Here is a 56428-nt window from a genome sequence, read left to right on the forward strand (position 1 = left end):
GGGACAGCAGGAGGATGGCGGCCTTGTCGACCTTGTTCAGCTTGGCTGAAGTGCGATTGTCACTCATCGGCGTTGATCCACTCTTTCACCACCTGGGCCACGCGGCCCGGATCTTCTGCCACCAGGCTCTTGATGGCGTTCAGTTGCGCATCATACCCCTCGGACGGGCTGGGCAGCAGGATGCTTTGCGGGCCGCCGAGGCTCACCCGGTCGGCCGACAGCTCGCCGTCCAGGCCGCCCATGTCGCCGAGGTCGACGTCGCCGGCACGACCGCCAGCGGAGCCGCCCTTGCCGGCGGTGGTGATGTTGTTGAGTACCGGACGCAGCACACCGAACACCAGCACCAGGATGAACAGTACGCCGAGCACCTGCTTGACCACATCCCAGAACCAGGGTTGCGAGTAGAACGGAATCTCTATGACCTCCTCGCCGATATCGGCGGAGAACGGCGCGTTGATCACGCTGACGCTGTCGCCGCGGCTGGCGTCGAAGCCCACGGCGTCCTGCACCAGACGGGTGAAGCGCGCCAGTTCCTCGGCCCCCCAGGGCGTGCGGGTGACCTCGCCGGTCTCGGCGTTGGTGCTGACCTTGTCATCCAGCACCACCGCCACCGACAGGCGCTTGAGGCGGCCCTGCTGCTGCTTGGTGTAGCTGATCGAACGATCCAGCTCGAAGTTGCGGGTGGACTGCTCGCGCTTGTCGGCCGGATACGGCGCCAGCATCGGCAGGCCGGTGGCCGGATCCATGACCTGCTGGCCATTGGCATCCAGCAACGGTTGCCCGGCGGCGATCGGCCCGGCCGGGCCGGCCTGGGCTGCGCCCGCCTGCTGCGGAGCGGCAGCCGCGCCCGGCGGCTGGTTGCTCAGGGCACCCGGCACGCCTTGCGACGGCAGGCTGCTGGAACGCTGTTCGTTGACCTGCTGCTCGCTGCGCAACGCCGGCTGGTCCGGGTTGAACATTTCCGAGGTCGATTCGACGGCGCTGAAGTCGACATCGGCGGAGACTTCCGCCTTGTAGCGGCCGTTGCCCAGCACCGGCTGCAGGATGTTGTGCACGCGCTGGGTGAACAGGCTCTCCATGCGCCGGCTGTAGTCGAACTGCTTGCCGGCCATGCTCAGCTCGGACATTTCCTCCTGGTCGGAGAGCAGGTTGCCCTTCTGGTCGACCACGGTGATCTGCGACTTGGTCAGTTCCGGCACGCTGGTGGCGACCAGGTTGACGATGGCCATCACCTGGCTCGGTTCCAGGGCACGGCCCGGATACAGCTCGACCAGCACCGAGGCGCTGGGCTTGCGCTCGTCGCGCACGAACACCGAGCTCTTCGGGATGGCCAGGTGCACGCGGGCCGCCTTGACGTTGTTCAGGCTGGAGATGGTGCGTGCCAGCTCGCCTTCCAGGCCGCGACGGTAGCGGGTGGCTTCCATGAACTGGCTGGTGCCCAGGCCCTGCTCCTGGTCGAGGATCTCGAAGCCGACGTTGCCGTCGCGCGGCGTCACGCCGGCGCTGGCCAGTTTCATCTGCGCGCGGCCGTAGTCTTCCGACTTGACCAGCAGGGCGCCGGAATTCGGCTCGATGGTGTAGGCGATATCGGCGGCGGCCAGGGCCTCGACCACCTGGTTGGTGTCCATGCCGGCCAGGCTGCCGTACAGCGGCCGGTAGTCCGGCTGCTGCGACCAGAGCACCACGGCGAAGCCGATCGCCACGCTGGCGGCCAGGCCGACCAGCAGGCCGATCTGCCGCAGCATGGACATGTCGGAGAGGTTTTCCAGAAACGACAAGCCGAACAGCGGTTTCTTCGTTTCGGCCGCCGAGGTGGTGGCGGGTACGTTTGCAGCGACTGCTTCAGCCATGACTCAACTCCGCCCCGTTAGACCGGCATCTGCATGATGTCTTGGTAGGCCTGAACCAGCTTGTTGCGCACCTGGGTCATGGCCTGAAAGGAGACGCTGGCCTTCTGCGAGGCGATCATCACATCGGTGATGTCGACGCCGCCCTGGCCCATCTCGAAGGCGTTGGCCAGCTGCGTCGAGGCCTGCTGGGTCTCGTTCACCTTGCCCACGGCCTGGCCGAGCATGTCGGCGAAGCTCGGCGCTCCCGGCTCCGCCACGCTGGCGACAGGCGGCTTCTGCTTGGCCATGGCCTCCATCTGCATGGAGCGCATTTCCAACATCAGGCGATTGAACTCGACACCTTGACTCATGATCGTTCTCCGACGGCCGCGGTTTTTTGACGCTACGCGGCTCTGTACAGAGGTATTAGCAACAAGGGTGCCAAAGAACGCAGGCCCGCACAGGGCGGGCCAAAGAGGGGCGACGAAGGATGGCTTAGCCGCAGGCGTAACCCAGCAGTCTGCCCGCTAGGCATCGCCATCCTACGCATCAACTGGCGAACAGATACGCCTCGACATCCATGCCGGCATCGCGCATCTGTGCGAGCTTGTAGCGCAGGGTGCGCGGACTGATGCCCAGACGCTCGGCGGCTTCCTTGCGGCGGCCACGCTCGGAACGCAGGGTGTCGATGATCACCTGGAACTCGCGGCGGCGCAGGTCCTCGCCCAAGGCGCCTCCCGCCTCCACCGGCGCGGCCGGCGTGTCGACGGCCGCTACCGGCGGCACCAGGCTCAAGGGCTGGGCCGCAGCCGGCGCCACGGCCATGCCGATCGGTGCGGTCAGGCACAGGTCCTGGGGCTGGATCAGTCCGCCCTGCTGCAGGATCAGCGCACGCTGGATGGCATTGTCCAGCTCGCGCACATTGCCCGGCCAGCCGTGGCCCAGCAGTGCGGCGCGAGCCTGGGGCGAGAGCTGCACGGCGGCGTGATTCATTTTTTTGACGTGCTTGGCCAGCAGGCGCTCGGCCAGCGGCAGAATATCGGCGGGACGTTCGCGCAGCGCCCGCCAGGCCAGCGGGAACACCGACAGGCGATAGTAGAGGTCCTCGCGGAAACGCCCGGCCGCCACTTCGCCGGCCAGGTCGCGGTTGGTGGTGGCCAGCACGCGGATATCCAGGTTGATCGGCTTGCGCGCGCCGACCCGCTCCACCTCGCGCTCCTGCAGCACACGCAGGAGCTTGGCCTGCAGTGCCATGGGCATCTCGGAAATTTCGTCGAGGAGGATGGTGCCACCCTCGGCCAGTTCGAACTTGCCCGGCTGGGCGGCAATCGCCCCGGTGAACGCGCCCTTCTCGTGGCCGAACAGGGTGGCCTCGAGCATGTTGTCCGGAATCGCCGCGCAGTTGATCGCGATGAACGGCTTGCCGGCCCGCGGCGACTGCTGGTGGATGTAGCGCGCCAGCACCTCTTTGCCGGTACCCGATTCGCCGGAAATCAGCACGGTGGAATCGCTGCGCGCCACCCGCGCGGCCAGCTCCAGCAACTGCAGGCTGGCCGGCTCGAAGGCCACCGGGCCGTCCTGCTCGGCCGCACCGAGGCGGCCGAGGGCGTGGCGGGCCACCAGATCGAGCAGAGCCCTGGGCTCGAACGGCTTGACCAGATAATCGGCGGCGCCCTGGCGGATCGCATCCACGGCCCGCTCCACCGCGCCGTAGGCGGTCATCAGCAGCACCGGCAGCTGCGGGTAGCGCGAACGGATCAGCCCGAGCAGCTGATGGCCATCCATGCCCGGCATGTTGACGTCGCTGACCACCAGGCTGAAGGCCTCCTCGGTCAGCGCCAGCAGCGCGTCCTCGGCACACTCCACCGCACGCAACTCGTGCCCGCCGAGCAGCAGGGTGTCGGCCAGTGCCTCGCGCAGCGCGCGGTCGTCTTCGACCAGCAGAATCTTGGCAGTCATGGCGTTACTCCTGGTTAACCGATTGCACCGCGGGAAGCAGCGGCAGAACGAGGGTGGCGCAGGTGCCGCGGCCGACGCGCGAGCGCAGCTGCAGTTCGCCCTGGTGGGCGCGCGCCACCGCCTGGACCACGGCGAGGCCGAGGCCGGTTCCGGTGGTCTTGGTGGTGAAGAAAGGCTCGCCGAGGCGCGCCAGGGTGTCCGGGGCGATGCCCTGGCCGTTGTCGCTGACGCACAGGCGCAGGCTGTTGCCGCGTGCATACAGATGAATCTTCAGGCGCGCCTCGCGGCCGGCGGCCTGGATCGAGTTCTCGATCAGGTTGAGCACGGTGCCGACCAGGGTGTCGCGGTTGCACAGCAGCTCGCCGCCGCGGGCATCGCACTGCCAGCGCACGTTCAGGCCCTGCACATGCGACTCGGCCGCGCTGCGCAGGGCAGCGAACAGCGCCGCCGGGGCGAGGCGATCCGGCAGGGGCAGCTCGCCGCGGGCAAACACCAGCATGTCGCGCACCTGGTGCTCCAGCTCGTGCAGGCGCTCCTTCAGGCGCCCGGCGAAGCGCTGCTGCTGTTCCAGCGGCAACGCCTGTTCGGCCAGGTGGCTGGCATACAGCAGGGCCGCGGACAGCGGCGTGCGAATCTGGTGGGCCAGCGAGGCGACCATGCGCCCCAGGGCCGACAGGCGCTCGTGGCGCGACAGCTGATCCTGCAGGCGACGGGTTTCCGTCAGGTCGGTGAGCAATACCAGCTGCCCCGGCTCGCCATGCAACGAACGGGTGGCGATGGACAGCCGGCGGCCATCCTTGAGGGAAATTTCATGGCCGTCATCCTCTCGCGGGGCAAAACTGCGCTGGATGACTTCACGCCAGAGCATGCCGACCAGCGGCTTGACCAGTAGATTGCGCGCCACCGGATTGGCTTCGCGCACCACACCCTGGCCGTCGATGACGATGACGCCGCCCGGCAGCAGATCGAGCAGGCTCTGCAGGCGATGGGCCAGGCGCTCCTTCTCCGCCAGCTCCTGCATGCGCTGGGCACTGACCAGCGCCAGCTGGCCCTTGAGCTCGGTGACCCGGGCTTCGAGCATGCTGTAGGAGGCCGTGAGCTGGGTCGACATCTGGTTGAACAGCTCGAACGCCTGCTCCAGGCTCGCGCGGCTGGCTTGCTCGACGGGCGCGGGGGCCACGGATTGCGGGATTTGCGGCTGTTGGGCGGCCTGGCTCATGCTCTTCTCTCACTGGGCAGACCGTCAGCAGATGGTCAGTCAGAAGAGTCTTAGCAATACCCGTGCCTAAAAAAATATCGTTATTAATCAATTAGTTAAAAAATAAAGCCGGAGGCTGTGTCAAAGCTCCGGCTCTATTTCGCCAGCAAGCTGGCTCCTACAGGAAAGCATTGCGTCTGTAGGAGCCAGCTTGCTGGCGAAAGGGGCCTACAACCAAACGGCATCCCACAACGGATAGTCCCCAACCCGCCTCACCAGCCCGGCACGCAACGGGTTGGCTATCACATACCGAGCCACCGCCTGAATATCTTCATCGCGGCGCAATGCATGATCGTGGAAACCTTTCTGCCATAACCTGCCCTGCCCGCCACAGGCTCTATTGATCGCAATCGCGCTGCGCGAATTGAGCTGCCGCATGAGCTTATCGAGGGGCAACTGCTGAAGTTCGATCAGCCAGTGCAAATGATCGGGCATGATCACCCAGGCCAAAGAATTCACTCTTTCATCGTCATGCAACAAACGCATTTCGCGGACCAGCAGGCGTCCCAGGCGCCAGTCTGCAAATACCGGAACTCGGTTTTGCGTGACACTGGTCAGGAGATAAATTCGACCGGCTTCGGAATACCGTCCCTTGCGTAGCGCGTGGCTGCCGGGAGGTTGATGCATGGACTCCATTCCAAGCTCTCCTTGGCCAACAATCGCCAGCAAGCTGGCTCCTACAAGTGAGCATTGCCTTGGTAGGAGCCAGCTTGCTGGCGAAAGGGTTTCCCCTCAGTCTTCCTGGCCCTCATCCTCGCGGCGGCTCATGCCGTACTTGCGCATTTTCTCGACCAGCGTGGTGCGGCGAATGCGCAGGCGTTCGGCGGCTCGCGCCACCACCCCGCCGGCATCATCCAGCGCCTGCTGGATCAGGCCCTGCTCGAGGTTGCCCAGGTAGTCCTTGAGGTCCAGGCCTTCCGGCGGCAGCATGGCGGCGGTGGATACCCCGGGCAGCCCGGCGCCGATGGCGGCGCGCTCCTCGAACTCCTCGCGCAGGCTGGTCGCCAGCTGCTCGTCCTCGTCATCGACATGACGGAACTTCTTCGGCAGCTCACCCACGCCGATCACCCCATAGGGATGCATGATCGCCATGCGCTCGACCAGGTTGGCCAGCTCGCGCACGTTGCCCGGCCAGTCATGCCGGCACAGCGACATGATCGAGGCCGAGTTGAAGCGGATGGAACCGCGCTTCTCGAACTCCATGCGCGAAATCAGCTCGTTCATCAGCAGCGGGATGTCTTCCACCCGCTCGCGCAGCGGCGCCATCTCGATGGGGAAGACGTTGAGGCGGTAGTAGAGGTCTTCACGGAAAGTCCCCTCCTCGATCATCTTCTCCAGGTCCTTGTGGGTGGCGGCGATGATGCGCACGTCGGCGCTCTGCGTCTTGTTGCTGCCGACCCGCTCGAAGGTGCGCTCCTGCAGCACGCGCAGCAGCTTGACCTGCATCGGCAACGGCATGTCGCCGATCTCGTCGAGGAACAGGGTGCCGCCATTGGCCAGCTCGAAACGCCCGGCCCGGCTGGTGATGGCGCCGGTGAACGCGCCCTTCTCGTGGCCGAACAGCTCGCTTTCCAGCAGCTCGGCCGGAATCGCGCCGCAGTTGACCGGCACGAACGGCGCCTCGCGACGCCGAGAGTGGTAATGCAGGTTGCGCGCGACCACTTCCTTGCCGGTGCCGGACTCGCCGAGGATCAGTACGCTGGCCTCGGTATCGGCGACCTGCTGCATCATCTGCCGCACGTGATGGATGGCGCGGCTGGTGCCGACCAAGCTACGGAACAGGTTGGGTTCGCGCTGGCGACCGCGCTCGCGGGCCTGGTCGTACATCTCGCGGTAGACCTGGGCACGGTGCAGGGAATCGAGCAGCTTGTTGTAGCTGGCCGGCATTTCCAGGCTGGCCAGCACGCGACGGCGCAGGTCCTCCGGCCAGTCCGCCGGCGCCGCCTCGCCGATCAGCAGCAACGGCAGGTTTTCATCCCAGGCCGTCAGCTGCTTGAGCAGCTCCAGCGCCCCGCCCTTGGCCGCAACATCGCCGAGCAGTACGCACAGCACGGTGCGACTGGAGTCCAGCGGCGCCACGGTTTCCCGCCAGCCGGAACTGTCGCAGGAGAAGTGTTCTTCGCCGAGGAAATTGAGGATGACCGCCAAATCGCGGCGGCGCTCGCTGTTGTCGTCAATCAGCAGAATCTTGGTTTCACGCCACATCTTGTTAGGTTCTGACTCGCGAGCTGGAAATGAAATTGCCTGCCACTACAGCAGGCAACACCGGCAATTGGCCACTAGTAAAGTCAAAAACAAGGCACGAGTCAATTTAATGACGTGATTTTTCTTGCGTATTCGCGAGGAAAATCAGAATGAAGGGCAAAAACGCGTTCGACTCGGGTCGCCGAAGCCGAACTCAGGTGAACAGTTGGTAGACCTTCGCGCCCTGCTGCGACTGGTTCAGCTGCACCAGCTCGCCGGCCAGGCGGCGTTGCTCGGTCTGGCACATGGTCACCAGCTCGCGATAGAGGTCGAGCAATTCCTGCATGCGTTCACGCAACACGCCCTCATCGCGCACGGCCTCGACCATGGCTTCGTCGACGGCCTGCCGGCACTGCGCATCCAGTTCGCCGATGGCCGCCCAGTCCTGCCGGGCCAGGGCATCGCGCAGGGCGCTGCCGGTGGCTTCCAGACGTTGCACGGATGAACTCATGAGATTCCCCTCTCGGCTTGCGGCACGCATCAGTGGCTGATGGCATCCCAACCGGATTTCACATTACGCAGCAGACCGGCCACTTCGTCGATCAGCGCCACATCGTTGTCCCGATTGGCCTTGACCAGGCGAGACACCATGTATTCATAGAGCCGGTCCAGGTTGACCGCGATTTCGCCGCCCTGCGCAAAGTTCAGCCCATCGCGCAGGCCGCCAATGATACCGATGGCCTTGCCAATAAGCTCACCCTTGGCCGCCAATTGCCCGTACTGCATCGCGCCCTTGGCCTGAGCCAGACGGGACAGGCCGCCATCCATCAACATCTGAATCAGGCGGTGCGGATCTGCATCGGTCAATTGAGTCTGAGTGTTGACGGTTTGATACTGCCGGAGGGCCGCCATCGCATTCATTGTCGCTCTCGCCATTCTGCTTGCTGGATACCCAAGATATCGGCAACACAGCGCAAAGCTTTAGCGATGAAGTCAGGCGATCGGGGACGTTTCGACCTCAGGGCCGATGGCATCCCAGGCAGTCTTGATCTGCCCCAGCAGCGCCTGGACTTCGTCCAGGGAACGCGGCGTGCCATCCAGGGCGACGCCAGCCAGACGGCGGGTCATGTAGTCGTACAGCGCATCAAGGTTCTCGGCAATCTCACCGCCCAGTTCCTTATCCAGACTGGCCTGCAGCACGCCAATGATGCTCAGTGTCGAGCCCACCGCCTCGCCACGCAGGTTGGGTTTGCCCTCTGCCTGAGCCTGCTTCGCCAAGAGCACGCGCTCGATAGCCCCATCGAGCAGCATCTGTACCACTCGGTAATTGCTGACATCCTGGCTGATCCGAACTTGCTTGTAGGTGTCGATGGATTTCTTGCTCATCGCTTAACTATCCTTTTTCACGAAGCCCGGCAGGCTGCCAAGGGACTGGGTCAGCCGATCACTGGTCTGGTTCAGCTGTCCGACCAGGGCATCCATGGCATTGAATTGGGCATACAGGCGGGCCTGCACCTTCTCGATTCGCAGGGCGAGGTTTTCTTTCTGCTTGTCGATGTCATCGATGGTGGACTGCAGACCGCTGATCCGCTGTTCGAGCACGCCACCGGTCTTGACGAAGCCGTCGATGCGTTTGTCGATTCGGCTCATCAGGCCACTTTCGCCGGTAAAGAAGGTGCCCACCGCATCGAAGTTATTATCGAGCGCAGTCTTGAGCTTGGCATCGTCGATTTTCAGGGTGCCATCTTTCTGAGTGGTGATACCCAGATCTGACAATACGCGAACCCCATCCTGACTCGCCGGGTTGACCAACTCGTTACGTACGGCACTGAGTAGGTTGCGCACCGTGGTATCGCCAACCAGGCCGCCGACCACCGGCTCCTTGCCTTCGCCCACCGACACAACGCTGGTCAGTTCATTGCTGGTCTTGATCAGCTTGTTATAGGCGTCGACAAACTTCTTGATACTGTCCGTAACGCCGCCGGTATCCTGACCCACCGTCACCGTCAGCGGCTTGTCCACCTCGGTCTTGGCAACCAGTTCAAGGGTCACTTCCGGAATGGCGCCGGTCACACTATTGGTCGGGCTAGTCAGCGTCAGCCCGTCGATGCTGAACTCGGCATCGGCCGCCTGGGTGATGTAACCCGCGCTGGCAGTATCCGCCGCATTCAAGGCAACGGTCCCGTTGGCATCCAGCGCAGCCAGATTACCCGTGCCCGTCACGATCACATCCTGGCCGGCCCCGGTCTTGCTGGAGCTGAATACCAGGCGCGACTCGCCGGTGGTCGAGCCCGGATTGCTGACGATATTGACGCTGATACCCTTGTCCTTGAGCGCCGCATTGAGCTGGTCACGGGTACTCGACAAATCGGAACCCGCGGCGATCTTGACTTGCGTTCCGGTATCAGCAACACCCAGCTTGACGGTGAAGGTTTCCTCCGCCGCACCACTGCCGAAGGTGTTGTCCACCGCAGCAGAAGCCACCTTGCTGGAGGCCGCCAGGCGATTCACCGCCACCTGGTAGATGCCAGCCAGGGCACTCTTGCTGGCAGAAGCGGTTAGCGAAGCGGTATTGGATGAGCTGGCCGTACGCTTTTCAAACAGCGAAGTATCGTTCAATTCCTTCAGTGCTGTCTGAAAGGCGCTCAGGGAGCTCTTGAGCTGGCCCAATGCGGAGAACTTGGTCGTCGTGGCCTTTTCAAGACGCGCCAGCTGCGCTTCCTTCGGAGCCTTTTCCGCATTGACCAACGAACCGACGATGCTGTCGATATCGATGCCAGAACCAATACCGGTTATACCGACCATGCTGACCACCTCGTCATGGGGTTGACGCTTTTACGCTGAAAACCAAACACAACCAAAATTCATGCCACTCAGGCTTCGGCCTTGAACAGCAGGCTACGGACCTCTTCCAGGTTTTCGGCCAAACGCAACGCATCTTCAGTGGGGATCTGACGAACGACATCTCCCGAGGCCGAATCCGTGACCCTGACCACCACGCGCCCGGAGGAGTCATCGAAATCGAAGTTCAGATCGCGCCGGATCGATTGCACGAAGCCCTGAATCGAGGACACGGCCTTTTCAACGGATTCCCTGACCGACTCCGCAGACTGCTCGGGCTGCTGGGTTGCCGTGTCGGTCGCGGGCAGCGCTTCAGCGCGCAAAGCAGAACCTCCAGCCGTCCCGGCTGGCGACCTTGATCCAGTTGTTACCAACGACAACGGATTGCTGATACCTACGTCCATCGTCACACCCTCTCAATGGCAAGACGGGGGGAAGCGCCAAGCACTTCCCCCCGTAGTCTAACGCTGACTGGCTGTTTCAGCTTACTGCAGGAGGCTGAGCACCGCCTGCGGCAGCTGGTTGGCCTGGGCCAGGATCGCGGTGCCGGCCTGTTGCAGAATCTGGTTCTTGCTCAGGTTGGCGGTTTCCGCAGCGAAGTCGGTGTCCTGGATACGACCGCGGGCGGCCGTGACGTTTTCGCCAATGTTCTGCAGGTTGGCGATGGTGTTGTCGAAGCGGTTCTGCACCGCACCGAGGTCGGCGCGCTGGGCGTCAATTTGCTTGATCGCATCGTCGATGACCAGCACCGCGGACTGCGCACCAGCGACATCGGTGATATCAATATCGTCGACAGTGTTGGTAGCTACCACAGTAGGCGTAGCAACGGCAGCAAACGCAGCACCAGTAGCGGTGCCGGCACCAAAGGTGATGCTGGTCAGGGCGCTGGTAGTTGGCGTGTCGGCATCGCCCTTGTTGATCACCTGATAGGCGCCGGCGGAATCCTTATGCACACCCACTTCCAGGTTTGCATCGTTGATGGCGGCCGCCAGCTTGTCGGTGATCTGGGCAGTTGTATCGGTAGTCTTCAGCTCGACATCCAGAGTCACGTTCTTCGTGGTATCCGAGAAAACGAGAGCCAGGGTTGCGGTACCGTCTGCGGTAGCCGCAGCGGTGGCATTGCCAAATGCACCTTTGAAGAAGTTGCCTTCGAGCGAATCTGTGCTCATCTCGGCAATGCTGACGCTGATGCTTTCGTTGGCCGCGGAACCGACCTGGAAGCTGGTGGTGCCGAAGTTGCCGTCCAGCAGCTTGCGACCACCGAAGGTGGTGGTGTTGCTGATACGGTCGAGTTCTTTCTTCAGCTGACCCACTTCTGAGTTCAGCGCCTCGCGCTCGGAGTCGCTGTTGGAGCCGTTGGCCGACTGCAGGGAAAGGTCACGCATACGCTGCAGGATGTTGGTCGACTGCTGCAGGGCGCCTTCGGCGGTCTGCGCCAGGGAGATACCGTCGTTGGCGTTCTTTACCGCAACACCCAGGCCGTTGATCTGGCTGGTCAGGCGGTTGGCGATCTGCAGGCCGGCGGCATCGTCCTTGGCGGAGTTGATGCGCGAACCGGTGGACAGACGCTGCATCGAAGTCGCCAGGGCGTTGGACGAGGAGTTCAGGTTGCGCTGAGTGTTGAGGGACGCGACGTTAGTATTGACAGTAAGAGCCATGGTATTTGCCTCCGAGGGCGCTGGTACTTAGGTTTGCCTGAGTTTGCGAGCTGTGAGCCTGCAATTTGCTCAGGCGCCCATAAACTTCGCATTCGTAATCTTTATCGGCGCTACCCAAGGATGCTTTAGGGGCTTTTTCCACGTTTTGGCGAATTTTTTTTCCCTAACAAGAACAATCGGTTAAACCGGCATCGAGAAGAAAAACGCAACGCTGGCGGCTTTTCGTCGGCATATCGGCATTGCACAGACATCTCACACCACCACCTAGCCCTGGCACGCGTGAACACGCGGCGTCAGAGCAGGACTGGAAACGCGCCAGCCCCAGCAGAAAAGCCCCACGAGCGAAAAATGACATGTCTAACCGCTGATCACGAAGATCGGTCGCTGCGCTAAGGCACCGCATTGAAATGACTGCGGCAAAAACAAAAGCCTCCACGACTTCCCGGGAGGCTTTTTCTCTGGGGGCGGGTTTCGACCCGCTTCCTGCCATTTTTCAGGGGTGCAAGCCCAGTCCGCAATGTGTCAGCGCAGCTGATTGAACAGGCTAAGACTGCTGATCTTCACATAGCTTTGCTGTGCGGCTTCCAGAATTACCGACTGGAAAGACAGGCGCGACAGAGCCTCAGCATAATCCAGCTCGCGCAGATCAGCCTGCACTCCCTTATTCACCAGGCTGACGTCTTCATTGTCAGTTCGGGTGGAGTCGATGATATTCAGGCGCGCGCCGATTTCGCCACGCACTCCGTCCACCGTGCTCATGCCGTGATCTAGGTTGGTTAGTGCCTCGGCCACCGCGTCGCGAATCTGCAGGCTTCCGGCGGGCGTATCCACACCGTCTTCCAGGGCCGTGCGCAGATTGGCGATGGTCGTCAGAATGCCCTGTTTTTCCTGACTCGGGTCGGCCGTGACCTGAATGGTCTCGCCGCCGACCGGAACCCCGTCGAACTGCAGGGTCACACCACGAAACACCAGCTGATCGCTGTTGCCCGGGTCATCATCCAGCTTGCCATTGGCCAGCACCGGGGCCGGAACGCCGATCTCGAACACCTCGTAACTGCTGGCATCAGGATTGCCGAAGACGATCTGGATGCCTGCCGCCGGGAAGTTGTTCGGCGGGGCTGCAGCGAACGCCACTTCATCCTGCACCAGGGGCGCAGAAACGCTCAGGGTAGAACCGGCAGGACTCACGGTAAGCGCGCTGTCCACGCGCCCGGCATTGGTGACGTTCTCAAAAATCTTCTTGCCGCTGTCGCTGATCGCCAGATCCAGCGAACTGGCCACCTGCAGTTTGCGCTGCCCCTCGTCGCCCTCATAGCTGTAGGAGCCATCGGCCTGGCGCACAAAAGGCTGGGTCTTGCCCTGGAACCCGGCGAACAGGTACTCGCCGCGGGCGTTACGCGTGTTCATCAGGCCGAGCAGCTCGCCCTCGCGCTCGCCCAGTTCCGCGGCGATGGACTGCCGGTCCGCCTGGCTGAGCCCGCCATTGCCAGCCTGCACCGCCAGCTCGCGTACACGCTGGAGGATGGTATTGACCGAGTTGAGGGTGGCTTCCTCCTGGGTCAGGCTGTTGTCCGCCGCCGTGAGGTTGTCCTTGTACTGAGTCAGCACGTTCTGCTGCTGTTCCAGCTGCAGCAGGCGTACCGAGGCTACCGGATCATCGGCTGGGGTAAGGATGCGATTGCCGGTGCTGATCTGCTCCTGGGTGCGGGTAACGCTGGCATAGTTGCGCTGCAGGCCCTGCACGCCGTTGTTGAACGCCTGGATGGTGGAGATGCGCATGCTTGAGCCTCTTGCTGCAACCGGCGGGCCCCGGTGGATTCTGTAGGGTGCGCCGTGCGCACCGGGCGGTTCATTGGTGCGCACGGCCTAGGCGGCCCCGCACACCCTACGGCTTACCTGAAGGTGTTGATCAGGGTATCGAACAAAGAGCGGGCAACTTGAATGATCTGCGCCGACGCGTTGTAGTACTGCTCGAACTTGATCAGGTTGGCGGCTTCCTCGTCGAGGTTGACCGCCGACAGCGAGTCGCGGTTGTCGGTGGCCTGTTTGAGGATGGCACCGGTGGCCTCGCTGTCCTGGCGGGCCTGGGCGGTCAGGGTGCCGACCCGCTCGACCAGGTCGCCATAGCCATCGGTGAAGCTGACACCGGTGGCGATGCCCACCGTCTTGTCCACGCCAACGGTCTGCTTGCTCTGCAGGTCCACCAGTTTCAGGGCGTTGCGGTTGTCGGAGACGCCGTTCTGGTTGAAACCGAGGTTGAAGGTGTCACCAGTTTCCGGGCGACCGCTGAAAGCCTGCGAGACCTCCAGCGTGCTGCCAGCAGAAGTGATCGTGTAGCTCAGGGTGTTGCTCTGCCCCGGAGTGATGCTCAGGGTAGCCGGCGAAACGGTGACGCCTGCTGGCGCGCTCAGGGTCAGCGTCCCCGTGGTGGCCGGCGCAACCGGCCCGGCATAGGTCATGGTCAGCGGCGATAGCGCCTGCAGATCCGCCGGAACCAGCGGATCCTGGACGTTGTCGATGGAGGGCTGACCGATCACTGCATTGCCGCGGTTCTGCAGGTTGGCCTCGGAGCGCAGGGGCGCGGCAAAGGCCAGCTGATCGGGCTGATCCAGCACCGTCGAGATGCTGGTAGCACCACGCCGGGTGGGCTGCAGCAGGAACTTGTCGCCAGCCGCCGGCGCGCTATCGATGACCAGTTCGAAGCCCTGGTCGCGACCGGCCGCATCGGTGAAGGTCAGGGTTTGCGGATAGGTGTAGGGGCCCGCAGGAGTCAGCGTCATGGCCTCGCCATCGCTTAACCTCCGTGCCGTGTAGTTGGTGCCGTCATATTCCAGGCGATAGTCGCTGGTGGTCAGTACGCTGCTGTCGGTGATGTTCAGCGCCGGCTGGACGTTGCCGGTATTGGTCGAGAACGCCCGCACCCGCAGCGCCGCCAGCGCCGCATCGTTGAAGTCGCCGAACAGTGCGGTACCCACCTGCCCCTTCAAGTCCAGGCCCTGGCCGAGCTGGGTATTGACCTGGTCGCTGACCGCCAGCGCCAGCCGGCCGAGCGAGTTGAGGGTCGGGTCCAGGGTCTCGGCGCGGTAGCGGATCAAGCCGCCCAGCTCGCCGCCGGTCAACAGGGAGGTGATGCCCTGGCTGGAACCGCCACTGACAAAATTCACCTCGAAGCGGGTCGGGTCGCCCTGCCCCGGCACCACTTCCAGGCGACTGGTGGTGCTACCCACCACCAGCGGCTGGCCGGAGCCGACGAACAGGTTGACCGAACTGTCATCCTGCGCCACCACCGTCACGCCGACGTAGGTGGACAGTTGGCGGATCGCCTCTTCGCGGGCGTCCAGCAGGTCGTTGGGCTGCTGGCCGTTGGCCGCGGCCACGGCAATGGCTTCGTTATAGCTGGCGACCGAGGTCGCCAGGCGATTGACCTGGTCGCTGACCGCCACCATCTGCTTGTTGATGAACTCGTTCTGCTCGTTGATGCGGTCGTAGACGGTATTGAAGCGCCGGGCCAGGCCTTCCGCCTCGGACAGCACCAGCTGCCGCGCCGGAATGTTGGCCGGGTCTTCGGCGGCGGTCTGCAACGAGGAGAAGAACTTCTGCAACGAGGGCGTGATGCCGGTGGTAGTGCCGGCCAACAACGAGTCGAGCTGCTCGATCTGACTCCTGTAAGCCTCCACGTCACTGCTCAGCGCCGTACTGGTGCGCACCTGGGTAGTCAGAAACTCACTGTAGCTGCGGCGAACGTCGGTCAGCGTGGTGCCCGAACCTATGTAGCCAGCGCCGCTGAATTGCGGGATGCGCGTGGCCTGCACCGTGTCCTGGCGGGAAAAGCCGGGGGTGTTGACGTTGCTGATGTTGTGGCCGGTGACCGCCAGCGAGGTCTTGTTCGCCGCCAGCCCGGACAGGCCAATATTCAGTAGGTCAGCCATATCTCAGTCTCAGGTCCTAGTGGTCGCGACGTCGACGGACGCTACCGCCTGGTAGGTCTGCATCTTGCGGGCAATCTGGGCAATCTTGCGGGCGTACTGCGGGTCGGTGGCATAACCGGCCTCCTGCAGTTCGCGCACGAAGCGCTCCGGGTTGTCGGTTGCGGCCAGCGCATCCTGATAGCGGCCGTTGCCCTGCAGGAAGCTCACATAGTCGTTGAAGCTCTGCTGGTAGGAGTCGTAGGCACGGAACGACGCCGCCTCCTTGACCGCCTCGCCGCCCTTGTACTCGGTGGTCAGCATCCGCGCCGACTCGCCCTGCCAGGAGCCATGGCTCTTGATGCCGAACAGGTTGTGGCTGCTGGAGCCATCCTGCTGGCGAATGATCGACTTGCCCCAGCCGGTTTCCAGGGCGGCCTGGGCCACCAGGTAACGGGCATCGACGCCGATCTTCTGCGCCGCCTGTTCGGCCATCGGCAGCATGGTGGCGATGAATTCCTCGGCCGACTGGAACGCCGACTTGCCCGGCGCCAGCGGCGGCTGGGCCAGGCGCCGACCGCTGAGGGCGTCGCTGTCTTGCAGGTTCAGCGTTTGGCGTTCGTCGCTCTTGGCGGCCTTGTTCGGCAACCAGTCGGCAGCCGCCAGCGGCTGCGTGTCGGCCTCGCTGCCGGCCGGCACGATGCCCGCCAGCAGGCGATCGGTGAGCTTGCCCGGCAGGCTCAGGCGGCGCTGGTTGAGCAGCTCGGAGTCGTCGCGCACGCCCCCCGCCTCGTCCTTGAAGCCTTGCGGGACGGCCGCGACGGCGGCCTGTTCGACCACCTTGGCAAACGGGTTGGGCCGCTCGCTGGGCCCCTTCATCTTCGACAGCTGGCGCTCCAGCACATCGGCCAGGCCGATGCCGCCGCCGCTCTTGGACAGGGTCACGGCCAGCTGCTGGTCGTGCATGTCCTGATAGGTCTTGCTCTCGTTGCTGTTCATGAAGTTGCCTTCGGCGAATACCGCGTTCGCCGAGCGCATGGCCTTCATCATCTCGTTGAGGAACAGCGACTCGAACTCCTGCGCCACCTTCTTGATGTTGCCGTCGCTGTCGCCGTTGACCTTGAACTGGTTGAGCCGGTTCAGGTCGGTGTAGGCACCGCTGTCGAATGGCTTGCCGCCGGTGAGGCCGGCTGAAAGTCGGGAATCCATGGCCGCCTCCGTCAGATCACGATCAGGTCAGCCTGCAGGGCGCCGGCTTGCTTGAGCGCCTCCAGGATGGCCATCAGGTCGGAAGGGGCGGCGCCGACCTGGTTCACCGCGCGGACGATTTCATCCAGGGTGGTACCGGGGCCGAACTTGAACATCGGCTTGGCCTCCTGCACCGCATCGATCTTGGAGTTCGGCACCACGGCGGTCTGCCCGCCGGAGAACGCCTCGGGCTGGCTGACGATCGGGTCTTCGGTGATGGTCACGGTCAGGCTGCCGTGGGTCACCGCGGCCGGCTGCACGCGTACGTTCTGGCCGATGACGATGGTGCCGGTGCGCGAGTTGATGATGACCTTGGCCACCGCCTGCCCCGCCTCGACCTCGATGTTTTCCAGCACCGACAGGTAATCGACGCGCTGGTTCGGGTCCAGCGGCGCGCTGACGCGGATCGAGCCGCCATCGATGGCCTGGGCCACGCCCGGGCCGAGCAGGCCGTTGAGCTGGTCGACGATGTTCTTCGCCGTGGTGAAGTCCGGGCGGTTGAGGTTGAGGGTCAGGCTGTTGCCCTGCTCGAAGCCGCTCGGCACCGGCCGCTCCACCGTGGCCCCGGCCGGAATGCGCCCGGCCGACGGAACGTTGACGGTGATCCGCGAACCATCGGCGCCGCCGGCATCGAAGCCGCCGACCACCAGGTTGCCCTGGGCCACGGCATAGACGTTGCCGTCGATGCCCTTCAGCGGCGCCAGCAGCAGGCTGCCGCCGCGCAGGCTCTTGGCGTTGCCGATCGAGGAAATGGTCACGTCGATGGTCTGCCCCGGCTTGGCGAACGGCGGCAGCTCGGCGTGGATGGACACTGCCGCGACGTTCTTCAGCTGCACGTTGCCGCCACCGGGCGGCACCTTGATGCCGAACTGCGCCAGCATGTTGTTGAAGGTCTGCAGGGTGAACGGGGTCTGCGTGGTCTGGTCGCCGGTGCCGTTGAGGCCGACCACCAGGCCGTAGCCGATCAGCTGGTTGCTGCGCACGCCCTGGATGCTGGCCAGATCCTTCAGGCGTTCGGCCTGCACGGTGCCGGCGGCGAGCAGCAGGCAGATGACGGAAATCAGTCGCTTCATGATCGATACCTGGTCAGAACGGGAACAGCGGGCTCATGAAGAAACGGTCGAACCACCCAGGCTGGCTGGCATCGGCGAAGGCGCCGGTGCCCGAGTAGGTGATGCGGGCATTGGCCACCCGGGTCGAGGACACGGTGTTGTCGGTGGCGATATCGTCGGAACGGATCATGCCGGCGATGCGCACCAGCTCGTCGCCGGTGTTCAGGGTCAGCCACTTCTCGCCGCGCACGGAGAGGATGCCGTTGGGCAGCACTTCGGCGACGGTCACGGTGATCGAGCCGGACAGGCTGTTGCTCTGATCGGCGGCACTGTCGCCTTCGGTTTCACGGCTGCCGCTGTAGCTGGCATCCAGGCTCAGCTTGGCCGCATCGAGAGGATTGAGGTCGCTGTCAGGGTTATCCATCGACACGCCACCGCCAAACAGCGAGGTCAGGCCGATATTGGCGCTGCTGTCCTTGGCCATCTTCGAGCCGGCCGACTTGCTCGCCTGGGTCTTCTCGCTGAGGGTGATGGTGATGATGTCGCCCACCCGATAGGCCTTGCGGTCGTCGTACAGGTTGGTTTCGAAACCGGCCTGGTAGATGGCGCCGTTGGTCTGCGCAGCCGGCAGCGGGGTACGCGGCAGCACCGGGGCGTAGTAGGGATCGTCCGGCTTCGGCGGTGGCGACACGCAGCCGCCCAGGACGGTGGCGCTCAGCACGGTAAGAAGAATCATCAGCCGGTTCATAACCACTACCTCACGGCGTTCTTGTTGCTTCAGGCGCTTGCCGGGTCAGGCCCGGCACGCGCGTTAAAGATTCTGGGTAATAAAGGACAGCATCTGGTCGGCGGTGGAGACAACCTTGGAGTTCATCTCGTAGGCGCGCTGGGTGGTGATCATGTTCACCAGTTCCTCGACCACGCTGACGTTGGAGTTTTCCAGGGTGTTCTGCAGCGTCACGCCGAGACCGGTCAGGCCCGGGGTGCCGACCTGCGGGGCACCGCTGGCCGCGGTTTCCAGGAACAGGTTGTTGCCGATGGCCTGCAGGCCCGCCGGGTTGACGAAGTCGGCGGTCTGGATGTTGCCGACCACTTGCGGCGTCGGGTTGCCGAGGGTGGTCACCGAAGCGGTGCCGTCCTCGCCGACGGTGAAGGTCTGCACTTCGGCCGGCAGGACGATGGCCGGCTCCAGGGCAAAGCCCTGGCTGGTGACGACCTGGCCGTCGGCGTCCAGGTGGAAGCTGCCGTCACGGGTGTAGGAAACGGTGCCGTCCGGCAGCAGGACCTGGAAGAAGCCGCGGCCGTTGATGGCCAGGTCGAGCGGCTGCTCGGTGGTCTGCAGGCTGCCCTGGGTGTGGATCTTCTGCGTGCCGGCAATGCGCACCCCGGTACCCAGCTGCAGGCCGGTGGGCAGTTCGCTGTCCTGGCTGGACTGGCCGCCGGGCTGACGGCGGATCTGGTACAGCAGGTCCTCGAACTCGGCGCGATCGCGCTTGAACCCGGTGGTCGAGACGTTCGCCAGGTTGTTGGAAATCGTGGTCAGGTTCATGTCCTGGGCGGACAGACCGGTTTTGGCAACCCAGAGAGCAGGAAGCATGTTCTTTCTCCTCGAGCGCCGGTTTCATGGCGCTTCGCGTTGGTAATTAGCTGAGTTGCATGACCCGTGCCATGGCCGTAGCGCCTTCTTCGGCGGTACGCATCATCTTCACGTGCAGTTCGAACTGGCGGGACAGCGAGAGCATGGCGGTCATTTCTTCGACGGCGTTGACGTTGCTCGCCTCGAGGAAGCCGGAAGTCAGGCGCACATTGGCATCGGCCAGCTGCGGCTGGGTCGCGTCCTTGACCCGGATCAGGCCATCGGCGCCCTTCTCCAGGGTTTTCGGGTCCGGGTTGACCAGCTTGATGCGGTCGACTTCGGCCATCACGTTCGGCGCCTCGCCGAGGGCGCGAATGCTGATGGTGCCGTCCTGGGCGATCTCCACCTTCTGCTCCGGCGGCACGGCAATCGGCCCGCCGTTGCCCAGTACCGGCAAACCGTTGCCGGTGCGCAACTGGCCGAGGGCATCGATCTGCAGGCTGCCGGTGCGCACATAGGCTTCGCTGCCATCGGCGGCTTGCACGGCAATCCAGCCCTGGCCATCGACCGCCACGTCCAGATCGCGTCCGGTTTCCTGCAGGGTGCCCGGCGTGAAGTCGGTGCCCGGGCGCTCGGTCATCGCATACACGCGCGCCGCAAAGGTGTCGCCGAACACCGGCATCGAGCGCGCCTGCTCGAAGTCGCGATGAAAGCCGGTGGTGGAAATATTGGCCAGATTGTTGGCATGGGCACGCTGGGCCATGGTGTTCTGGCTGGCGCCCGTCATGGCAACGTAGAGCATCTTGTCCATGTTCTTCTCCGAGGGTCGGCGATTGCCGCTCGCAACTTCAATGCAAGCTATTCAGCAAACGCCGTGCCACTCTTCAAAAAACAAAGCAAGCCATTGATTTTATTAACTTTAAATAAAAGCAAAGGCTCCCGAAGGAGCCTTTGCAGGGTCGCAGCGGCGATGGCTTGCCGGCGGCGGCAAGCCATCGCCAGAGGGCGGCGAATCAACGCAGGTTGATGATGGTCTGGGTGATCGCGCTCTCGGTCTCGATGGTCTTGGCGTTGGCCTGGTAGTTGCGCTGGGCCACGATCAGGTTCACCAGCTGGTCCGACAGCTCGACGTTGGAGTCTTCCAGGGCGCCGGCCTGAACCACCCCCAGGGTACCGCTGCCCGGTGGGTTGCGTACCGGCTCGCCGGAAGCGAAGGATTGCACCCACTGCGTCTTGCCCACCGGCGTCAGGCCCTGCACGTTGGCGAAGTTGGCCAGCACCAGCTGCCCCTGAACCTTGGATTGACCATTGGTGTAACGGGCGAAGATCTCACCCGTCTCGCTGATTTCCAGGCCGGACAACTCACCCGTGGTATAGCCATCCTGACTCACGCTATTGACCGCAAAGGAGCTGGAAAACTGCGTGGAACCGCGCATGTCGAAAGTGAAACCACCCGGGTTGCTATTCGCCCCATTGAGCGACCAGCCGGTGGGCGAACTGGTGTCAGGCGCTGCCGGGTTCCAGGTCGCGATGGTGAACTGCCCAGCCGGTGTAATCGGGGCTCCGACGGTGGGCGGGGTGGTGGTGATGTCGGTAATGGGTGCCAGCGAGCTGATCTGCCCGGCCGCATCGAAGCTCAGCTGGTAGCGGTCCGGCTCGGTTCCGGCCGGTGCGGCGGCGGTCGGGACGGAAGGGCTGCGACCATCGATCAGGATATTCATCTGCCACTCGTTCGCATCACTTTTGACGAAGTACTGCGTGAGGACGTGTGCGTTGCCCTGGGAGTCATAGATGTTGGTCGAAGTGGACGAGTTGTAGGTGGTCGGATCGGTCGGATCGAACGGCGTGTTGGCCGGCACGCTGTTGGTCGAGTTGAGGTTGAATATCTGATCGATCTTTGTCGTGGCCTTGGGTTCCTGACTCTCAGTCTGCACCTGCAAGTCGCCAACCACGCCAGGCTGCAGGACGCCGTTGGCATCCACGGTATAGCCCTGCAGGTTGTAACCAAAGTTATCGACGATATAACCGTCCCTATCGGTGCCGAAGTAGCCCGCACGGGTATAGCTCAACGCACCGTTGTTACTAACCTGGAAGAAGCCGTTGCCGTTGATGGCCAGGTCCAGGGCGTTCTGCGTGTAGTTGATGTTGCCCTGGTTGAACAGTTGCGACACATCGCCCAGCAGCACGCCGCTGCCCTGGGGGTTGGAGCCGGTGCCCAGCACCGAGGCGGCATACACGTCGGCAAACTCGGCGCGCGACTGCTTGAAGCCGGCGGTGCCGGCGTTGGCGATGTTGTTGCCGGTGACGTTGAGATCACTGGTGGCTGCGCGCAGACCGCTGAGCCCGATATTGAAAGCCATGGAATACTCCTTTGCCGTTACTGCCGGCGCTTACGATCTGTGCGTTATTGACCGATGACCTGAACCTGCGACAGCGGCACGCTGCCCAGGCCGGCAAGATTGAGTGTCAGCTCACCGCCGTTCTGGCCCAGGGTGACGCTGTCGACGTTGGCGGGCAGCATGGTGTACAGCGCCTTGGGGCCGTCGGCATAGCTGGCCTGCGCCTCGAACTTGTAGGTGCCGGGCGGCATGACTTTGCCGCTGGCATCCTTGCCGTCCCACATGAAGCTGACATTGCCGGCCGACTGCTGCCCCAGGTTGACCCGGTTCACCGTGGCGCCCGTGCTGTCGTAGACGTTGACGTAGACGTTGCTGCTGGTGACCGGCAGAACCAGGCTGGCCTTGAAGGTTTCCGCGGTATCCACCACGGCCTTGTCGGTCGGCACTATGACCTTGCGCCCGACCAAGGAGGAGGCCTGCAGCGCCTGCGACGACTGGTAGCCGGACAGCAGCGAGCCCATGCTGGTATTGAGCTTCTCGATGCCCTCGACCTGGCTGAACTGCGCCAGCTGGGCAATGAACTCGCCGTTGCCCTGGGGCTCCAGCGGGTTCTGGTTGTTCAACTGGGCCACCAGCAGGTTGAGGAACTCGTTCTTGCCCAGTTCCTTGTTCTGCGTGGTGTCCTGCTTGATCTGGTACTGGTCCAGGGCCGAACTGACGCCACTAACGCTCATTTTCTCGCTCCTCGTTCGCGGCTTACTGGCCCAGGGTCAGTACGCGCTGCATCATCTGCTTGGCGGTGTTCATCATTTCCACGTTGGTCTGGAAGGCGCGACTGGCAGAAATCATGTCGGCCATTTCCTCGACCACGTTGACGTTCGGGTAGTACACGTAGCCCTTCTCGTCGGCTGCCGGATGGTTCGGCTCGTAGCGCGGCATCAGGCTGCTCTGGTCCTCGACGATGCCCAGCACCTGCACCCCGCGCCCGGCCTCATCCTGGTCGACGAACAGCGAACCGCGATCACCCTGCATGCTCGACTCGAACATGGTGGCGAACACCGGGTGGCGCGCGCGGTAGGTCTGGTTGATGCTGGAAGACACCGTCTCGGCGTTGGCGATGTTGCTGGAGATGGTGTTCAGGCGAGTGCTCTGGGCGCTCATGCCGGTTCCGGCGATATTGAAAACACTGGCGAGTGACATGCTAGGTATCTCCCTTATTCGCCGCGCAGGGCGCTGACCAGCCCTTTGAATTTGCTGTTGAGCAGGGTGAAGCTGGCCTGGAACTGCACCGCGTTCTCGGCGTAGTTGGACTGCTCCTGCTGGATGTCGACGGTGTTCTGGTCGATGGACGGGTGGAACGGGGTGCGGAAGCGCAGCGCCGGATCGGCCAACTGGATGCCTTCGCCGGCGATGTGCTGGCTATCGGTGCGCTGCAGGCCGACCGACTGGCGCGCGCCCTTGGCGCTCTGCTCGGCCAGCACCGCGGCGAAATCCAGATCGCGCGCCTGGTAGTTCGGCGTATCGGCGTTGGCGATATTGCTGGCCAGCACTTCGGCACGCTGAGCGCGAAAGCCGAGGGCCTTTTCGTGGATGCCGAGTGCGTTATCGAAGCTGATGCTCATGACCTTGAACCTTTGCCGTTGGGCGATCTGGTGGTGCCGTGCCAGATATACAGCAAAGGCTATGCCAACTTTATTTATCGTTATTTTTCAATGGCTTATTAACATTTTGCCGGCAAACAAAGCGGCAAGCGGCAAAGCTTTTCCGCTCCCGACAGGGCAAGCGGCAAAGCCCGGCAAGGCCGCTTGCCGCCACAAACGAAAACGGGAGGCCATTGGCCTCCCGTTTGCTGGAGCGTTGCACGCGCCTTATTTCACCTTGTAGATGATCCCCGGGCTGCACTGCACCATCTGATACAGATCCGGCAGCGCGTTGAGCGCTTCGGACGCACCGAGGAACAGGTAGCCCCCCGGCTTCAGCGTGGCATGGATGCGCGTGAGGATGTCCTTCTTCACCTCGGCGGAGAAATAGATCAGCACGTTGCGGCAGAACACGATGTCGAACTTGCCCAGGCTGGCATAGCTGTCGAGCAGGTTGAGGGCGCGAAACTCGACGCGGCTCTTGATCGGCGCCTTGATCGCCCAGCGTCCCGGGCCCTTGGGGTCGAAATAGCGCTGCAAGCGCTCCTGCGACAGCCCGCGGCCCATCGCCAGGCTGTCGTACTCGCCGGACTTGCAGTTGGCCAGCATCGACGGGGAAAGGTCGGTGGCAACGATCTGCACCCCCGCCTTCAACTGCCCCAGGTTGGTCTTTTCGAACTCATCGATGGCCATCGACAGCGAGTAAGGTTCCTGCCCCGAAGAACAGGCCGCCGACCAGATGCGCAGGCGCTGGTTCGGCGCCGCCTTGATCATCTCGGGCAGCACCTTGTTCTTCAGCACCTCGAAGGGATAGGTGTCGCGAAACCACAGGGTTTCGTTGGTGGTCATCGCATCGACCACCTGCTCGCGCAGGCCGCCGCGCGGCTGCGCCTGCATTTTCTGCACGAGCTCGCCGAGGGACTTGATGCCTTGTTGTTCCATCAACTTGTTGAGGCGGCTGGAAACCAGATACTGCTTGTTGCTGCCCAATAAAATGCCGCAGGCCTTTTCCAGAAAGGTCCGGAACTGCTCGAAATCCAAATTTCCTGAAGACACTAATGCCGCCTCACCATACATAAAAATCCCTGAAGGCCAGCGCCTCAGTTGCCGTCCGCACTGCGGATTCGCTCCACCACGCGGGAAGCCAGGTCATCCGGACGGAACTTCGCCAGGAAATCGTCCGCACCGACCTTCTTCACCATCGCCTGGTTGAACACCCCGGACAGCGAAGTATGCAGAATCACATGCAGCTTCTGCATCCGCGGATCCGAACGAATTTCCGCGGTGAGCGTATAGCCGTCCATCTCCGGCATCTCGATATCGGAAATCAGCATGAGGAATTCCTCAGCCGGCTGCCTGCCCTCCTCCACCATTTTGTGCAGGTAGTCGTAGGCCTGGCGGCCATCGTTCAGCGCCACCACCTCGACGCCGACGCTCTCCAGGCAGCGGGTGACCTGCTTGCGCGCAACCGAGGAGTCGTCGCAGATCAGCACCCGCTTGGACACCGCCTTGGCCTGGGTCTCGACATCCACCACTCCCTCGGAAATCGCCTCCGACATGGGCGCCACCTCGGCGAGGATCTTCTCCACGTCGATGATTTCCACCAATTGCTGGTCCAGCCGGGTCACCGCGGTCAGGTAGTGATCGCGCCCGGTGCCCTTGGGTGGCGGATGGATCTCCTCCCAGTTCATGTTGACGATGCGCTCGACCGAGCGCACCAGAAAGCCCTGAACCTTGGTGTTGTATTCGGTAATGATGACGAAGCTGTTCTTCAGGTCATCCAGCCCTCTGCGGCCGGTGGCCAGGGACAGATCGAGAATCGGAATGGTGCCGCCACGGATGTTGGCCACCCCACGCACCACCGGACTCGACTTGGGCATGATGGTGAGCTTGGGGCACTGCAGCACCTCCTTCACCTTGAACACGTTGATGCCGTATAGCTGCGGCCCGTCGAGACGGAACAGCAGCAACTCCAGGCGGTTCTGCCCGACTAACTGGGTACGCTGGTTAACCGAGTCCAATACTCCGGCCATGCCCAGACTCCTTTTATTGTGTGTTACCTGGCGTTCCGCTCTAGCGTAGCAGGCGGCACGGGCCTTGCTTTGCACAGAGCATGAACGCAATAACGACGCTTTTCCGACACCGGATGGCAAAACGCCGCAAACTGGCTGGTGTTTTACCTGCTTTATGCCTAGCCGGCTACAGCTCGCTGCATGGCGCAGCGACAACCTTGCCCGAAGAACTTATCGGCGCCACCGAAGGCTTTCTTGAGTTCACCGTGGAAGACTATTTGCAGCGCAGCGAGATCCAGGCGCGCTACGAGATCCGCGTGAACCCGCTCGACCCGCGCCTGCGCCTGGCCGCCTGCGACAGCGACCTGAACCAGGCGCTGGAAAGCCCCGCCCAGCCGGTCGGCCGGGTAACCGTGCGAGTCAGCTGCGAAGGCAGCACGCCCTGGACGGTATTCGTGCCGGCCCAGGTCCGCCTGTTTCGCGAAGTCGTCGTGGCCACCCGCCCGCTCAAGCGCGAGGCCGTACTGGGGCCGGCCGACGTCGCGCTGATCGAGCAGGATGTCGGCCCGCTGAGCCGCGGCTACCTGACCAGCGCCGAGCAGGCCATCGGCAAAAAACTGACGCGCCCCCTGCAAACCGACCAGGTCCTGACTCCGTCCAGCCTGCAGCTGGCCGAATCGATCCGCCGCGGCGACCAGGTGGTGATCAGCGCGCGCAGCGGCGCCATCAACGTGCGAATGCCCGGCGAGGCCTTGTCCGACGGGGTTCTCGGGCAACAGATCAGCGTACGCAACCAGCGCTCGCAGCGCGTGATCCGCGCCCGGGTGGTTGGCCCGGGGCAGGTTGAGGTGGAGATGTAGGCATGAATCTTGTAGCGCAATGAGCTGACGATTTCCTACACTGTTAAACAACGCACACTTATGCGCCCTAAAGTTTTGACGAATCCGGCCGAAAAGCTTTGTAAGCGTCCAGATACCGTCCGAGGTTAGAACCATGGTCATCGACTTCAACCGGCTGAACAGCGCCGCCAACCCTGCCAATTCGGGGCGAGCCGGCAGCACCCAGTCCAGCGGCCGCAACGAAGCCGTCAGCAGCAACCCGCCTGCGGCTCAGCCGAGTGCCGAGCAACAAGCCGGCGCCGCCAAGAGCGGCGAATCCGTGCAGCTGAGCCGTGAGGCGCAGCAACTGCAGAAAACCGCCGACAAACTGCGCGATCTGCCCACCGTGGACAAAGAACGGGTAGCCAAGCTCAAGCAGGCGATCGCCGACGGCAGCTACCAGGTCGACAGCCAGCGCGTTGCCGGCAAACTGCTCGACTTCGAATCCCAGCGCTAGTCTCAGGGCTGCGCTGGGGAGACTGGACGCCCAATCCCCAGAGCCAGCGATGCACGACACCAATCTGCTTCAACTCGTCAGTGAAGATATCGGCACCGCCCAGCAGTTGCTTGAGCTGATCGACGCCGAATACCAGGCCCTGGGCCAACGCGACCTGCCGCGCCTGCAAGAGATCCTGGCGCAGAAACTGCCCCTGCTCAGCCTGCTCGACCAGCACGGCAATGCACGCAGCCGCCTGCTCGCCGAACAGCAACTGAGCAACGACCGCGCCGGCCTGCAGGCCCTGGCCGCACGCCTGGCCGACGGCGAAACCCTGCTGGCGCGCAGCGACGAACTGAGCGAACTGCTCGCCAGTTGCCGCACCGCCAACCTGCGCAATGGCCGGGTGATCCGCGCCAACCAGGCCTCCCTGACCAGCGTGCTGGGCATTCTGCGTGGCGGCGAAACCCCGGGGCTCTATGACAGCCGTGGTGGGGCCGCTAGAATCGCCCAGCAGCGCCCGCTCAGCCAAGCCTGAAGCAACGATTTAGCACGGCAGGACATACAGGCCATATGCCAGTATCCTAATGCCGCAAGACCTTGTGCCTGGAGATTCTTGGACCGTGTCCAACCCATTCGTCGACGAAGGTGGCCCGCAACCGCCCAAGGTGCTCAGCGCACCGCTGGAAGTGTTCGCCAACCTGCGCCAACTGCAGCAAAACCACGACCCGCTGGTCATCACGTTCAAGGAGCGCAGCCAGCGCTTTCAGAGCTACCTGGTCGAGGTCAATCGCGAGCGCAGCGTGCTGGCTTTCGACGAATTGATCCCCAACGATGGCGAGCGCTTCCTCAAGGCCGGCGAACCCTTCCGGGTCGAGGCCTTCCATGAAGGGGTGCGCATTGCCTGGGAGTGCGAGGACCCGATCCAGATCGGCGAACTGCAAGGCGCGCGCTGCTACTGGAGCCACCTGCCGGAGCAGGTCCTCTACCACCAGCGGCGCAATGCCTTTCGCGCCCAGCTACAGCTGACCCAGCTGATCGGTGTCGAACTGTCCGGCAGCAAGCTGAGCCCCGCACTGAAAGGCCAGATGCTGGATATCTCGGCAACCGGCTGCAAACTGCGCCTCCCGGGCGACGTCACCGCCCGCCTGCAGCCCGGCCAGGTCTACGAAGGCCTGCGCCTGCAGCTGCCGTTCGGCGCAATGACCGTATCGGCCGAGCTGCGCCACCTCTATTACGAGGAAAAGACCGCGGCGAGCTTCCTCGGCATGCGCTTCTACCGCATGAGCGGCCTGGAACAACGCCAGGTAGAGCGTTTCGTCTACCAGCTGCAACGCGAAGCCCGACGCAGCGACGACTAGCGCCGCCCGCCTAGGTGGCCAGGTAACGAGCCGGCCGCTTGAAATATCAAGCACGCCGCGCCCCCCAGGCCTAGCGCAGAAAGTGCGCTACCTGCTCGGGCTCGAACGGCCAGTCCAGCTCGGCGCCATTGTCGCAACGGCGCAACACCGGGATGCGCAGGCCATAGGCCTCCACCCACTCCTCGCGCTCGGCGATATCGACCAGTTCGACCAGCAGGCCGTGTTCGACAAAGGGCATCAGCAACCCCTCTGCCACCTCGCAGAGGTGGCAGCCGAGGGTGCCGAGAAGTTGGCATTCGGGAAGCATGGCGGGCACCTCTGGCTGGATTCAGAGAGGCAGTTTACACCGCCTTTCAGCTGGTTTGCGGACCCGCAGCCGGTGCCAGCAGGCCTTGCAGGCCGTCGAGCAGGCGAGCGTTGAGTGCCTGCGCCTTGTCCAGCAGGGCTTCGCCGAACCGCTCGTCGAGGCTGAAGCCGCCCTGTAGCAGCTGCTCGAGGGTGCCCCTGGCGTCGTCCGCCAACTGATCGGCGCTGCGCAGCGCCCCGAGCAGCCCCTGGGCATAGTCGGCCAGCGCCGGGTTGACCGCGCTAGCGGCCTGGCCACCCTGCTCCGCCACCGCACCGTAGGCATCGGTGGCCTGGCGCACGCTGGTCTGGGTCAGGCGCAGGGACATCGAGGCCAGCTGCGAGCCGTCCATGTCCAACTGCATGGCGCGCTCGAAGGCGCCCCCCAGGTCGCCGGCATAGAAGGCGCTGGACAGTTCCTGCACCTGGCCGAACAGATCCTCCAGCGCCGCCCGCTCCTCCTCGTCCAGCTCGCCTGCCACCGACACCTGCCAGGCGCCGATCTGCAGGCTGCCGGACTGGCTGCTGGCGACCAGCGCCGAGCCGCTGCCGTTGCTGGCTGCCGCCACGCCGCTCTGCGACCAGTTGGCCGAGGCCTGGGCGATGGAGATGCGCAGGCGGTCGCCGTCGCGGGTCGTGACCTGCATCTCGAAGGTTTCCGCCTGGGCGGCAAACCGCTCGCTGTAGGCGGCCACGGCAGCCGAGCCGGTGGCCGAAGCCTTGGGCGCCAGGCCACCCTGCAAGCCGTTCAGGCCGCTCTGGATCTTGTCGTAGGTGCTGTCGATATCCTCGGCCACCTTGCCTTGCAGCAGGCCCAGGCCATCGAGGATCTGGCGCGCCTCGGCGAAGCCCTTCTCCACGCCCTCGCGGGCCTGGTCGAGCAGGCCCTGCAGTTTTTCCGGAGCCGCCCCGGTGGCGGCCTCGCCCTGCAGGCGCCGCTCGATGAAACCGAGAACGCGCTCGGCGACCTTGTCCGGGCTGAAGGCTTCGCGCGTCGCCTGCAGCGCCCCGGGCTCCAGCCCCAGGCGTTCGGCCAGGCGATTGGCCAGGGCCTGCTGGGCATCGGCAGCGGCGCGCGGGGCGGCCAGGTTGTGCAGCGGCGCAGTGCGGGAAAGCGAGGGCGACAGGGAAGCCAGAGGGTTCATGGCGGCATACCAGGGCAGGATATCCATCGGGTTGGCGGCCGCCCCGGAAAAAACTTGAAACCCGCGCGACCAACGGCCAAGCCGTTGCCCTGGATCAAGCCGGCACGCATTGCGCATGGACGCCGGCCGACGGCTTGGGCATGCTCGCGCGCAGTCATAAGGAGAAATGTCTTGTTCACCGACCTGCTGATCATTCTCGCCAGCTCGCTCGTGGTCATCGCCCTGTTCCGGCGCCTGCGCCTGCCGCCGGTACTGGGCTACCTGTGCGTCGGCCTGATGGTGGGCCCCAGCGCCCTGAACTGGATCGGTTCGTCCGAGGCCCTGCCGCACCTGGCCGAACTCGGCGTGGTGTTTCTGCTGTTCACCCTCGGCCTGGAATTCTCCCTGCCGCGCATGCTCGCCCTGCGCCGTACCGTGTTCGGCCTCGGCAGTGCCCAGGTGGCGCTGTGCGGTAGCCTGCTGGGCGGCGCCCTGTACCTGTTCGGCCTGCCGCCCGCCAGCGCCATCCTGCTGGGCATCGGCCTGGCATTGTCGTCCACGGCGATCGTCGGCAAGGAGCTGAGCAGCCTCGGCGAGGTGTTCAGCCCCCACGGGCAGAACGCCATTGGCGTGCTGATCTTCCAGGATCTGGTTGCCGTGCTCCTGCTGACCCTGATCCCGACCATCGCCGGCGGTGGCGACGAGCCCTGGTACTGGGCCCTGCCGCAGACCCTGGGCAAGACCCTCGTGCTCTTCGTCGGCCTGCTGCTGGCCAGCCGCTGGTTGCTGCCGCGCCTGTTCCGCGAAGTGGCCGAGTCGCATTCGCCGGAACTGTTCGTCATGCTGGCGCTGGTCATCGTCCTGCTGACGGCCTGGCTGACCCACCTGCTCGGCCTGTCCATGGCCCTGGGCGCGTTCCTCGCCGGCATGCTCCTGGGCGAGAGCCACTACCGCCACCAGATCGAAGCCGATATCCGCCCGTTTCGCGACATTCTCCTCGGCCTGTTCTTCGTCAGCGTCGGCATGCTGATCGACCTGCGCCTGTTCAACGACCACGGCTGGACCATTCTCGCTGCCACCGTCCTGCTGCTGGGCCTCAAGGGGCTGTCGGTGGCCATCCTGGTGAAGCTGCGCGGCGACAGTGGCGAAACGGCCTGGCGCAGCGGCCTGGCGCTGGCCCAGGCCGGCGAGTTCTTCTTCGCCCTGGTCACCCTGATGAGCCAGGTCAAGCTGCTCGACGGCGAACTGGGCAGCCTGCTGCTGACCGCGGCGTTCTGTTCCATGGCCCTGACCCCGCCCCTGATGCGCGGCGCGCCCTGGCTGGCCCAGCGTCTGCGCCGCGGGCCGGGCCAGCAGAGCCGCCTGGACGAGGTTGCCAACAGCAGTGCGCAACTCAGCGACCATGTGGTGATCTGCGGCTACGGCCGGGTCGGCCAGTCGATCGCGCGCCTGCTGCAACGCGAGCAGCTGCCCTTCATCGCCCTGGACGACGACCCGGTGCGGGTCGAGGAAGCCAATGCCGGCGAGGAAAACGTGCACTACGGCGACTCGCGGCGGCGCGACCTGCTGGAAGCCGTCGGCGTCGCCCGCGCCCGCCTGCTGGTGGTGGCGGTGGACAAGGCCGATGCGGCCCTGGCGATTGTCGAGCAGGTACGCCTGCAATGCGCCGATCTGCCGATTCTGGTACGCACCCGCGACGACAGCCGCCTGGCCGCGCTGCAGGCCGCGGGCGCCACCGAGGTGGTGCCGGAAGTGCTGGAGTCGAGCCTGATGCTGGCCTCCCACGCCCTGATCCTGCTGGGCGTGAGCGAGCGCCGGGTGCATATGCACATGGACGAGGTGCGCCGCAGCCGCTACCGCCTGCTGCATGGCTTCTACCATGGCGCCCAGAGCAATCTGCTGGATGCCCAAGGCCAGCCGCGCGTGCTCCTGCATGCGGTGAACCTGCCACCCGAGGCCTATGCCTGCGGCCAGCGCCTGAACAGCCTGATGCTGGAAGACCTCAGCCTGGAAGTGCAGGCGGTGCGCCGCGACGGCAACAGCCTGCCGCTGGAGAGCAATCCGCAACTGCAGGAAGGCGATGCCGTACTGCTCTCCGGCCAACTGCAGGCGGTCGAGGCCGGCGAGGCCAAGCTGCTCAGCGGCCTGGACTGAGCCCGGCGGCCGCCGGTGCGGAGCCAGTCGCGCCGTTCAGCAGCAGCTCGGCGGCCGCCTTGGCTTCCAGCGCCTGGTTCGCCGGGCCCTGCAGGTGCGCCATGCTCAGCGCGCCCTCGAGGAGAAACTGCAGTTGGTTGGCCAGCAACTGCGGCTGCGTCAGGCCCAGGCCCTGCAGCAGCTCGAAGAAATGCGCCGCAAAGGCCGCCTTCAGCGCCGCGGCCTGGCGGTGGATCGGGTGCTCGCGATCCTGAAACTCGGCGGCCGCATTGATGAAGCTGCAGCCACAGAAGTCGGCCTGGTGGATCAAGCCATGCAGACCATCGAAGGTGGCTAGCAACGCCTGGCGCGGGGGCAGTGCCTGGCGCAGGGCCTGCAACTGGTCGAGCAGTTCCTGCTGACGCGCCGCCAGTACCGCCAGGATCAGCTCGTCCTTCGAGCGGAAATGCTTGTACAGGGTCATCTTCGCCACCCCGGACTCGGCCAGGATGCGGTCGATGCCGGTGGCGTGATAGCCGACGCGGTAGAACAGCTCCTGCGCGGTCTGGATCAGTTGCTCGCGTTTACTCGAAGCCACGGGGTGCTTCCTCCGGCGTGAAAAGATAATGCTGGAAATATACAGACCTGTCTGCCTATTATCCAGGCCAGGCTGCAGACAACGCAGCGCCCCATTCATCCCGCCAGGAGCCCGTCATGCGCAGCGCAGCCGCCATTCTACTCAGTGTTCTTCTGCCCCTGCTGAGCCTGCCAGGCCAGGCCGCCGGCGTGCGCTTCGCCCTGGTCAAGACCGCCGAGACCGAAACCCGCGACGCCTTCACCATCGAGGACGGCGCCTGGAGCGAGAAGGTCATCGCCAACCACGTCGCCGTGCTGATCGAACACCACGCCGCCACCCTGCTGCTCGACACCTCCCTGGGCCGCCAGGTGGATCAGCAGTTCGAGGCGGAAATGCCCTGGTACGACAAGCCGCTGCTGCGCTACGGCCCGGTCACGCCGGTGCGCGACCAGCTCGAGGGCGACGGCATCCGCATCGACCGCATCCTCCTCAGCCACGTGCACTGGGACCACGCCTCGGGGCTGGCCGACTTCCCCGAGGTGCCGGTATGGGCGCCCTACGAGGAAATCGAGTTCAGCCGCATCGCCACCCCACCGGCGCTGCTGCCCAGCCAGTTCAAGCACCCGATCAAGTGGGTGCCCTTCACCTTCGCCAACCAGCCGTTCCTGGGCTTCGAGCAGAGCCACGACCTGTTCGGCGACGGCAGCCTGGTGCTGGTGCCGCTGTTCGGCCACACCCCGGGTTCGGTCGGCCTGTTCCTCACCCTGGACGACGGCCGGCGCTTCTTCTTCACCGGCGACGCCAGCTGGCGCCTGGAGGGCTTCACCGGGCCCCGGGAAAAATTCTGGATCAGCCGGCGCATGGTCGACAACGACCGCGAAGCGACCCGCGCGCAACTGGACAAGGTCCATCAGTTGCTGCAGCGCGAACCCGGCTTGATCGTGGTACCGGCCCATGACGAGGCGGTGCAGCGCCAGCTCGGCTACTACCCGCACTGGGTCGAGTAATCCGACCAAGGTCTAAAGGTCGTAGCCGTTACGAAATGTTTTAGTCGCCTCGCTGCAACAGGGTGGTCATCCGCCCTGCCACCACCAGCCGAGGAAACAACAACAATGAGCAAGACCCTTCTCGCCCGCGCCGTGGCCCTCGCCACCCTGGGCACCAGCCTCACTCTGCCCGGCCTGGCCCACGCTGCCTTTCTCGAAGACAGCAAAGCCAGCCTGGAAATGCGCAACTTCTATATGAACCGCGACTTCCGCCAGGAAGGCGGCAACCCGAGCAACGGCCACTCCAAGGCCGAAGAGTGGGCCCAGGGCTTCCTGCTGCGCTACGAGTCGGGCTTTACCGAAGGCACTGTCGGCGTCGGCGTCGACGCCATCGGCACCCTCGGCCTGCAGCTGGACTCCGGCCGCGGCACCAGCGGCACCGGCCTGCTGCAGCTCGATCGCGATACCGGCGAAGCCCAGGACAACTACGGCGACCTTGGCGTGACCGCGAAATTCCGCGTGTCCAAGAGCGTGCTCAAGGCCGGCACCCTGATGCCCAAGCTGCCGGTGGTCATGTCCAACGACTCGCGCCTGCTGCCGCAGAGCTTTCAGGGCGGCTGGCTGAACTCCATGGAGATCGACGGCCTGACCTTCGACGGCGGCCAGCTGAGCCGGGTCAACCAGCGCGACTCCTCCGACCATGAAGTCATGACCCTGACCAACTTCAGTCCTGCAGCTCGCGGGTTCACAGGGCTGCCCGCCACCGTCCAGGGCAGCGATGAATTCAACTTCGCCGGCGCCAGCTACAAGTGGAACGACCAGCTGACCACCAGCTACCACTACGGCAACCTCGACCAGTACTACAACCAGCACTATCTCAATGCCGTGCACCTGCTGCCGCTGGGCGACAAGCAGAGCCTGAAGAGCGACATCCGCTACGCCCGCTCCACCGACGATGGCCAGACCAACGTCGACAACAATGCCTTCGGCGCCATGTTCACCTACGGCCTGGGTTTCCACAGCTTCGGCCTCGGTTACCAGAAGATGAGCGGCGACACCGGTTTCGCCTACATCAACGGCACCGATGCGTTCCTGGTCAACTTCGTGCAGATCGGCGACTTCGCCTTCAAGGACGAGCAGTCCCTGCAAGCGCGCTACGACTACAACTTTGCCGGTCTAGGGATTCCCGGCCTGACCTTCATGACCCGCTACATCACTGGCGACAACGTCGACCGTGGCGCGAACAAGTCCGAAGGCGAGGAATGGGAACGCAACACCGACATCGCCTACGTGTTCCAGGACGGCCCGCTGAAGAACCTCGGCGTGAAGCTGCGCAACGCCACCGTGCGCTCCAACTTCGGCAACGACCTGGACGAGAACCGTCTGATCGTCAGCTACACCCTGCCGATCTGGTAAGCCGCCGCGCCCTCCCGTAGCTGCGGCTTCGGCCGCGAAAACGAGCGCAACAAAAAGCCCGCCAAAATGGCGGGCTTTTTCGTGGCTATGTCCCAATAGCGTGTTGCACAGGCCATCGAGCTTTAGTGGGAGCGGATTTATCCGCGATAAACAGGCAGCTCGGCGTAGGCCCTGATCGCGAATGAATTCGCTCCCACGAACAGCCAGAGCAGCCACCGCGAGCGCTTGAGCCAAACAACAGCAACGCATAACAGGTACATAGTTTTTTCGCGCCTACAACCTCAGTCCTGAGCCGTCGAACCGATCTTGTGGATCGACAGGTCCGCGCCGTAGTACTCCTCCTCCTGGCTCAGGCGAATGCCGACCAGGCGCTTGAGCAGGCCGTACACCAGCAGGCCGCCGGCCAGCGCCACCAGCACGCCGAGTGCGGTACCCAGCAGCTGGCTGACCAGGCTGACGCCACCCAGGCCGCCCAGCGCCTGCTGGCCGAAGATGCCGCAGGCGATGCCGCCCCACACGCCGCACAGGCCGTGCAGCGGCCAGACGCCGAGCACATCGTCGACCTTCCACTTCACCTGAGTCGCGGTGAACGCCCAGACGAACAGGGCGCCGGCCAGGGCGCCGGTGACCAGCGCGCCGATCGGGTGCATCAGGTCGGAGCCGGCGCACACCGCCACCAGCCCGGCCAGCGGGCCGTTGTGCAGGAAGCCCGGGTCGTTGCGCCCGATCAGCAAGGCGGCCACGGTGCCACCGACCATCGCCATCAGCGAGTTGACCGCCACCAGGCCGCTGATGCTGCCCAGGGTCTGCGCGCTCATCACGTTGAAGCCGAACCAGCCGATGATCAGGATCCACGAACCGAGGGCGAGAAACGGGATATTCGACGGGGCGAAAGCCACCAGGCGGCCCTCGCGGTAGCGGCCGTCGCGCCGCCCCAGCAGGATCACCGCGCCGAAGGCGATCCAGCCGCCGACCGCATGCACCACCACCGAACCGGCGAAGTCATGGAAGGCGGCGCCAAAGCGCGCGGTCAGCCAGGCCTGCAGGCCGAAGTTGCCATTCCACACCAGGCCTTCGAAGAACGGGTAGACGAAGGCCACGATCAGCACCGTGGCGCACAGCTGCGGGGCGAACTTGGCCCGTTCGGCGATACCACCGGAGATGATCGCCGGAATCGCCGCGGCGAAGGTCAGCAGGAAGAAGAACTTGACCAGCCCGTAGCCGCTGCCGGCAGTGAGCACCGCGGCCGGTTCGAGGAAGGTGATGCCGTAGGCCACCCAATAGCCGACGAAGAAATAGGCCAGGGCCGACACGGCGAAGTCGGAGATGATCTTCGACAGGGCGTTGACCTGGTTCTTGTGGCGCACCGTGCCGACTTCGAGGAAGGCGAAGCCGGCATGCATGGCCAGCACCATGATCGCGCCCAGCAGAATGAACAGGGTATTAGAGCCGTGGATCAGGGTTTCCACGGTGCTGTTGAGGTTTTCCATCGGCACGAAAACTCCGGCGTTCGGGAAAAGCACCAAAGCGGTTCATCCACTCAAGCAATCGCACCATCCTGATGCTCGCTACCGCCCAACAAGGCCCGTAAACAGACCTCGAGTGGCGCACGGCGTGCTGGAAGAAAAAGCGTTTTTTCGGTGTTTTTCTTTATTAAACATAGGGTTGATGAATTTCGCTGAACCCTTGCCGGGTTCTCGCGACGCCCGATTACAGGGCGTGAAATGCACCTGACGCACCAGCTAAATGCAATTGCTATACCAGCCACCGGCCAGCCCCGCACCGCTGCGCACCAAGCCGGCCACCAGGCGCGCCACCCGCCGCGCAGAAGCACCAAGACAGTGCGCAAAACCCTAGACACAAGACCGGCAACCCCAGGACCAGCCATGCGCCGACCGGACAGTCAGCGCCCTGCGCCCCATTCCTGAACAACTGGCCACATTCTTGCTATATCGGCCCGGGTGGTAGCCGCACTTCGCCATCAGCCCTCCGCCACCCCGCAAGGAATACACCGTGATCGACGGGCAACCGCTCGCCAGCTTCCAGCCTTTCATCGATACCGCCACCGGCCGCATAGCCGGCGTCGAGGCCCTGGGTCGCCTGCGCCAGGCCGACGGCCGCCTGCTCTCGGTCGGCCCGCTGTTCACCGACCCGAAGATCTCCCCGGCCCTGCTCCGGCGCCTGGACCGGCAGATCCGCGACGACGCCCTGGCCCGCCTGCACCAGGCCCCGGACGACTGGTTCGTCAGCCTGAACATCTCGCCGCGCTGGATCAGTCGCCTGCGCCCCAACCAGCCCTTGCCCAGCCTCAAGCAACTGGCCAAGCGCGGAATCGCCGCCCAGCGCGTGGTCTTCGAAATCACCGAGCTGGGCGGGGCCAGCCAGAAGCTGGCGGAAGTGGTGGCGCGCTACCGCGCCGCCGGCGCGCGCATCGCCATCGACGACTTCGGCGCCGGCTACTCGCAGCTCGACCGCGTGCTGGCCCTGCAGCCGGACATCCTCAAGCTGGACATGCGCCTGTTCCAGGAAGCCGCCCGCGGCGGCCCCAGCGGCGAAGTGGTCAAGGCGCTGGCGCAGATGGCCGAGAAGACCGGCTGCTGGATCATCGCCGAGGGCGTGGAAACCGAAGCCGAGCTGCATTTCGCCCTGGAGTGCGGTGCGCGCTACGTGCAGGGCTACCTGTTCGCCAGGCCGGAACTGGAGTTCTATCCCAGCGATGCCTTCGTCGCCCATTTCGCCCGTCTGCGCGAGCAGTATGTACAGCGCAAGCTGGCCGAACGCGCGCGCCTGATGACCCTGCGCCAGCAGCTGGCCGAGCTGATGAACCTGCTCAAGGGCTGGGCCGAAGGCCACGCACCGGCCACGGCCCTGCCCGACCCGGCCAGTTACCCCTGGCTGCTGCGCCTGTACCAGTGCGACCGGCACGGCACGCAGATTACCCCCAACCTGGAGTGGAACGGCCGGGCCTGGGTGGAGGATGCCCGCTACCTGCGGCACAACTGGTCCTGGCGCCCCTACTTCTACCAGGTGCTGGCCGAAGGCTGGGAGGAGCGGCGCCTGACGCTGTCCAGCACCTACCGCGATGCCACCACCAACCAGTACTGCCTGACCGCCGGACAGTTCATCGACAACGGCCGGCGCCTGCTGCTGCTGGACATCGATGCCGCCGGCCTGTGAACACCAGCCCAGCGCAGTGCGCCGTGCGTAGGCGCGGCTTCAGCCGCGAATGCGGCCAGCCGGTACCCGCCTAGATCGGCACCGGCCGGGCAAGCGGCGCCAGCTCCAGGCGATCGCGGCCATTCTGCTTGGCCCGGTACAGCGCCTTGTCCGCCCGCGCGATCAGGCCGGCAATGTCTTCCTGCAGGTAGTACTGCGCCACGCCGATCGAGGCGGTGATGCGAAAGCCCGCGGGCAAGCCGGCATAGTCGACCGAGCCCAGCGCCGCCTGGATGCGCTTGATGCAGTGCTGGGCCATGTCCAGCGAGGTCTGCGGCAGGAACAGGAGGAACTCCTCACCGCCATAGCGGGCGAAGAAATCGGTGCTGCGCAGCAGCGGCTGCACCGTGCCGGCGAAGGTCTTCAGCACCGTATCGCCGGCCGGGTGGCCGTGGCGGTCGTTGACCTGTTTGAAGTGGTCGAGGTCGAACAGGCACACGCAGAAGCCGCCACCACCGCGATCGGTGCGGTTCTTCTCGTGGCCCAGCATCTCCAGCAGATAGCGGCGGTTGTACGCGCCGGTCAGCTCGTCGTGGGTGGCCAGTTCGGTCACCTGCTGCAACACCGTCTGCAACTGGGCATTGCTGGCCATGAGCTGCTTGCGCAGGTCGCTGATGCTGCCGCCGAGGATCGAGATGAACGGCAGGAAGGTGGAGAAGCTGCACCACAGGATGATCTCCACCGCCAGGTTGAAACGCGCACCTTCGATGGCGCGGATCAGCGGCAGGGTCAGGCCGTAGGCGAGGATGGTCAGCAGGCTGAGGGCCAGCAGCTGGCGGGTGTGCAGCTTGAAGCAGCCGAACACCATGATGATCAGCAGCACCACCAGGTAGGCGCCGCGGGCCTGGCCGGCATAGACCTGGGTGAACAGCACCAGGGCAATGGCCATCAGCATCTGCGCCAGGGTCAGGCTGGGGTCGCGAAAGCGCAGGTTGAAACGGCTGCGAAAGGCCAGGTAGAAGGCGAGATTGCCCAGCACCGCATAGATCGCCCAGACGAGCATGACCCAGGCCGGGGAAATGCCGTTGTACAGCGAGAGGGCCTGGGGAACGGCACTGAGCACGTACATCACCAGGCTCATGAAAAAGCGCTGGATACGCAGCTGTTGGTGTGAAACATCGGGCAAGGCGGCGCCTGAAATCACAGCGGGTTTCTCTTGTTATTGTTTTTATCGGTAGCCCTCTGACAATAGCACTCTGCCAGCAAAGCTCATACGAAGGTTCAATCCCTCTTGCGGCGCCCGTCACGAAGCCCGAAGCTAGAAGCCTCCCACCGGCGAGGACAGCCCTTGGACTGGCAAACACTGCTCACCCGCGAACGGCTCGGCAAACCGGTACACAGCCCGGACGAGCTGGGCCGCAGCCCGTTTCACAAAGACCACGACCGCATCATCTTCTCCGGCGCCTTCCGCCGCCTGGGGCGCAAGACCCAGGTGCACCCGGTCTCCAGCAACGATCACATCCACACCCGCCTGACCCACTCCCTGGAAGTCAGCTGCGTCGGCCGCTCGCTGGGCATGCGCGTCGGCGAGATGATCCGCGACGAGCTGCCGGACTGGTGCGACCCGGTCGATCTCGGCGTGGTCGTGCAGTCCGCCTGCCTGGCCCACGACATCGGCAACCCGCCCTTCGGCCACTCCGGCGAAGACGCCATCCGCCACTGGTTCCAGCAGGCCGCCGGACGCGGCTGGCTGGATGCCATGAGCGAGGCCGAGCGCGGCGACTTCCTCAATTTCGAGGGCAATGCCCAGGGCTTTCGCGTGCTCACCCAGCTCGAATACCACCAGTTCGACGGTGGCACCCGGCTGACCTATGCGACCCTCGGCACCTACCTGAAATACCCCTGGACCGCCCGCCACGCCGAGGCCCTGGGCTACAAGAAGCACAAGTTCGGCTGCTACCAGAGCGAGCTGCCGCTGCTCGAACAGATCGCCGCCAAGCTCGGCCTGCCGCAGCTCGAAGAGCAGCGCTGGGCGCGCCACCCGCTGGTGTACCTGATGGAGGCGGCGGACGACATCTGCTACGGCCTGATCGACCTGGAAGACGGCCTGGAAATGGAGCTGCTCGACTACCCGGAGGTCGAGGCCCTGCTGCTCGACCTGGTCGGCGACGACCTGCCGGAAACCTACCGACTGCTCGGCCCGCGCGACTCGCGCCGGCGCAAGCTGGCGATCCTGCGCGGCAAGGCCATCGAACACCTGACCAATGCCGCCGCCCACGCCTTCGTCGCCCAGCAAGCGGCGCTGCTGCGCGGCGAGTTGCCCGGCGACCTGGTCGAACACATGCACGGCCCGGCCAAGCGCTGCGTGCAGCAGGCCAAGGCCCTGGCCCGCGAGAAGATCTTCCAGGACAAGCGCAAGACCCTGCACGAGATCGGCGCCTACACCACCCTGGAAATCCTTCTCAACGCCTTCTGCGGCGCGGCCCTGGAGCAGCACCGCGGCGGCAGCCTGTCGTTCAAGAACCAGCGCATCCTCGACCTGCTCGGGCATAACGCCCCCGATGCGGATTGGCCGCTGCACCGGGCCTTCCTGCGCATGATCGATTTCATCGCCGGCATGACCGACAGCTACGCTACCGAAATGGCCCGGGAGATGACCGGGCGCTCCAGCCCGGTATGACAGCATGAACAAAGCGCAACGGCACAAACTGGGCTGGCACTCCGGGCCAGCCGAATGGGGGCCGGGCATCATTGCCGGGCTGGGCTGCGCGCTGCCGTTGCTGCTCGGCCTGCTCAGCGGCCATCCGGGCTTCCTCTGGGCCTCGGTCGGCGCCTTCCTGGCCGCCCAGGCCAACCCGCTGCACCGCTTCGGCATGTTCCGCCTGCTCCTGCTGACCCTGCTCGGCGCCCTCAGCGCCGGCCTGGGCTTCTGGTCGGCCACCGAGCCCGTGCTGAGCTTCGCCCTGTTCGCCATCTACGGCTTCCTCCTCGCCTGGCTGCAACGCTTCGGCAGCGAAGCCGGCAAACTGGGCATCTCCCTGGCCGTGTGCCTGTGCCTGGGCCAGGGCCAGTTCGGCATGGTCAACCTGAAGAATGCCGACGCGGTGGCCGCCCTGTTCATCCTCGGCGGCCTCTGGGTGGCCCTGCTCGCCTTCGGCATGCGCGGCCTGCACGGCCTGCGCATGTGGCCGTACATGCCGCGCTTCCTGGGCATCTTCAAGGTGCTCAGGCGCTATGCCAAGCGCCTGCCGGAACAGCGCTGGCGCCTGCATGCGCTGCGCTGCACCCTGGCCTGCGGCGGCGCCGGGCTGATCGTCAACCTGGCCGACCTGCCGCGCGGCTACTGGCTGACCCTGGCGCTGTTCGCCACCCTGCAGCTGGAGTTCAAGGGCAGCCTGGTGCGTGCCCTGCAATCGAGCCTGGCCAGCCTGTGCGTGGCGGCGCTGCTGATCTACCTCGGCTACAGCCTGCAGAGCCCGCCGCTGATGGTGGCCACCATCCTGCCGCTGATCGTGCTCAGCCGGGCCTTCCAGGCCCACAGCTACAGTCTGTTCGTGCTGCAGGTGAGCCTGAGCTTCGTGCTGCTCGCGGAAAGCCTGGCACTGGACTGGCAGCTGGCGCAGATGCGCCTGTTCAACAGCCTGATCGGCGTGACCCTGGCCCTGCTGGTCGCCCTGCTGATCTACGGCCTGGAACAGCACCTGCTGCGCCGCCAGGCGGCCGTGCACACCTGAGCCCAGCCTGCCGCCGCCTGGCCAGGCGGGCTTGTGCGAGACGCTTCAGCATGTTCTTGTTCAACCACGCAGCAACGGAGTGAGGCACCATGCAGGGAAAGGCTCGGGGCAAACAACATCGTTTTCCGCTGCACGTGCACATCGGCGTGCTGTTCACCCTGCTGCTGCTCGGCACCGGCGTGGTGCTGGGGATCTTCAACTACCGACAGACCAGCGCGATCATCCTCAGCAGCAGCGACGAGCTGTTCGAAAAGATCCGCGAGGACGTCAAGTCCGACCTGCTGCACACCTACCAGCCGATTCGCCGCCTGCTCAGCCTGCTGGTGCTCAATGAGCACACCCAGGCCAGCGATACCGCCCGGCGCATGCAGCTGCTGCCGCTGTTCGCCCAGGCCCTGCAGGACAACCCCAAGCTGGCCTCGCTCTACCTCGGTTACGAGGACGGCGATTTCTTCATGGTCCGCCCACTGCGCAGCGACAAGCTGAAGGCAACCTTCGACGCGCCGGCCAATGCGATCTACCAGGTCTGGAGCATCGAGCGCAGCGGCGAGGCCCGGCCGATCTCCGAATCCCAGTACTTCGATGCCGACCTGCGCCTGCTCAGCCGCCGGCAGAACCTCAAGGAAGTCTTCGACCCGCGCACCCGCCTCTGGTACCGCAACGCCCTGGACAAGGGCAAACTGATCGGCACCGACCCTTACGTATTCTTCTCCAGCGGCGAGGTCGGCACCACCCTGGCGCGCATCAGCCAGGGCAAGACGGTGATCGCCGCCGACCTGACCCTGGCCGACCTTTCCGCCACCCTGGCCAGGCACAAGGTCACCCCCTCCACCGAGGTCGTTCTCTATCGCCCGGACGGTGCCGTGGTCGCCTATCCCGACCCCGACCAGGTGACGGTCCGCAATGGCAGCGTGCATCTGGCGCAGATCGAGCGACTGAGCCCGGCGCTGGCCGAACTGTTCGCCCGCGACCTCAAGGACGACCTGCACACCAGCACCACGCTGGCCGATCGGCGCTGGCAGATGTCCTACACCCAGTTTGCCGAGGGCGGCCCCAATGGCCTGCGCCTGGCTCTGCTGGCACCGGAGGATGAGCTGCTGGCCGATGCCTACCGCCTGCGCTGGCAGGGCGGCATGATCACCCTCGCCATCCTCCTGCTGTGCATCCCGCTGGGCTGGATGATGTCGCGCGTGCTGGTGCGCCCGTTGCGCGCCCTGGTCAGCGAGGCGGAGGCGATCCGCAGCTTCAATTTCGACTACCCGGCCAGCGGCCGTTCGCCGGTACTGGAAGTCGACCAGCTGGCCGTGGCCATGAGCAAGATGAAGGACACCATTGCCAGCTTCCTCGACATCACCGCCAGCCTGTCCGCCGAGACCCGCTTCGATGCCCTGCTGCGCCGGGTGCTGCGCGAAACCGTCGGCCTCAGCGGCGCCAGCGGCGGGCTGATCTACTTGCGCGACGGTGGCAGCGGGCGCCTGGAACCCCACGGCCTGTTTCTCAACGGCGAGCAGCACAGCCTAGAAGAACACCGCATCCCCAGCTTCGACCCGGCGCGCCACGACCTGCCCCTCTGGCTGCAGCAGCCGGCCCAGGGCGGCGAGACCGCCGTGGTAGCGATCGGCTTCGACCAGGCCAACGGCTTCCAGAGCCTGCTGCATACCCTGGACAGCCCGCGGGTGCACCTGGTCTGCAGCGGCCTGCACAACCGCCAGGGCGAGACCGTCGGCGTGCTCCTGCTGCTGCACCGCGACACCGGCGCCGAGGACGACCTGGCCATGCTGCGCCCCGAACGCATCGCCTTCGTCGAGGCGGTCTCCGGCGTCGCCGCGCTGTGCATCGAGAGCCAGCGCCTGCTGGAGCAGCAGAAGAAGCTGCTCGACGCCTTCATCCAGCTGATCGCCGGCGCCATCGACGCCAAGAGCCCCTACACCGGCGGGCACTGCCAGCGCGTCCCCGAACTGACCCTGATGCTCGCCCACGCCGCCGCCGAGAGCGACGAGCAGCCGTTTCGCGACTACCGACCCAGCGACGAGGACTGGGAAGCCCTGCACATCGCCGCTTGGCTGCATGACTGCGGCAAGGTCACCACGCCGGAATACGTGGTGGATAAGGCCACCAAGCTGGAGACCCTGTACGATCGCATCCACGAGATCCGCATGCGCTTCGAGGTGCTCAAGCGCGACGCCTGGGTCGCCTACTGGCAGGGCCTGGCCCAGGGCGGCGACGAGCCCAGCCTGGGCGAGCTGCGCGACGCGACCCTGGCCGCCCTGGACGACGAGTTCGCCTTCATCGCCCGCTGCAACCTGGGCGGCGAAGCCATGGCCGATGCCGACCTGGAACGCCTGCGCCGCATCGGCGCGCGCACCTGGACGCGCACCCTGGACGACCGCCTCGGCGTGTCCTGGGAAGAACGCCAGCGCCAGGCCCGCACCCCGGCGCCGAGCCTGCCGGTGCAGGAGCCGCTGCTCAGCGACAAGCCCGAGCACCTGCTGGAACGCCCGGCCAGCGAGCTGATCCCGGCCGACAACCCCTGGGGGTTCAAGCTCGAAGTGCCGCAGTACAAACACAACCGCGGCGAGCTGTACAACCTCGGCATCGGCCGCGGCACCCTGACCGACGAGGAACGCTTCATCATCAACGGGCACATGGTGCAGACCATCCGCATGCTCAGCCACCTGCCCTTCCCGCCACACCTGGCCAACGTCGCCGAGATCGCCGGCGGCCACCACGAGAAGATGGATGGCAGCGGCTACCCGAAACGCCTGAAGCGCGAAGACATGAGCCTGCCGGCGCGGATGATGGCCATCGCCGATATCTTCGAGGCGCTGACCGCGGTAGATCGCCCCTACAAGAAGGGCAAGACGCTGACCGAGTCGCTGCAGATCATGGCCGGCATGTGCCGGGGCGGGCACATCGACCCGCAGCTGTTCGGCCTGTTCCTGCGGGCCGGCATCCACCAGAACTACGCCGAGCGCTTTCTCCGCCCGGAACAGATCGATGCGGTGGATGTCGACGCCATCCTGGCCAAGGCCGGGCTGGCGTGAAGACAATAAAAAACCCGGCAGATGCCGGGTTTCTTATCGATCGCAAGCGGCGTCAGCCGCCTCGATCAGGCCGGGTTGACGGCGTTTTCCGGGTACCAGACGTCCATCAGCGGGCTCAGGTTGTAGCCGGTCAGCTCGGTGCGGCCCTTCAGCCAGGCATCCAGCTGCTCGCGCTGGGCGGCGCTCATCGAGCCGCGCTTGGCCAGGCAGACGAAGCCGTAGTCATCGCCACCGACATAGCCCAGGCCGTTGCCTTCGACGGCATCGCGCAGGAAGGCTTCGACGAAGCTGTCCATTTCCGCGTCGGCCAGGCCCTCGCGGAAGTTCAGGGTCAGCTCGCAGCCCAGCTCCTGGAATTCGTCGACGCAGAGTTTCTTGCGCAGACGGCGGGAACGGTTAGTGGCCATGTAAAACTCCTCAACACTCGATAGAAATAACCGACGCACTCTAGCAGAGTGCCGGCGCAACCGCCCGCCAAACCGCGGTAATGGCACAAAAAACCGCCCCACATGCCCCTTTGCCCGATGCCAGGGCGCCCAGCCGTCCTGGCATCGGGCATAATGCGCGGCATTCTCCAGATTCCATGCAGCGCTCTGCCCCGGAGCCCTGCCCATTGTTCCGCCCTCGTCTTCCCGGGCCCTGCCAAATGATCAAATCCCTGCGTTGTTTCGTTCTCGCCACCGCCCTGCTGCCACTCGCCCTGCCCGCCGTGGCGGCCACCAGCAATACCCTGCCGGCCAAGGTCCAGCAGGCGCTCAAGGCCAACAAGCTCGGCAGCAACAGCCTGTCGCTGGTGGCCATCCCGCTCAACGGCCCCGGCACCAGCCTGGTGCATAACGCCGATGTCTCGGTGAACCCGGCCTCGACCATGAAGCTGGTCACCACCTACGCCGCCCTCGAACTGCTCGGCCCGAACCACCAGTGGCGCACCGAGTTCTACAGCGACGGCCCGCTGAAGAACGGCGTGCTGCACGGCAACCTCTACCTCAAGGGCGGCGGCGACCCCAAGCTGAACATGGAGAAGCTCTGGCTGCTGATGCGCGACCTGCGCGCCAACGGCGTGCAGCAGATCAGCGGCGACCTGATCCTCGACCGCAGCCACTTCATCCACCCGCAGCTGCCCAGCTTCAACGACGACGGCGGCGACAAGAACAAGCCGTTCCTGGTCGGCCCCGACTCGCTGCTGGTCAACCTCAAGGCCGTGCGCATGATCACCCGCACCGAAGGCGGCAAGGTCAGCGTGATGATGGAGCCGCCGCTGACCAACGTGCACATCGACAACCGGGTCAAGGCCCTGCCCGCGGCCAAGTGCCCCGGCTGGCCGGACGTGCGCTTCAACCCGGTGACCCAGTACGACGGCACCACGCTGATCGTCAGCGGCAAACTGGCCGAAGGCTGCAGCGCGCAGAGCTACCTGTCGCTGCTCGACCATCCCAGCTACGCCGCCGGGGCCGTGCGGGCCATCTGGAACGAGCTGGGCGGCAGCATCCTGGGCAAGGACCAGGTCGCGCCGGTGCCGAAGAACGCCCGCCTGCTGGCGCGCGCCTATTCCCCGGACCTGGTGGAGATCATCCGCGACATCAACAAGTACAGTAACAACACCATGGCCCAGCAGCTGTTCCTCAGCCTCGGTGCCAAGTTCCGCGACCGCGCCGACAGCGACGACGCCAAGGCCGCGCAGCGGGCGATCCGCAACTGGCTGGCGCGCAAGGGCATCACCGCCCCGCACCTGGTGATCGAGAACGGCTCCGGCCTGTCGCGCGCCGAGCGGGTCAGCGCCCGCGAGATGGCGGCCATGCTGCAGGCCGCGTGGAACAGCCCCTATGCCGCCGAGTTCATCGCCTCGATGCCGCTCGCGGGTATCGACGGCACCATGCGCAAGCGCCTCAAACGCACCGGCATGGAAGGCCTGGCGCACATCAAGACCGGCACCCTGAACAACGTGCGCGCCATCGCCGGCTTCAGCCGCGACGCCAAGGGCACCACCTGGGCGGTGGTGGCGATCCTCAACGACCCACGTCCCTGGGGCGCCTCGGCCGTGCTCGATCAGGTGTTGCTGGATCTGTACCGGCGCTGAGATTCTGCGACAGCCGGCCCGCTGATCGCCGCGGGGCTCAGGCGGCGATCTGGATGCGGTCGCGGCCGGCCTGCTTGGCCTGATAGACGGCCGCATCGACCCGGCTGAGCATAGTCGCGGCACTTTCGCCGGTGCGCCAGGCGGTCACGCCGAAGCTGGCCGTCACCAGGCCCACCCCTTCCATCGGCTCGTTGCGCAGGATCTCCCACAGCGCCCGGGCCAGGCTGGCCGCCTGCTCCTCGCTGCTGGTCGGAGCCAGCACGATGAATTCCTCGCCGCCCAGGCGACAGAACACATCGATGGTGCGCAGGCGCTGGTGGATGCGCCGGCACACGCTTTTCAGCACCTGGTCGCCGGCATCGTGGCCGAAGCGATCGTTGACCTGCTTGAAGTGGTCGATATCCAGCATCACCACTGCCAGGCCGCTGTGCGGATTGCGCCGGGCCCGGGCGATCTCCGCCTCCAGCCGCTCCTGGAAATAGCGGCGGTTGTAGATGCCGGTCAGCGAATCGGTGATCGACAGGGCGCGCAGCTCCTGCTCCACCAGTTTCGGCCCGGTGATGTCACTCAGGTAGCCATGCCAGAGGGTGCCGCCATCCTCCAGGCGCTCCGGCGAAGCCTCGCCGCGCAACCAGCGCAGGCCCTGGCGGGGCAGCAGCACCCGGTAGTCCTCGCGCCACGGCTGCAGCCGTTCGGCGGACTGCAGGATGCTGCGCCTGACCGCCTCCTGATCCTCCGGGTGGATTCGCTCGAATACCGGCCCGCCATCCAGGCGCACCGCCTCCGGCTCGACCTCGTAGACATTGCGCAAGCCGGCGCTGGCATAGGGGAACAGCGAGCTGCCATCGGCCCGCAGCTGGTACTGGTAGATGGCCCCCGGCACGTTGGCGGTGAGCTTCTCCAGCAGCCGGTCGCGCGCCTCGAGGGCCTGGCGGCTGAGGCGGGCCTCGGTGATGTCGATGGCGATGCCCAGGTAGCCGACGTGCTGCCCATGCTCGTCGCTCACTCTGGTGACGATCAGGTTGACCGGCAAGCGGCTGCCGTCACGCCGCACATAGGTCCATTCCTGCTCGACGTAACCGCCGTCCTGGGTTTGCGCGACAAACACCTCGAAGCCACTGACGGGCCGGCCCAGGCGCTCGCTGAGCAGGCGCGCATGCGCCTGCACCTCCTCCGGCACATGGATCAGGGTCGGGGTGTGCAGGCCAATCAGCTCTTCGGCACGGTAGCCGAGCATGCGCTCGGCACCGACATTGAAGGTGCGGATCAACCCCTCGCAGTCGGTGGCGATGATCGCCACCTGGGTCACCGCATCGAGCAGGCCGCGCAACTGGCCATTGACCCGGGCCAGCTCGGTTTCGCGCTGGCGCAGTACCGCCGTCTGCTCGCGCACCAGCTGCTGGGCGCGCTGGCGCTGGCTGGCCAGGTTGTAGGTGAGCAGCGCGAGCAGCAGGCTGAGCAGCATCCCCGCCGCCAGCAGGAGCGCCGGTACCGGTGCGCTGTTGGCGCGCATGAACGCCTCGGTCGGGCGGATGCTCAGCGCATAGCGGCGATCGGCCAGGCGCAATTCGCGGTTCAGCTGCAGCGAGCCCTGCACCGGTGCGGCCGAGCGGTAGTGCAAGACCTGCCCCGGCAAGCCGCTGCTGTCGCGCAGTTCCAGGCTCAGATGGCGGGGCGCCTCGGCGCGCGCCTGCTCGTGCAGCAACTGTTCGAGGCTGAAGGCGGCCACCAGGAAGCCACGCAGCGACTCGCCGGCGGCCGGGCCGGCCTTGCTGAACACCGGCGCGGCCAGCATCAGGCCGTGGGTCTGCCGGGCCGAGGCGGCGACGAAGCGCAACTCGCCGGAAACCGCCATGGCCTTGCGGCTCGCGGCCCGCTGCAGGGTTTCCCCGCGCTGCGGGATGCTCGCCACGTCCAGGCCGAGGACGTCATCACCACGGATCTGCGCCGACTCGATGAACAGCACCGGAAAATACTCGGCGCGCGCGCCGGCAGTCTGCAAGGCGTTGCCGGCCGCCAGCTCGCGCAGCTGGAAATCGGCGATGCCGCTGGCGCGCACCTGGCGCTCGAATGGGCCGCGCTGGGCGGCCGTGACCCGCGGCAGCCAGGTATAGGAAAACGCCCGCTGCGGCAAGCCGTCGACATAGCCGGCGAACTCGCCACGGGTCACCTGGTCGGCATTCATGAAGAAGCGCCGGACCCCGTCCAGGTCGGCCACGTGGGCGTCGAAGCGGGCCTGCATGGTGCTGGCCCGCTCGCCGGCCACCGCGGCGAAGCGCTGTTCCAGCTGGTGCTGGTAGAAACCGCTGATCACCTTGGCCACGCCCAGGGTCAGCAGCAGGCCACCGAAGAAGATGAGCCCGGCCAGCCCCCAGGCCAGTGAGCGCTCTCGCTGGAAGATACTTCCGCCGGGCGGGTTACTGCGCAACGACATGCCTGCTCGCTCGTCAAAAGAACGACGATCCCTGTCGAACGCTGCACCGGCAGCTGAATAGTGTCAATAAGCCAGCAGTTTAACGAAACATCAGCTTCCAGGCACGGTGAATCTTCGGGTTGCGCGCAAAATCCGGGTCGATCGTGCTGGCACTGATCTCCTCCACCGCATAACGCGCAGCCAGGCCTTCATCGAGCTGGAACTTGCGGAAGTTGTTGGAGAAGTACAGCACGCCCCCCTTGGCCAGGCGGTTCATCGCCAGGTCGAGCAGCTGCACGTGGTCGCGCTGCACGTCGAACACTCCTTCCATGCGCTTGGAGTTGGAGAAGGTCGGCGGATCGATGAAGATCAGCTCATATTCGCCGCGATCAGCCGCCAGCCAGGCCATCACATCGCCCTGCTCCAGTTTCTGCTTGTCGGAGAAGCCGTTCAGGCTGAGGTTGCGCCGCGCCCAGTCTAGGTAGGTTTTCGACAGGTCGACACTGGTGGTGCTGCGCGCCCCGCCCTTGGCCGCGTGCACGCTGGCCGTGGCGGTGTAGCAGAACAGGTTGAGGAAACGCTTGCCGGCCGCCTCCTGCTGGATGCGCAGGCGCAGCGGACGGTGGTCGAGGAACAGGCCGGTGTCCAGGTAGTCGGTGAGGTTGACCAGCAGCTTGACGCCGCCCTCGGCCACTTCCAGGAACTGGCCCTGGGTGGCCTGGCGCTCGTACTGCTTGGTGCCGCTCTGCCGCTCGCGGCGCTTGATCACCACCTTTTCCTGCGGCACGCCGAGGGCCACGGGAATCGCCGCCAGGGCGTCGAGCAGGCGGGTCTGCGCCTTCTCCGGGTCGATCGAGCGCGGCGGCGCGTACTCCTGCACGTGCACCCAGTCCTGGTACAGGTCGATGGCCAGGGCGTATTCCGGCATGTCGGCGTCATACAGGCGGTAGCACTGGATATCCGCCTTCTTCGCCCACTTGCCCAGGGTCTTGAGGTTCTTCTGCAGGCGGTTGGCGAACATCTGCCCGCCCTCGGACAGCCGCGCCGGCTCGTTGACCGCGGCCGGCGCCTCCTCCTGGCCGGCCCGCGCGCCGCGCCGCTCGCCGGTGACGAACTGCTCGGGCAGCAGCTTGAACAGCAGCAGCTTGCACGGCAGCGCGCCGTTCCAGAAGGCGTACTGCTTGTGGCTGCGCAGGCCCATGCGCTTGCCCAGTTCGGGCGCCCCGGTGAACACCGCGGCCTCCCAGTTCATGCAGCTCTGGCGCAGGCGCTCGCCGAGGTTCTGGTAGAGGTACAGCAGGCTCGCCTCATCGCCCAGGCGCTCGCCGTAGGGCGGGTTGCTGACCACCAGGCCGGTCTGGTTCTGGTCCGGGCGCGGCTCGAAGGTCGCCAGCTCGCCCTGGTAGACCTTGACCCAGTCGCTCAGGCCGGCCCGCTCGATGTTGTTGCGCGCCGGTTGGATTAGCCGCGGGTCGGCCTCGTAGCCGCGAATCCACAGCGGCGGCCTGGCCAGCCCGGCGGCCGCGCGGGCCTCGGCTTCGGCGTGCAGCTTGTGCCACAGCGCCGGCACATGCCCCAGCCAATGGCTGAAGCCCCACTGCTCGCGGCGCAGGTTGGGCGCCAGGTCGGCGGCCATCATCGCCGCCTCGACCAGGAAGGTCCCCACCCCGCACATCGGGTCGGCCAGGGCGCCACCGGCGGCGGCGATGCGCGGCCAGCCGGCGCGGATCAGCACCGCCGCGGCGAGGTTTTCCTTGAGCGGCGCGGCGCCCTGCTGCAGGCGGTAGCCGCGCTGGTGCAGGCTGTGCCCGGAGAGGTCCAGGGACAGCACCGCCTCGCCACGATCCAGGCGCAGGTGGATACGCAGGTGCGGGTCGATCTTGTCGATCGAGGGGCGCGTGCCGTCGGCGGTGCGCAGCTTGTCGACGATGGCGTCCTTGACCTTCAACGCGCCGAAGTGGGTGTTGTCGATGCCGGAACCGTGGCCGCTGAACTCCACCGCCAGGGTGCCCGAGGGCTCCATGTGCTCGGCCCAGTCGACCTCCAGCACGCCCTGGTAGAGCGACTCGGCGTCCTGCACCGGGAAGCGCCGCAGCACCAGCAGCACGCGGTTGGCCAGGCGCGACCAGAGGCACAGGCGGTAGGCCGTTTCCAGCCCGGCGAAGCCGCGCACCGCGGCGGTCTGCTCGCGCACCTCCTCCAGGCCCAGGCTGCCGGCCTCTTCGACCAGCAGGCCTTCGAGGCTTTTCGGGCAGGTAAGGATCAGTTCGTAACGGTCCGACATGGGCTTTCTCGTAAAAGTGGCGGCTGGCTAGCCAAAAATATGTGACAGAACGTCGCGTTGCGACCCTTCGTCGGAATAAGCACACCTCGCAGACGCGAGGCGTTCGCAATGGCAAAACGCCTGCGCGACGACTCGGGGCTCCCACAACACGGGGGCCTGGGCGAAAAACCGGAAAAATCCGGCACCCTTCTTATGGCCCCACTCCTAAATACGTTACGTCCTTATGACAAAACGATCATTCACAGGCCCCAACGCATTCGTTAGAAATCAACTCAGGTTGGCACCGCAACGGTGTCGACAGGTAGTCCGCCACGCCGGCAGCGGACTGCGCGGCAGAGCATTTCTGCCTGGTCCCAACCTGGGGCCGCAAGGACATAACAGTCAACAAGTGAGGGCAACACCCTATGAGAAGACTTAAGCGTGATCCGATGGAACGAGCTTTCCTGCGCGGCTATCAACACGGCATTCATGGTAAATCCCGCGACATGTGTCCTTTCACTCATCCCACCACACGCCAAGCCTGGATCAACGGCTGGCGCGAAGGTCGCGGCGACAACTGGGACGGATTGACCGGCACCGCCGGCATCCACCGACTCAATGAACTCCACGCCGTCGGCTGAATAGGATCACCCCGACTTCACCAGGCCGTCCCATCCGGGCGGTGGGCGCAAGCCCGAGGGCCCCTCAGGGGCCCTTTTTTATTGCCTTCAGTTCTTCGGCAAGGCCGCGATGGCATCCACCGCCTCGCGGATCAGCGCCGGGCCCCTGTAGATGAAACCGGAATAGATCTGCACCAGGCTGGCCCCGGCGGCGATCTTCTGCGCCGCGTGCGCGCCTTCGGTGATGCCGCCCACGGCGATGATCGGCAGACGGCCCTTGAGCTCGCCGGCCAGCACCTTGACCGTGTGCGTGCTCTTGTCGAGCACCGGCGCACCGGACAGGCCACCGGCCTCGTCGGCGAACGGCAGGCCTTCGACGCCTTCGCGGCTGAGCGTGGTGTTGGTGGCGATCACCGCATCCATGCCGGTTTCCACCAGGGCCTGGGCCACCTGCACGGTTTCCTCGTCGCTCATGTCCGGGGCGATCTTGATCGCCAGCGGCACCCGCTTGCCGTGCTGCACGGCCAGGTCTTCCTGGCGCTGGCGCAGGGCTTCGAGCAGTTGCTTGAGCGAATCGCCGAACTGCAGGCTGCGCAGCCCCGGGGTGTTCGGCGAGCTGACGTTGACCGTGACGTAGCTGGCGTGGCCATAGACCTTGTCCAGGCAGATCAGGTAGTCGTCCACCGCGCGCTCGACCGGGGTATCGAAGTTCTTGCCGATATTGATGCCCAGCACGCCCTGGTATTTGGCCGCCTGCACCCGCGCCAGCAGATGATCGACGCCCAGGTTGTTGAAGCCCATGCGGTTGATGATCGCGTTCGCCTGCGGCAGGCGGAACAGCCGCGGCTTGGGGTTGCCCGGCTGCGGGCGCGGGGTCACGGTGCCGATCTCGACGAAGCCGAAGCCCAGCTGGGCGAAGCCGTCGATGGCATCGCCGTTCTTGTCCAGGCCGGCGGCCAGGCCCACCGGGTTGGCGAACTCCAGGCCCATCACGCGCACCGGCAAGCTGACCGGAGCCTTGCACAGCAGGCCATTGAGGCCGAGACGACCGCCGGCACCGATCAGGTCGATGGACAGTTCGTGAGAAGTTTCCGGGGACAGTTGGAACAGCAGCGCGCGGGCCAGGTCATACATGGGCGAGTCGGCTCGGATAGGGTGGCAGTGGGAAGCAGGCCGCGATTATAGCCGCGCCCACTAGCCTCAGGCGAGGCAAGAGGGTAATGATTAGCCGGTTATTGCAACGGGCGCAGGCTCAGCAGTTCGCCGGCGTCACTGAATTCCAGCGCGAATGCGCCATAGATGCCGGCCTCGCGCAGAAACGGGCGCAGATGGTGGGCAGGCAGGCTGACCTTGCGGCCGTCGCGACTGAACAGCAACACCCGATTGGCGCGCCCCTGGTATACGGCGCGAAAACGCTCTGCCGGCAGAGCGATATCCAGCACGAGGCTGGGCATGGAGGCTACCTCATCGTGATTTGCACAATTTTGCCACAGGCACCGCGGCTTGCAGAGCCCGCCAGGCGCAATCCCGGGCCGTTCGCTAGTGCGCAGCGGCCGCCGCTCTGCCACACTGGCACGACAGTTCCAGGAGCGCCCTGCGGGTCATGAGTCTGTCCGAATCCACTAACAATCTGGCATCACGGCTTTCCGCCCTGGCCCAGCGCCTGGGTTTGAGCGGCCGTGTGCCACGCCTGGTATTCGAACGGGCCCGCGCCCTGCAGCTGCCCTTCCAGCCCCTGCCGGTACCGCCGGAAAGCATCTGGTGGTTGGCCGGGCCGCCCCTGCAGCGCCTGGTCGACCTGCCGCGCGACGCCCTCTCCGGCCCGGTGCAGGAAGACAAGGCCGAAGCCCGCGCCGTGCTGATGCGGGTGGTCGAGCAGGAACAGCACGCCCTGGCCGACTTCGACCTGCGCCGCATCGACGGCCTGTGCGGCACGCCACCGGAGATCGGCGGCATGTTCGGCCACTTCGAAGAGTTCGCCGCCACGCAAACCTGCCGCAGCGTGCGCATCATCAGCTACAAGGATTTCCTCAAGACCATCAGCCAGGCGCTGCCGCGCTTCCTCGCCGGCGAGCCGATCGAGCTGCGCCAGGCCAGCTGGTATGGCGAGCGCCTGTTCTGGGCCAGCGAACAGCATGGCGAGGCCTTCGCCTGCGCCATTGCCTACGCCCGCCTGCGCGGCCTGGAGGTCAACCTGCCGGCCCAGCTGACCCGCTATCGCATCAACCCGAGCGGCCTGGCCGAGCTGAAGCAGCACTACCACGTGCTGGCCATGCCGGTGCAGGCCTGGAGCGACCCGGCCTTCATGGGCGTGCTGCTGGACAACCGCCTGCCCTACGCGCGCCTGTCGCTGCTGCGCAATCCCGGCGCGCCGGAGTTTCTCCTGCTGCCCAAGGCCTCCGCCGAAGCCAATGCCCTGGGCGAAGGCCTGCGCCTGGCCGGCGCCCCGGACGTGGTGGCCTACCTGGAACAGCTGCACAAGCGCAGCGGCGACTGAGGCACGGCGCGCGCCTGCCGGCAAGAAACGGCAAGAGGGAAAGAGTGCGCCGGCTACCCGCCCGGGCAGCCGGCATGCGGCCAACAGCGCTTAGCGCGAGGGCGCCAGCGCGACTTCCTGGGTCACGCCCCAGCCGTCCAGCACACCGCCGAGCGGTACCACCAGCGACTCCAGGTCCTGCTCAAAATCACCAATACCGGCATGGGTGGCGTACATCACCTTGCTCACCTGCAGGTGCCAGGCCCCGTCGTCACGCACGCTGACCTGGGCATTCAATGACTCACCGCGAAACTGTCCTGCGACCTGCCGAGCCCGCTCCTCGTCGGGAAAGATGGCGTAGAACTCGATGGGATGGACGCGGGCGAAGTCGAAACCGCCCTCTTTCATGCGCCGCAAAACCGTGTTGCTGACATCTTCATGAATGGCTGTGCTCATCTAACGACCTCCTCTCAGGCGATTGATAGACCGCAGCCGCCAAGACTCAGCGGCTTGGCAACACCGCACGGTGCCGCACGAGACCCGGGCCGGGAATGAAGCCGGCCCGTGACACACAGGGACAGAAGCATGTTGCAGACCAGGGATGGCTGGGCAGAACGCCAGCCGGAACCCTCCGTTGCAGAGTAGTCCCTGGCGCAGGCGGCTGTCGCCCGCAGAGATGATCAAAATGTTGCCGCGGCGACAGACGGGACGCTGCGCGCCGGCGGCCTGGCGCGCACTCCCGCTGCCGCGGGCGGCCGGCCAGGCGCTCAGCTGCGGCTGAGCCAGCCCATGATCGCGCGGCTCACCCAGGGCGGCGACACCTGCCCGCTCCAGTACATCAGCTTGAACAGCCAGTGCACCGGCCGGTGCACCAGAGGCTGCTCGGCCTGCCGCCAGACCGCCGCGGCGATGTCCTCGGCGCGCAGCCTGACGCCCAGGCGACGCAGCGCCGGCGGCTCGAAGGTCTGGCTGTCGACCATCGGCGTGCGCACGAAGGGCGGCATCAGGTCGCCCACGCGAATGCCGTGGCGCCGCCATTCCAGCTCCAGCGCCTCGGTGAGGCCGCGCACGGCGAACTTCGACGCCGAATAGCTGACCATGTGCGGCGTGCCGTACAGGCCCGAGGCCGAACCCATGTTGATCACCTGGGCGTCGGGAGTCGCCTTCAGGTAGGGAAAGGCGGCATGGGTCATGTGCAGCAGGCCCAGCACGTTGATCTGCAGGATCCGCGCGTGCTCCGCCAGAGCGATTTCCTCGAAGTGGCCGAAGCGCAACACGCCCGCGCAGTTGAACAGCAGGCGCAGGCGGCCGCCGTGCTGCGCGGCGAAGTCGGCCAGCGCCGCGCCCACCGCCGCGGCATCGCCGACATCCAGCTCGGCGTGCCAGACCCCACCCAGTTCGGCGGCCAGCTCGGCCAGGGCACTGTGGTTGATATCCAGCAGGCCGACCTGCCAGCCGCGCGCATGGAACAGCCGGGCGGTGGCCGCGCCAATGCCAGAGGCGGCGCCGCTGATCAGGATAGTGGGCATGGGCAACCTCGCTGGCGGAGAAAGTCGAGCAGCCGCTGCAGCGCCTGGTCGGCGCCGGCCAGCAGGCCGCAGTTGATCTGGAACACATGCCACTGGCGGCGGTACAGCTCCAGCCGGCAAGCCACCCCCGCCGCCACCGCGCGCTGGGCCAGCAGACGGCTGTGCTGGAGCAGGATCTCGTCCTCGCCGACCTGCACCAGCAGCGGTGGCAGGCCGTGCAGCTCGGCATACAGCGGCGACAGCTGCGGATCGCGGCGATCCATGCCCGCCGGGCAGTAAGCCGCCGCGCCCTGCTCCAGCCAGGCCACCTGCAGCAGCGGGTCGCCAGCCGCCGGTGCATGCAGGTGGGCGCCGCTGAC

General features: G+C 65.3%; 53 protein-coding genes (2 of these 53 only partly in view). 14 read left to right on the forward strand and 39 right to left on the reverse strand.

Going from position 1 to position 56428, the window contains the following annotated elements; all coding sequences use genetic code 11:
- The 26 genes from fliG to F3I16_RS12450 all read right to left on the reverse strand — a co-directional run.
- Positions 1-67, reverse strand: partial view of a flagellar motor switch protein FliG gene (gene fliG / locus F3I16_RS12325; protein WP_160493892.1) — the 5' end (the start) only. It extends 950 nt beyond the left edge of the window; the window shows 67 of its 1017 coding nt (coding positions 1-67); its start codon is at positions 65-67; its stop codon lies off the left edge, out of view.
- Entirely contained in the window at positions 60-1850 is a 1791-nt protein-coding gene (gene fliF, locus F3I16_RS12330) for a flagellar basal-body MS-ring/collar protein FliF (protein WP_160493893.1), read from the reverse strand. The genes fliG and fliF overlap by 8 nt, the downstream gene beginning before the upstream one ends.
- Before the next feature lie 17 nt (positions 1851-1867).
- Complete coding sequence (gene fliE / locus F3I16_RS12335) at positions 1868-2200, reverse strand: flagellar hook-basal body complex protein FliE (RefSeq protein ID WP_160079342.1); 333 nt, start codon at positions 2198-2200, stop codon at positions 1868-1870.
- Positions 2201-2378: 178 nt separating this feature from the next.
- Positions 2379-3788: a sigma-54-dependent response regulator transcription factor FleR gene (gene fleR / locus F3I16_RS12340; protein ID WP_160493894.1), complete on the reverse strand. Its 1410-nt coding sequence runs from the start codon at positions 3786-3788 to the stop codon at positions 2379-2381.
- Between the two features lie 4 nt (positions 3789-3792).
- Positions 3793-5007: a PAS domain-containing sensor histidine kinase gene (locus tag F3I16_RS12345; RefSeq protein ID WP_160493895.1), complete on the reverse strand. Its 1215-nt coding sequence runs from the start codon at positions 5005-5007 to the stop codon at positions 3793-3795.
- A 207-nt stretch (positions 5008-5214) separates the two neighbouring features.
- Complete coding sequence (locus F3I16_RS12350) at positions 5215-5673, reverse strand: transposase (RefSeq protein ID WP_160494036.1); 459 nt, start codon at positions 5671-5673, stop codon at positions 5215-5217.
- Positions 5674-5778: 105 nt separating this feature from the next.
- Positions 5779-7251: a sigma-54 dependent transcriptional regulator gene (locus tag F3I16_RS12355; protein ID WP_160493896.1), complete on the reverse strand. Its 1473-nt coding sequence runs from the start codon at positions 7249-7251 to the stop codon at positions 5779-5781.
- Positions 7252-7444: 193 nt separating this feature from the next.
- Positions 7445-7741, reverse strand: a complete 297-nt coding sequence (fliT, locus tag F3I16_RS12360) for a flagellar protein FliT (RefSeq protein WP_160489636.1) — start codon at positions 7739-7741, stop codon at positions 7445-7447.
- A 29-nt stretch (positions 7742-7770) separates the two neighbouring features.
- Positions 7771-8151 (reverse strand): flagellar export chaperone FliS, encoded by a 381-nt coding sequence (gene fliS / locus F3I16_RS12365; RefSeq protein WP_160493897.1) that lies wholly within the window; start codon positions 8149-8151, stop codon positions 7771-7773.
- Positions 8152-8223: 72 nt separating this feature from the next.
- A complete protein-coding gene (gene fliS, locus F3I16_RS12370; protein ID WP_160493898.1) occupies positions 8224-8616 on the reverse strand; it encodes a flagellar export chaperone FliS in 393 nt (130 codons plus the stop codon).
- 3 nt (positions 8617-8619) lie between these two features.
- Entirely contained in the window at positions 8620-10035 is a 1416-nt protein-coding gene (gene fliD / locus F3I16_RS12375) for a flagellar filament capping protein FliD (RefSeq protein ID WP_160493899.1), read from the reverse strand.
- A gap of 68 nt (positions 10036-10103) precedes the next feature.
- Positions 10104-10475 (reverse strand): flagellar protein FlaG, encoded by a 372-nt coding sequence (locus tag F3I16_RS12380; RefSeq protein ID WP_160493900.1) that lies wholly within the window; start codon positions 10473-10475, stop codon positions 10104-10106.
- 81 nt (positions 10476-10556) lie between these two features.
- Positions 10557-11729: a flagellin gene (locus tag F3I16_RS12385; protein WP_160493901.1), complete on the reverse strand. Its 1173-nt coding sequence runs from the start codon at positions 11727-11729 to the stop codon at positions 10557-10559.
- A 522-nt stretch (positions 11730-12251) separates the two neighbouring features.
- A complete protein-coding gene (gene flgL / locus F3I16_RS12390; RefSeq protein WP_160493902.1) occupies positions 12252-13508 on the reverse strand; it encodes a flagellar hook-associated protein FlgL in 1257 nt (418 codons plus the stop codon).
- A 113-nt stretch (positions 13509-13621) separates the two neighbouring features.
- Positions 13622-15658, reverse strand: a complete 2037-nt coding sequence (gene flgK / locus F3I16_RS12395; RefSeq protein WP_160493903.1) for a flagellar hook-associated protein FlgK — start codon at positions 15656-15658, stop codon at positions 13622-13624.
- A gap of 9 nt (positions 15659-15667) precedes the next feature.
- A complete protein-coding gene (flgJ, locus tag F3I16_RS12400; RefSeq protein ID WP_160493904.1) occupies positions 15668-16843 on the reverse strand; it encodes a flagellar assembly peptidoglycan hydrolase FlgJ in 1176 nt (391 codons plus the stop codon).
- 11 nt (positions 16844-16854) lie between these two features.
- Complete coding sequence (locus F3I16_RS12405; protein ID WP_160079319.1) at positions 16855-17955, reverse strand: flagellar basal body P-ring protein FlgI; 1101 nt, start codon at positions 17953-17955, stop codon at positions 16855-16857.
- A gap of 13 nt (positions 17956-17968) precedes the next feature.
- A complete protein-coding gene (flgH, locus tag F3I16_RS12410; protein WP_160493905.1) occupies positions 17969-18682 on the reverse strand; it encodes a flagellar basal body L-ring protein FlgH in 714 nt (237 codons plus the stop codon).
- Between the two features lie 63 nt (positions 18683-18745).
- The gene (gene flgG, locus F3I16_RS12415; protein ID WP_160493906.1) at positions 18746-19531 is read right to left on the reverse strand and encodes a flagellar basal-body rod protein FlgG; all 786 of its coding nucleotides are present in this window, start codon (positions 19529-19531) and stop codon (positions 18746-18748) included.
- Between the two features lie 46 nt (positions 19532-19577).
- The gene (flgF, locus tag F3I16_RS12420; RefSeq protein ID WP_160493907.1) at positions 19578-20321 is read right to left on the reverse strand and encodes a flagellar basal-body rod protein FlgF; all 744 of its coding nucleotides are present in this window, start codon (positions 20319-20321) and stop codon (positions 19578-19580) included.
- A gap of 202 nt (positions 20322-20523) precedes the next feature.
- Positions 20524-21870: a flagellar hook protein FlgE gene (gene flgE, locus F3I16_RS12425; RefSeq protein WP_160493908.1), complete on the reverse strand. Its 1347-nt coding sequence runs from the start codon at positions 21868-21870 to the stop codon at positions 20524-20526.
- 44 nt (positions 21871-21914) lie between these two features.
- Complete coding sequence (gene flgD, locus F3I16_RS12430) at positions 21915-22583, reverse strand: flagellar hook assembly protein FlgD (RefSeq protein ID WP_160493909.1); 669 nt, start codon at positions 22581-22583, stop codon at positions 21915-21917.
- A gap of 22 nt (positions 22584-22605) precedes the next feature.
- Positions 22606-23049 carry a flagellar basal body rod protein FlgC gene (gene flgC / locus F3I16_RS12435; protein WP_160493910.1) on the reverse strand — a complete coding sequence of 148 codons (444 nt, stop codon included), beginning with the start codon at positions 23047-23049 and terminating at the stop codon, positions 22606-22608.
- 14 nt (positions 23050-23063) lie between these two features.
- Positions 23064-23471 carry a flagellar basal body rod protein FlgB gene (gene flgB / locus F3I16_RS12440; protein ID WP_160493911.1) on the reverse strand — a complete coding sequence of 136 codons (408 nt, stop codon included), beginning with the start codon at positions 23469-23471 and terminating at the stop codon, positions 23064-23066.
- A 246-nt stretch (positions 23472-23717) separates the two neighbouring features.
- On the reverse strand, positions 23718-24545 hold the full coding sequence (cheR, locus tag F3I16_RS12445) for a protein-glutamate O-methyltransferase CheR (protein ID WP_160079311.1): 828 nt from the start codon (positions 24543-24545) through the stop codon (positions 23718-23720).
- A 44-nt stretch (positions 24546-24589) separates the two neighbouring features.
- The gene (locus F3I16_RS12450; protein ID WP_160493912.1) at positions 24590-25522 is read right to left on the reverse strand and encodes a chemotaxis protein CheV; all 933 of its coding nucleotides are present in this window, start codon (positions 25520-25522) and stop codon (positions 24590-24592) included.
- An 80-nt stretch (positions 25523-25602) separates the two neighbouring features.
- Between F3I16_RS12450 and flgA the strand changes: the two genes are divergently transcribed.
- The 4 genes from flgA (at position 25603) to F3I16_RS12470 (ending at position 28176) form a co-directional block, all read left to right on the forward strand.
- Positions 25603-26361, forward strand: coding sequence for a flagellar basal body P-ring formation chaperone FlgA (gene flgA / locus F3I16_RS12455; protein WP_160493913.1), 759 nt, complete (start codon positions 25603-25605; stop codon positions 26359-26361).
- A 133-nt stretch (positions 26362-26494) separates the two neighbouring features.
- The gene (gene flgM / locus F3I16_RS12460; RefSeq protein ID WP_160493914.1) at positions 26495-26836 is read left to right on the forward strand and encodes a flagellar biosynthesis anti-sigma factor FlgM; all 342 of its coding nucleotides are present in this window, start codon (positions 26495-26497) and stop codon (positions 26834-26836) included.
- Positions 26837-26885: 49 nt separating this feature from the next.
- On the forward strand, positions 26886-27353 hold the full coding sequence (locus F3I16_RS12465; RefSeq protein WP_160493915.1) for a flagella synthesis protein FlgN: 468 nt from the start codon (positions 26886-26888) through the stop codon (positions 27351-27353).
- Between the two features lie 85 nt (positions 27354-27438).
- The gene (locus F3I16_RS12470; protein ID WP_160493916.1) at positions 27439-28176 is read left to right on the forward strand and encodes a flagellar brake protein; all 738 of its coding nucleotides are present in this window, start codon (positions 27439-27441) and stop codon (positions 28174-28176) included.
- A gap of 70 nt (positions 28177-28246) precedes the next feature.
- Here the strand turns inward: F3I16_RS12470 and F3I16_RS12475 are convergent, their stop codons facing one another.
- Together F3I16_RS12475 and F3I16_RS12480 are read right to left on the reverse strand one after the other, a co-directional pair.
- The gene (locus F3I16_RS12475) at positions 28247-28483 is read right to left on the reverse strand and encodes a glutaredoxin family protein (RefSeq protein ID WP_160079305.1); all 237 of its coding nucleotides are present in this window, start codon (positions 28481-28483) and stop codon (positions 28247-28249) included.
- Between the two features lie 46 nt (positions 28484-28529).
- A complete protein-coding gene (locus tag F3I16_RS12480; RefSeq protein ID WP_160493917.1) occupies positions 28530-29666 on the reverse strand; it encodes a DUF5610 domain-containing protein in 1137 nt (378 codons plus the stop codon).
- 171 nt (positions 29667-29837) lie between these two features.
- Between F3I16_RS12480 and F3I16_RS12485 the strand changes: the two genes are divergently transcribed.
- A complete protein-coding gene (locus tag F3I16_RS12485) occupies positions 29838-31799 on the forward strand; it encodes a monovalent cation:proton antiporter family protein (RefSeq protein ID WP_160493918.1) in 1962 nt (653 codons plus the stop codon).
- On the opposite strand, the gene F3I16_RS12490 is transcribed toward F3I16_RS12485, so the two are convergent.
- Complete coding sequence (locus F3I16_RS12490) at positions 31783-32376, reverse strand: TetR/AcrR family transcriptional regulator (RefSeq protein WP_160493919.1); 594 nt, start codon at positions 32374-32376, stop codon at positions 31783-31785. The genes F3I16_RS12485 and F3I16_RS12490 overlap by 17 nt on opposite strands.
- Positions 32377-32492: 116 nt before the next feature.
- Here F3I16_RS12490 and F3I16_RS12495 point away from each other — a divergent pair, with 116 nt between their 5' ends.
- Together F3I16_RS12495 and F3I16_RS12500 are read left to right on the forward strand one after the other, a co-directional pair.
- Positions 32493-33362 (forward strand): MBL fold metallo-hydrolase, encoded by an 870-nt coding sequence (locus F3I16_RS12495; RefSeq protein WP_160493920.1) that lies wholly within the window; start codon positions 32493-32495, stop codon positions 33360-33362.
- 105 nt (positions 33363-33467) lie between these two features.
- Positions 33468-34757, forward strand: coding sequence for an OprD family porin (locus F3I16_RS12500; protein ID WP_160493921.1), 1290 nt, complete (start codon positions 33468-33470; stop codon positions 34755-34757).
- 281 nt (positions 34758-35038) lie between these two features.
- Here the strand turns inward: F3I16_RS12500 and F3I16_RS12505 are convergent, their stop codons facing one another.
- Positions 35039-36247 (reverse strand): ammonium transporter, encoded by a 1209-nt coding sequence (locus F3I16_RS12505; protein WP_160494037.1) that lies wholly within the window; start codon positions 36245-36247, stop codon positions 35039-35041.
- 523 nt (positions 36248-36770) lie between these two features.
- Between F3I16_RS12505 and F3I16_RS12510 the strand changes: the two genes are divergently transcribed.
- On the forward strand, positions 36771-37934 hold the full coding sequence (locus tag F3I16_RS12510) for an EAL domain-containing protein (RefSeq protein WP_160493922.1): 1164 nt from the start codon (positions 36771-36773) through the stop codon (positions 37932-37934).
- Positions 37935-38004: 70 nt separating this feature from the next.
- Here F3I16_RS12510 and F3I16_RS12515 read toward each other — a convergent pair whose 3' ends face one another.
- Complete coding sequence (locus tag F3I16_RS12515) at positions 38005-39099, reverse strand: GGDEF domain-containing protein (protein WP_160493923.1); 1095 nt, start codon at positions 39097-39099, stop codon at positions 38005-38007.
- 162 nt (positions 39100-39261) lie between these two features.
- Here F3I16_RS12515 and F3I16_RS12520 point away from each other — a divergent pair, with 162 nt between their 5' ends.
- The 3 genes from F3I16_RS12520 (at position 39262) to F3I16_RS12530 (ending at position 44691) form a co-directional block, all read left to right on the forward strand.
- Positions 39262-40593: a deoxyguanosinetriphosphate triphosphohydrolase gene (locus F3I16_RS12520; protein WP_160493924.1), complete on the forward strand. Its 1332-nt coding sequence runs from the start codon at positions 39262-39264 to the stop codon at positions 40591-40593.
- Between the two features lie 4 nt (positions 40594-40597).
- The gene (locus F3I16_RS12525; RefSeq protein ID WP_160493925.1) at positions 40598-41647 is read left to right on the forward strand and encodes an FUSC family protein; all 1050 of its coding nucleotides are present in this window, start codon (positions 40598-40600) and stop codon (positions 41645-41647) included.
- Between the two features lie 89 nt (positions 41648-41736).
- Positions 41737-44691: an HD domain-containing phosphohydrolase gene (locus F3I16_RS12530; protein ID WP_160493926.1), complete on the forward strand. Its 2955-nt coding sequence runs from the start codon at positions 41737-41739 to the stop codon at positions 44689-44691.
- A gap of 65 nt (positions 44692-44756) precedes the next feature.
- Here F3I16_RS12530 and F3I16_RS12535 read toward each other — a convergent pair whose 3' ends face one another.
- Entirely contained in the window at positions 44757-45098 is a 342-nt protein-coding gene (locus F3I16_RS12535; RefSeq protein WP_160493927.1) for a 50S ribosome-binding protein YggL, read from the reverse strand.
- Between the two features lie 239 nt (positions 45099-45337).
- Between F3I16_RS12535 and dacB the strand changes: the two genes are divergently transcribed.
- Positions 45338-46768 (forward strand): D-alanyl-D-alanine carboxypeptidase/D-alanyl-D-alanine-endopeptidase, encoded by a 1431-nt coding sequence (gene dacB, locus F3I16_RS12540; protein WP_160493928.1) that lies wholly within the window; start codon positions 45338-45340, stop codon positions 46766-46768.
- Between the two features lie 37 nt (positions 46769-46805).
- Here the strand turns inward: dacB and F3I16_RS12545 are convergent, their stop codons facing one another.
- Both F3I16_RS12545 and rlmKL read right to left on the reverse strand, forming a co-directional pair.
- Complete coding sequence (locus F3I16_RS12545; protein ID WP_160493929.1) at positions 46806-49202, reverse strand: diguanylate cyclase; 2397 nt, start codon at positions 49200-49202, stop codon at positions 46806-46808.
- Between the two features lie 79 nt (positions 49203-49281).
- Positions 49282-51465, reverse strand: a complete 2184-nt coding sequence (gene rlmKL, locus F3I16_RS12550; RefSeq protein ID WP_160493930.1) for a bifunctional 23S rRNA (guanine(2069)-N(7))-methyltransferase RlmK/23S rRNA (guanine(2445)-N(2))-methyltransferase RlmL — start codon at positions 51463-51465, stop codon at positions 49282-49284.
- A gap of 404 nt (positions 51466-51869) precedes the next feature.
- Between rlmKL and rmf the strand changes: the two genes are divergently transcribed.
- Positions 51870-52085: a ribosome modulation factor gene (gene rmf, locus F3I16_RS12555; protein ID WP_160489598.1), complete on the forward strand. Its 216-nt coding sequence runs from the start codon at positions 51870-51872 to the stop codon at positions 52083-52085.
- An 87-nt stretch (positions 52086-52172) separates the two neighbouring features.
- Here rmf and F3I16_RS12560 read toward each other — a convergent pair whose 3' ends face one another.
- Both F3I16_RS12560 and F3I16_RS12565 read right to left on the reverse strand, forming a co-directional pair.
- Positions 52173-53198: a quinone-dependent dihydroorotate dehydrogenase gene (locus tag F3I16_RS12560; RefSeq protein WP_160493931.1), complete on the reverse strand. Its 1026-nt coding sequence runs from the start codon at positions 53196-53198 to the stop codon at positions 52173-52175.
- Positions 53199-53296: 98 nt separating this feature from the next.
- Complete coding sequence (locus tag F3I16_RS12565) at positions 53297-53518, reverse strand: DUF2835 domain-containing protein (RefSeq protein WP_160081224.1); 222 nt, start codon at positions 53516-53518, stop codon at positions 53297-53299.
- A 149-nt stretch (positions 53519-53667) separates the two neighbouring features.
- Between F3I16_RS12565 and F3I16_RS12570 the strand changes: the two genes are divergently transcribed.
- A complete protein-coding gene (locus tag F3I16_RS12570; RefSeq protein WP_160493932.1) occupies positions 53668-54561 on the forward strand; it encodes a DUF6685 family protein in 894 nt (297 codons plus the stop codon).
- Positions 54562-54651: 90 nt separating this feature from the next.
- On the opposite strand, the gene F3I16_RS12575 is transcribed toward F3I16_RS12570, so the two are convergent.
- From F3I16_RS12575 to F3I16_RS12585, 3 genes are all read right to left on the reverse strand, one after another.
- On the reverse strand, positions 54652-54996 hold the full coding sequence (locus tag F3I16_RS12575; protein ID WP_160081228.1) for a ribonuclease E inhibitor RraB: 345 nt from the start codon (positions 54994-54996) through the stop codon (positions 54652-54654).
- Positions 54997-55307: 311 nt separating this feature from the next.
- Entirely contained in the window at positions 55308-56069 is a 762-nt protein-coding gene (locus F3I16_RS12580; RefSeq protein WP_160493933.1) for an SDR family oxidoreductase, read from the reverse strand.
- Positions 56054-56428: the final stretch of an alpha/beta hydrolase gene (locus tag F3I16_RS12585; RefSeq protein ID WP_160493934.1), read on the reverse strand. 573 nt of this gene lie beyond the right edge of the window; 375 of the gene's 948 nt are visible here — the last part of the coding sequence; its start codon lies beyond the right edge, outside the window; its stop codon occupies positions 56054-56056. The genes F3I16_RS12580 and F3I16_RS12585 overlap by 16 nt, the downstream gene beginning before the upstream one ends.

The sequence above is a fragment of the Pseudomonas sp. L-22-4S-12 genome, from assembly GCF_009799935.1.
Lineage (GTDB): Bacteria > Pseudomonadota > Gammaproteobacteria > Pseudomonadales > Pseudomonadaceae > Aquipseudomonas.

Bases quoted from the DNA above. Each gene is read 5' to 3' on its own strand.
- flgA (WP_160493913.1), top strand. From the start codon at position 25,603: ATGAACGCAATAACGACGCTTTTCCGACACCGGATGGCAAAACGCCGC.
- F3I16_RS12565 (WP_160081224.1), bottom strand. From the start codon at position 53,518: ATGCCCAGCCTCGTGCTGGATATCGCTCTGCCGGCAGAGCGTTTTCGC.
- rmf (WP_160489598.1), top strand. From the start codon at position 51,870: ATGAGAAGACTTAAGCGTGATCCGATGGAACGAGCTTTCCTGCGCGGC.
- F3I16_RS12505 (WP_160494037.1), bottom strand. From the start codon at position 36,247: ATGGAAAACCTCAACAGCACCGTGGAAACCCTGATCCACGGCTCTAAT.
- flgH (WP_160493905.1), bottom strand. From the start codon at position 18,682: ATGAACCGGCTGATGATTCTTCTTACCGTGCTGAGCGCCACCGTCCTG.
- F3I16_RS12545 (WP_160493929.1), bottom strand. From the start codon at position 49,202: ATGTCGTTGCGCAGTAACCCGCCCGGCGGAAGTATCTTCCAGCGAGAG.
- flgB (WP_160493911.1), bottom strand. From the start codon at position 23,471: ATGAGCATCAGCTTCGATAACGCACTCGGCATCCACGAAAAGGCCCTC.
- fliS (WP_160493897.1), bottom strand. From the start codon at position 8,151: ATGAATGCGATGGCGGCCCTCCGGCAGTATCAAACCGTCAACACTCAG.
- flgK (WP_160493903.1), bottom strand. From the start codon at position 15,658: ATGGCTGACCTACTGAATATTGGCCTGTCCGGGCTGGCGGCGAACAAG.
- flgG (WP_160493906.1), bottom strand. From the start codon at position 19,531: ATGCTTCCTGCTCTCTGGGTTGCCAAAACCGGTCTGTCCGCCCAGGAC.
- flgD (WP_160493909.1), bottom strand. From the start codon at position 22,583: ATGAGCGTTAGTGGCGTCAGTTCGGCCCTGGACCAGTACCAGATCAAG.
- fliD (WP_160493899.1), bottom strand. From the start codon at position 10,035: ATGGTCGGTATAACCGGTATTGGTTCTGGCATCGATATCGACAGCATC.
- fliS (WP_160493898.1), bottom strand. From the start codon at position 8,616: ATGAGCAAGAAATCCATCGACACCTACAAGCAAGTTCGGATCAGCCAG.
- F3I16_RS12355 (WP_160493896.1), bottom strand. From the start codon at position 7,251: ATGTGGCGTGAAACCAAGATTCTGCTGATTGACGACAACAGCGAGCGC.
- F3I16_RS12560 (WP_160493931.1), bottom strand. From the start codon at position 53,198: ATGTATGACCTGGCCCGCGCGCTGCTGTTCCAACTGTCCCCGGAAACT.
- F3I16_RS12530 (WP_160493926.1), top strand. From the start codon at position 41,737: ATGCAGGGAAAGGCTCGGGGCAAACAACATCGTTTTCCGCTGCACGTG.
- F3I16_RS12450 (WP_160493912.1), bottom strand. From the start codon at position 25,522: ATGGCCGGAGTATTGGACTCGGTTAACCAGCGTACCCAGTTAGTCGGG.
- rlmKL (WP_160493930.1), bottom strand. From the start codon at position 51,465: ATGTCGGACCGTTACGAACTGATCCTTACCTGCCCGAAAAGCCTCGAA.
- F3I16_RS12570 (WP_160493932.1), top strand. From the start codon at position 53,668: ATGAGTCTGTCCGAATCCACTAACAATCTGGCATCACGGCTTTCCGCC.
- flgF (WP_160493907.1), bottom strand. From the start codon at position 20,321: ATGGACAAGATGCTCTACGTTGCCATGACGGGCGCCAGCCAGAACACC.
- F3I16_RS12500 (WP_160493921.1), top strand. From the start codon at position 33,468: ATGAGCAAGACCCTTCTCGCCCGCGCCGTGGCCCTCGCCACCCTGGGC.
- flgL (WP_160493902.1), bottom strand. From the start codon at position 13,508: ATGCGCATCTCCACCATCCAGGCGTTCAACAACGGCGTGCAGGGCCTG.
- F3I16_RS12380 (WP_160493900.1), bottom strand. From the start codon at position 10,475: ATGGACGTAGGTATCAGCAATCCGTTGTCGTTGGTAACAACTGGATCA.
- F3I16_RS12405 (WP_160079319.1), bottom strand. From the start codon at position 17,955: ATGAAGCGACTGATTTCCGTCATCTGCCTGCTGCTCGCCGCCGGCACC.
- F3I16_RS12580 (WP_160493933.1), bottom strand. From the start codon at position 56,069: ATGCCCACTATCCTGATCAGCGGCGCCGCCTCTGGCATTGGCGCGGCC.
- dacB (WP_160493928.1), top strand. From the start codon at position 45,338: ATGATCAAATCCCTGCGTTGTTTCGTTCTCGCCACCGCCCTGCTGCCA.
- F3I16_RS12465 (WP_160493915.1), top strand. From the start codon at position 26,886: ATGCACGACACCAATCTGCTTCAACTCGTCAGTGAAGATATCGGCACC.
- F3I16_RS12480 (WP_160493917.1), bottom strand. From the start codon at position 29,666: ATGAACCCTCTGGCTTCCCTGTCGCCCTCGCTTTCCCGCACTGCGCCG.
- F3I16_RS12350 (WP_160494036.1), bottom strand. From the start codon at position 5,673: ATGCATCAACCTCCCGGCAGCCACGCGCTACGCAAGGGACGGTATTCC.
- fliE (WP_160079342.1), bottom strand. From the start codon at position 2,200: ATGAGTCAAGGTGTCGAGTTCAATCGCCTGATGTTGGAAATGCGCTCC.
- F3I16_RS12525 (WP_160493925.1), top strand. From the start codon at position 40,598: ATGAACAAAGCGCAACGGCACAAACTGGGCTGGCACTCCGGGCCAGCC.
- F3I16_RS12495 (WP_160493920.1), top strand. From the start codon at position 32,493: ATGCGCAGCGCAGCCGCCATTCTACTCAGTGTTCTTCTGCCCCTGCTG.
- F3I16_RS12385 (WP_160493901.1), bottom strand. From the start codon at position 11,729: ATGGCTCTTACTGTCAATACTAACGTCGCGTCCCTCAACACTCAGCGC.
- flgM (WP_160493914.1), top strand. From the start codon at position 26,495: ATGGTCATCGACTTCAACCGGCTGAACAGCGCCGCCAACCCTGCCAAT.
- flgJ (WP_160493904.1), bottom strand. From the start codon at position 16,843: ATGGATTCCCGACTTTCAGCCGGCCTCACCGGCGGCAAGCCATTCGAC.
- fleR (WP_160493894.1), bottom strand. From the start codon at position 3,788: ATGACTGCCAAGATTCTGCTGGTCGAAGACGACCGCGCGCTGCGCGAG.
- F3I16_RS12535 (WP_160493927.1), bottom strand. From the start codon at position 45,098: ATGGCCACTAACCGTTCCCGCCGTCTGCGCAAGAAACTCTGCGTCGAC.
- F3I16_RS12575 (WP_160081228.1), bottom strand. From the start codon at position 54,996: ATGAGCACAGCCATTCATGAAGATGTCAGCAACACGGTTTTGCGGCGC.
- F3I16_RS12345 (WP_160493895.1), bottom strand. From the start codon at position 5,007: ATGAGCCAGGCCGCCCAACAGCCGCAAATCCCGCAATCCGTGGCCCCC.
- fliT (WP_160489636.1), bottom strand. From the start codon at position 7,741: ATGAGTTCATCCGTGCAACGTCTGGAAGCCACCGGCAGCGCCCTGCGC.
- fliF (WP_160493893.1), bottom strand. From the start codon at position 1,850: ATGGCTGAAGCAGTCGCTGCAAACGTACCCGCCACCACCTCGGCGGCC.
- flgE (WP_160493908.1), bottom strand. From the start codon at position 21,870: ATGGCTTTCAATATCGGGCTCAGCGGTCTGCGCGCAGCCACCAGTGAT.
- flgC (WP_160493910.1), bottom strand. From the start codon at position 23,049: ATGTCACTCGCCAGTGTTTTCAATATCGCCGGAACCGGCATGAGCGCC.
- F3I16_RS12475 (WP_160079305.1), bottom strand. From the start codon at position 28,483: ATGCTTCCCGAATGCCAACTTCTCGGCACCCTCGGCTGCCACCTCTGC.